This is a genomic window from Mesocricetibacter intestinalis, assembly GCF_004363295.1.
GTDB lineage: Bacteria > Pseudomonadota > Gammaproteobacteria > Enterobacterales > Pasteurellaceae > Mesocricetibacter > Mesocricetibacter intestinalis.
On sequence record NZ_SNYQ01000008.1, the window covers coordinates 1 to 55,483 of the forward strand.

Sequence of the window (55,483 nt, forward strand, 5' to 3'; positions counted from 1 at the left end):
GCCGCCAGCGTTCAATCTGAGCCATGATCAAACTCTTCAATTCAAAAAGTTTGTGCTCAAAAGTCCTGACTTCATCTGTAAGGCCTAAGCCTTACCCTTATAATGAATTTTCGTGCACTTTTAAGTCTTTTAAATGTTTTTCACTTAAACTTAACAAGTGCCCACACAGATTGTCTGATAAGTTGTTAAAGAGCATTTGCTTTCGCAAGGTCGTCTAGCTTACAGTAAACGGCTAAATTAAGTCAAGCATTATTTTTGTCATTTTCTTAATTTGCGTTCCCTTGCGGTGCGAGGGCGTATTATAGAGATCCCGTATTTCAGTGCAAGTTTTTTTTCAAAAAAAATCATTAACTGATTTTTTATTAAACAAACGAGGAAAATATGCGCTTTATTTGTTCAAGTTTGCAACAAGTTCGGCAAAATGCCGTACTTTATCCCAATCCGTATATTCGATTTCTTTGCGAATATCCGTTTCTCCGCCGGTAATCTTCATGATCAGGCGGATCATTGTGCGATCAAACCAATGGTAGCGCGGATATAATAAAGCGCCGGCAAAAACAGCAGATATTGTCGGCCGCCACGGAATCCGATGTAAAAATTTTCTGACATAAACATTGGTTTGCGGGCTATCTTTTCCCGCTTTGCGCGCAGTCAGATTAACACCGAAAAAAGCACTGGGTTTGCTATTTAAAAGTGCGGTATATTTTTCAATAAATTTATACAGACTTTTATCAAAATAGCCGTATCGGACCGAGGCACCGATAATAATAGATTCGAATTGGGATAACTCGGGGCAATCCCATATGGCGGCGACCTGAGATTCATTCCCGATATTCCGTGCAAGATATTCGGCTATTTTTTTTGTTTGTCCGTCATGGCTCAAATATAAAATTAAGGTTTTCATGTTATGTTTTCCAAAACGCTGGGCTAAACAGGACGATCAGGGAAAAAACCTCTAATCGTCCGCATACCATGGCAAAGGCCAGAATATATTTTGCGCTGTCGGGAACATGGGTAAAACTCATTCCAGTCGAACCTATACCGGGACCGACATTGGTCAATGTCGCCAGTACGGCGCCCATGGCATCAAAAGGTTCCAATCCGCATAAGATAACGCCGAACACGCATATCCAGTAAATAATCAGAAATGCCATTAGGAACGACCATATTCCTTCGATCACACGCGGTGCTAAAATTGAGTGGCCTAACTTTATCGGTATCACTAAATTCGGATGCACTAGATGTTTGAGCTCTCGTTTTACCTGTAGCCACATAACCAAAACACGTATGCTCTTCAATCCGCCGGACGTCGAACCCGCACATCCGCCCAGAATTGCCGAGAATACCAGTAGCATGGCAATAAAGGCCGGCACTTGTTCCATATCATAAAGTGTAAATCCGGCTGTCATTGACATTGAAGTCAACTGAAACATACCTTGCGCAAAGGCGTCAAACATCGATAAGTCATAGTAGAAATAAAAGCTGACCGCAACAATGCAGATAAACACAAGTTGAAGGGTTAAGAAAAAACGAAATTCCGGATCGCGAAAATAGGTTTTCCAAAGCGGTCGCCGCCCGATATTAACCAATGCGGTAATATGCAGCGCGAAGTTACAACCGGCAATCAGCATAAAAATACTGGCTAATAAATAGATTTTCGAGTTATTAAAATAACCCATACTCATATCATGTGTAGACATTCCGCCGTTTGATACGGTGGCGAAGCTATGGCTCAGGGCATCAAACAGATCCATTCCCGCCCAATAGTAAGCCAAAGCGCAAAGTACGGTCAGGCCGAGATATAATATCCACAGTAATTTCGCAATTTCGGCAATTCTCGGTAATGTTTTCTGATCCTTCAGGGGGCCGGAGGATTCCGCCCGGTAAAGATGCGTTCCGCCGATACCGAGCAAAGGGATAATTGCCACAGCGAGTACGATTAACCCCATGCCGCCGATCCATTGTAAAAACTGGCGATAAAATAAAATTGACTTAGGTAGTTGATCCAAACCGGAAATAACCGTAGCTCCGGTTGTAGTCAGTGCCGAGAAAGATTCGAATACCGCATCGGGAAAGGTGAGATGGGTTTCTTCAAACATCATAAAGGGAATCACTCCCAGTAAACTTAAGACCACCCAGAATGCTACGACGATTAAAAATCCCTCACGGGAATGGAGTTTTTGTTTATGCTTATGGCAGCTCCACCAGAGTCCGGCTCCGACAGTAAGACTGATAATAAAAGACTGCATAAAGGCTTTCCCGCCGCCATCCCCATAAATCAGGGCGACAAAGGCCGGTGTAAGCATAGTGATCGAAAAGCACATGATCAAAATGCCTATAATTCGAATAATGGATAAAATATGCATCTCTATATCCTGCTCAGACTTAATTTTCCGCCTGATCCCTGACGTAACTCCCGTTCAAAGGGAGCCAGTTTATCATCACTTATGCCCAACTCAAACCAGACTTTTTCCTGAAACTGTTGCCCATTAATAGCTATCTGATATTTCTCATATAACCTTTGGAGCCAGTTAATTTCATGATAATCGCAACACAGCCTATAAGCGGAACGCTCTATTTTCAGTTCGGTTTCCAATAATTTTAAAGCCTGTTGTACGCCATTCCCATAAGCTCGAACCAAGCCGCCGGTTCCCAACAAAATACCGCCGTAATAACGAACAACAACCGCACTAATCTCACCTATCCGACTGCCTTGCAAGGCTGCCAACATTGGTTTGCCCGCAGTCCCCGCCGGTTCCCCGTCATCGGAAAACCCCAGTTGTTGTGAATCCAGAGGATTACCGGCAACGCAGGCCCAGCAATGATGTCTGGCGTCGCTATGCCGGTTTTTTATCTCCTGCCAGAATTCTTTTGCCGTGCCTAGCCCTTCGGTATGCGCCAGATAAGTAATAAATCGGCTCTTTTTGATTTCTTCCTCAAAAACCGCCGTATTTTTCGGGATAAGATATTCCATGAATAATATTTATATTTGTCGTAAAAAATCTCTTTAATTTTGACCGCACTTTTTCTGAGTTGTATTATACCCGCTAATTCTAACAGACAAAGTGTAACATCAAGAATGAATGAGATTCGTATTAATTATCAGCTGGACACTATCGGCCTGCGTTGCCCCGAACCCGTAATGCTGATACGTAAAAAAATCCGCCATATGAACGAAGGAGAAGTGTTATTCATTTTAGCCGACGATCCGGCGACAACTCGGGATATCCCCAGCTTCTGTCGTTTTATGGAGCATAGCTTGCTAAAAAGCGAAACAAGCGATACGCCGTTTAAATATTGGGTAAAAAAGGGAAGATAAAACAATATCGGCGCAGCTGTAAACTGCGCCGATAGTCGATCAAAACTGATATTTCTTGCGGTAAGCAATTAAATCTTCAATCGTCAAAATGGCATAGCCCTTTGCTTTCACGAATTCTATCAACTCAGGCGCTCTTGCCATGGTACCGTCGTCATTAGTGATTTCACAAATCACGCCTGCCGCTTTATAGCCTGCCAAACGCGCCAGATCCACCGCGGCTTCGGTATGCCCGTTACGTTCCAATACGCCGTTAGCGGCGGCTCTCAGCGGAAAAACATGCCCCGGTCGGTGTAATTTATCCGGAGTTGCGCCATCGGCGATAGCCGCTTTAATCGTGGTAACCCGATCTGCGGCGGATACGCCGGTGGAGACCCCGTCCGCCGCTTCAATAGTAACGGTAAAAGCGGTTTTATTTACGCTGGTATTATGCTGCACCATAGGTTCTAAATCCAACTGCCGACAAAGTGCATCCGTAATACATAAGCATACGATGCCGCTGCCGTGCCGGATCAATGTTGCCATTTGTTGGGGAGTAATGGTTTCTGCCGGGAAAATCAAATCGCCTTCGTTTTCACGTTGTTCGTCGTCTAAAACAACTACGCCGTTTCCTTGTTTGAATGCTGCAATTGCAGCTTTGACACGCTCTTCCGGCGTACCGAAAGAAGCTAATAATGACTGATTCATAGTAAATGCCTTCGTTATAAATGATGAGTACCAGAATCAGGGCTGATGATAAAACGACAAAAGGCGGATTCTGAACGAACCCGCATTTCAATTCTCTTTCATCCGGACTTTAACCGTTGGCTTTGGAATTTCACCAAATCTGCTGACTTCATCGCAATGAACGCTCGTGGGCTTGTATTCAGAATACTTACCACCAGTAGGGAATTTCGCCCTGCCCTGAGAATGCAAGGCTAGTATAACGCAAAGTTTTCATTTATTACACAATGAAAACATTTTTATTTATCCCTCGGATTGCATACAATAACCGGGTAAATAATAAAATGTATTGATGCTCGCACAAACGCTCATCTGCTTTTCGGATAACAAAACTGCGCTCTTTTTTACATTTTTTAATAATCCAGAAGGAATGCCTTATGTCCGCTTTTTCATACCTCCAAAAAAAACGCAAACAATTAAATTTAAGAGTTAATGATGTCTGCCAACAGGCGGAGGTAACCCGCGCCTATTTTAATCAGTTAGTCAGCGGTAAAATTAAAAATCCCAGCGCAGCCAAATTAACGGCACTGCACCGAGTATTGCAAATAAACGAACAGGATAATAAAAAAGTCGGCGTAATTTTCGGCAAATTCTATCCCGTGCATACAGGTCATATTAATATGATCTATGAAGCCTTTAGTAAAGTAGATGAACTACACGTTATTGTTTGTACCGATACGGAACGAGATTTAAAACTGTTTTATGACAGCAAAATGAAACGTATGCCAACGGTGCAGGATCGCTTACGTTGGATGCAGCAGATTTTCAAATACCAAAATAATCAGATCTTTATTCACCATCTGGAAGAAGATGGTATCCCGGGTTATCCCAACGGCTGGGAATCTTGGTCAAATGCGGTAAAGGCCCTGTTTGAAGAAAAGCATGTTAATCCAAGTATTGTTTTCAGCAGCGAAACCCAAGACAAGGCGCCTTATGAAAAATACCTGAACTTGGAGGTCGTTCTGGTAGATCCGCAACGCCGTTTCTTCAACGTTTCCGCAACCAAAATCCGTAATAATCCCTTCCATTACTGGAAATTTATTCCGCAGGAAGTTCGTCCCTTCTTTGCTAAAACCATTGCCATATTAGGTGGTGAAAGCAGCGGTAAAAGCGTACTGGTAAATAAATTGGCGCGAGTTTTCAATACGACCTCGGCCTGGGAATACGGACGTGAATTCGTATTCGAACAACTGGGCGGTAATGAACAGGCGATGCAATATTCGGATTATCCGCAAATGGCATTAGGTCATCAAAAGTATGTTAATTATGCGGTACGCCATGCCCATAAAGTTGCATTTATCGATACCGATTTCATCACTACCCAGGCTTTTTGCATTCAATACGAAGGGAAAGCCCATCCCTTCTTAGATTCAATGATCAAGGAATATCCTTTTGATGTAACCATTTTACTTAATAACAATACGAAATGGGTAGATGACGGTATGCGTTCATTGGGAAATCCTAAACAACGTCAGAAATTCCAACAGTTATTAAAAAAATTATTAGATAAATATAATGTTCCTTACATCGAGATTGAATCACCAAGTTATCTGGAACGTTATAACCAGGTTAAAGCCATTGTAGAGAAAATCCTGAATGATGAGGAAGTTACGGATCTTACCCGAGAAACAATAGATACCGCACTTGAGGACCGAGAAGAAATATGATTCTATTTGCAGGCGATCCGCACGGGGATTTTAAACACCTCTACCCCTTTATTGAAAACAGGCGCGATATCGCACTGGTTATTCTGGGGGATCTACAGCTCTCTTGCGTACAGGAGCTGGAAAAGCTGGCCCGTTATTGCGACCTGTGGTTTATTCACGGCAATCATGATAGCAAGACCGTAGCGGCATTTGAATCCTTGTGGGGAACTCAATGGAAAGAGCGCAATCTGCATAATCGCGTTAAGGAAATTCAAGGTAAAAAAATCGCCGGATTAGGCGGTGTCTTCCGCGGGCAAATTTGGATGCCCCCCAACAAACCGCTGTTTTTCGATCCTATTCATTATTGTCAATATTGCCCGCAGGAAAAAATCTGGCAGGGAGGGGTACCGCTGCGCCACCGAACCTCAATTTTCCCCTCGGAAATTGAGAACTTGGCCGGCCTGCAAGCAGATATTTTAATCTGTCATGAAGCCCCCAAGCCCCATCCTTCCGGCTTTAAAGTAATCAATGAACTGGCAGAAAAAATGGGAATAAAGAAAATTTTTCATGGGCATCACCATGATAATTTCGACTACCGCCATCTCAATCAAAATCCTTATAAAATTTTCAATGTGGGGTTTCGCAGCCTATGCGACGAAGAGGGTAATTATTTGCTAATCGGCGTCGATGACCGATAAAAAATATTGCTCCTAAGAACGAAGCTGCAATCATGCACCTTAAGCGTTAGTTTAAAAATCCCTGTATGATAAACAAAAAAAGCCCGCCGATAGGCGGGCTTTTTATCTGCTAAAATATTATTCTGCTACTGCGGCTTCAGTTGCTGTCTCTGTCAGTTCAGGACGATCAACTAATTCGATATATGCCATTGGAGCATTATCGCCGGCACGGAAACCACATTTTAAAATACGGGTGTAACCACCTGCACGTTGAGCAAAACGTGGACCTAGCTCATTGAATAATTTTGCAACGGTTTCAATGTTGCGTGTACGTGCAAAAGCTAAACGACGATTTGCTACGCTGTCTACTTTTGCTAATGTAATTAACGGTTCAACTACACGACGTAATTCTTTTGCTTTTGGCAATGTAGTCTTGATGATTTCATGACTAACTAATGAACTTGCCATATTACGGAACATCGCTTGGCGATGGCTGCTATTACGGTTTAGTTGACGACCACTCTTACGATGGCGCATGATCTTATCCTTCTCAGAAAAATCTTAACCTATGACCAAACTAGTCTTCAGCAATACTTGCTGGTGGCCAATTTTCAAGGCGCATACCTAATGACAGGCCGCGCGAAGCAAGTACATCCTTAATTTCTGTAAGAGATTTCTTACCGAGATTAGGCGTTTTTAATAACTCGACTTCAGTACGCTGAACCAGATCACCGATATAATGAATTGTTTCTGCTTTCAAACAGTTAGCAGAACGAACTGTCAACTCTAAGTCATCTACAGGACGTAACAAAATCGGATCGAATTCCGGTTTTTCTTCCTTAACTTCAGGTTGACGAACATCACGCAAATCAACGAATGCATCAAGCTGCTCTGCTAAAATTGTTGCCGCACGACGAATAGCCTCTTCAGGATCAATGGTGCCGTTAGTTTCCAACTCAATAACTAATTTATCCAAGTCGGTCCGTTGTTCAACACGTGCTGCTTCAACATTGTAAGCAATACGATCAACAGGACTATAGCAAGCATCTACCAATAGACGACCAATAGGTCTATCTTCGTCCTGAGCATGGGCGCGTGCTGATGCAGGAACATAGCCTCTGCCGCGCTGTACGCGAATTCTCATATTAATTGATGCGTTTTCATCAGTTAAATGACAAATCACATGCTCAGGATTTATGATTTCAACATCCCCGTCATGGGTGATATCGGCAGCAACAACAGGGCCAATTCCAGATTTATTTAATGTCAGAAAAAGGTCATCTTTATTCTGAACTTTAACCGCCAGACCTTTTAGGTTAAGAAGCACTTCAAGAATATCTTCCTGAACACCTTCTTTACTGCTGTATTCATGCAATACTCCGTCGATTTCCACTTCAGTTACAGCACAACCCGGCATTGAAGACAGAAGAATACGACGTAATGCATTGCCTAAAGTGTGGCCGAAACCACGCTCTAACGGTTCTAAGATCACTTTAGCATGAGTTGAACTGATCTGTTCAATATCAACTAAGTGTGGCTTTAAAAATTCTGTAACAGAACCCTGCATTTTATCCTCTCTTTGCTACTAAGCTTTAACTATTATTTAGAATAAAGCTCAACGATCAGATGTTCATTAATGTCTGCTGATAAATCAGAACGTTCAGGAACACGTTTGAACACACCTTCCATTTTTGCAGAATCAACTTCTAACCATGTTGGTTTTTCTCTTTGTTCCGCTAATTCCAATGATGCTTTAATACGTGCCTGTTTTTTAGATTTTTCACGAACAGCAACAACATCATCGACTGAAACCTGGAAAGATGGAATATTCACAACACGACCATTGACAACAATCGCTTTATGGCTCACTAACTGGCGAGCCTCTGCGCGAGTTGCGGCAAAGCCCATGCGATAAACAACGTTATCCAATCTACCTTCTAACAATACCAGTAAGTTTTCACCGGTATTACCTTTTAAACGGTTTGCTTCTTTGTAGTAGTTACGGAATTGACGTTCTAAAATACCGTACATACGGCGAACTTTCTGTTTCTCGCGTAATTGACTACCATAGTCAGACAAACGCGGTTTACGAGCACCGTGTTGACCCGGCGCCGTATCAATTTTACATTTAGAATCAATAGCGCGCACGCCTGACTTAAGGAATAAGTCAGTGCCTTCACGACGGCTTAGCTTGAGTTTTGGACCCAAATATCTTGCCATTTTCTTTCTCCAATTATCCTAACGCCAACTTAAACACGACGTTTTTTCGGTGGACGACAACCGTTATGAGGAATCGGAGTCACATCTGTAATATTCGTGATACGGAATCCTGCTGCATTTAAAGCACGGATTGTTGATTCACGACCCGGACCCGGACCTTTAACCATAACTTCCAAGTTCTTTAAACCGAATTCTTTAACGACTTCGGCACAACGCTCGGCAGCGACCTGAGCCGCAAACGGAGTTGATTTACGAGAACCGCGGAAACCTGAACCGCCTGCAGTAGCCCATGCTAATGCGTTACCCTGACGGTCAGTAATAGTCACGATTGTATTATTGAAAGATGCGTGAATATGAGCTACGCCATCTACGACTTGTTTTTTTACACGTTTACGTGCGCGAACTGGTGTTTTAGCCATTAATATTTACCCCGACTTATTTTTTGATCGGCTTACGAGGACCCTTACGGGTACGCGCATTAGTCTTAGTACGTTGACCACGTACCGGTAAACCACGACGATGACGTAAACCACGATAACAACCCAAGTCTAATAGACGTTTGATGTTAAGTGTTACTTCACGGCGTAAGTCACCTTCAACGGTAAATTTACCAACTTCGTCACGCAGTTTATCAATCTGCTCTTCAGACAATTCGCTGATCTTAACATTCTCGGCAACACCGGCTGCAGCACAGATAAGCTGTGAGCGGGTTTTACCAATACCGTAAATTGCTGTTAAAGCGATTACAGCGTGTTTATGATCAGGAATGTTAATGCCTGCAATACGGGCCACTATGCACTCCTATATTTTAACTGATTTGATATGCTGATCTTGAAAAGCCCGTTTTCAGGATACTCAAACAGCATATCAAGGACATAAATGAGCTGAGCAGTATAACTGCCCAACTGGTTCTTTGCAAGAAAAATTATCAATTAACCTTGACGTTGTTTATGTTTAGGATCGGTACAAAGTACGCGAACAACTCCCTCACGTTTAACAATTTTACAGTTACGACAAATTTTCTTTACGGAAGCACGAACTTTCATTGCTTATCCCTTTTTATTGAACGGACGCTTACTGTCCGAAACCTTTTAGGTTTGCTTTTCTCAACGCAGATTCATATTTTGTCGACATAAGATGACTCTGAACCTGAACGATGAAATCCATAATTACCACAACAACGATGAGCAAGGAGGTACCGCCGAAATAAAACTGTACGTTCCATGCGGACATCATGATGTAAGGAACCAAACACACAAACGTAATATAGAGACCGCCGATTAAAGTCAAGCGAGTCATAATTTTATCAATATAACGCGAGGTTTGTTCGCCTGGTCTAATTCCGGGTATGAATGCTCCAGATTTTTTCAAATTATCGGCTGTATCACGAGGATTATATTGCATCGCAGTATAGAAAAAGCTGAAGAATATAATTGCAATCGCATAAACAATCAAATACAGCGGCTGACCCGGATGCAATAACATGGATAGGTTAGTTAACCATTCCATGCTGGAACCTTCGCCCAACCACTGAGTTAATGTAGCCGGGAACAAAATAATACTTGATGCGAAGATTGCCGGAATTACACCAGCCATATTTACTTTTAACGGTAAATGGGTCGAATGACCGCCTAAAATTTGACGACCTTGCTGACGTTTAGCATATTCAACTTTTATTCTTCTCTGTCCTCTTTCAACAAAGACGACAAAGTAGGTTACTGCAAAAACAATTACTGCTATCAATAAAAGAACTAACAGATGCATTTGACCTTGACGAGCCTGCTCGATCGTTTGACCTATTGCTGCCGGAAGTCCTGCAACAATACCGGCGAAAATGATCAAAGAAATACCGTTACCGATACCCCGCTCCGTAATTTGTTCACCCAACCACATAAGGAACATAGTCCCGGTAACAAGGCTGATTACGGCGGTAAAATAGAAACCGAAACCTAGATTAGGTACAATTCCCGGCATCATGTTCGGTAACCCGGTGGAAATACCTATCGCCTGTAAAGTCGCAAGTCCCAAGGTTGCATAACGCGTGTACTTACTGATTTTACGCCGACCGGCTTCTCCCTCTTTCTTTAACTCATTTAATGCAGGATATACAGTTGCAAGCAATTGGATAATAATGGAGGCCGAAATATACGGCATAATACCCAATGCAAAAATAGATGCACGGCTTAAAGCACCACCGGAAAACATGTTGAACATGTCAATAATGGTGCCTTTTTGCTGTTCGATTAGTTGAGCTAATACGGCTGCATCAATACCAGGAACCGGAATGAAAGAACCAATACGGAAAACAATTAAAGCGCCTAATACAAAGAGCAAACGACTTTTAAGTTCACCCGTACCGCTTTGCGTACTTCTACTTTGATAACCTGGTTGTTTAGCCATTTTAGTAATTATTCCTCAACAGAACCGCCGGCAGCTTCAATAGCTGCTTTAGCACCTTTAGTTACACGTAAACCACGTACTGTAACAGCACCTTTCACTTCGCCCGCTAAAATAACTTTAGCGAACAGAATGTCTTTGGTCAGTACATTCGCTGCTTTCAATGTATCTAAAGTAACAATATTACCTTCAACTTTAGTCAACTCATTCAAACGAACTTCCGCAGTTACGGCAGATTTCATTGAAGTGAAACCAAATTTTGGTAAACGACGGTATAAAGGCATCTGACCACCTTCGAAGCCGCGACGCACGCCGCCTCCGGTACGAGATTTCTGACCTTTATGACCACGGCCGCCGGTTTTACCTAAACCGGAACCGATACCACGACCTAAGCGCTTAGCACTGTGTTTCGCACCTTCAGCCGGGGATAGAGTATTTAAACGCATTCTCTTACTCCTCCACTTTAACCATATATGAAATCTGGTTAATCATACCACGCACAGCCGGCGTATCGATTAATTCAACAGTATGGTGCATATGGCGAAGACCAAGACCACGCAGCGTAGCTTTATGTTTCGGTAAACGAGCGATAGAGCTACGAATCTGTGTTACTTTAATAGTTTTTGCCATTATCAATTACCCCAAAATTTCATCAACGGTTTTACCACGTTTAGCGGCAACCATTTCAGGTGATTTCATATTTGTAAGTGCGTCAATTGTCGCACGCACAACGTTAATTGGGTTGGTTGAACCGTATGCTTTAGAAAGAACGTTACGCACGCCTGCAACTTCTAATACCGCACGCATTGCACCGCCGGCAATGATACCCGTACCTTCGCTGGCCGGTTGCATAAATACGCGAGAACCGGTATGTACACCTTTAACCGGGTGCTGTAATGTACCTTCGTTTAAAGCTACGTTAATCATATTGCGACGAGCTTTTTCCATCGCTTTTTGGATCGCTGCCGGAACTTCGCGCGCTTTACCGTAACCAAAACCTACTCGACCGTTACCGTCGCCCACTACTGTTAAAGCAGTGAAACTCATGATACGACCACCTTTTACAGTTTTTGATACACGGTTTACTGCGATTAGCTTCTCTTGCAGTTCACCAGCTTGTTTTTCGATGTTTGCCATCTAATTACCTCTATTAGAACTGTAGACCAGCTTCACGAGCAGCATCCGCTAAAGATTGGACACGGCCATGATACTTAAAACCGGAACGGTCGAAAGCAACATCTTTCACCCCTTTCGCCAATGCGCGTTCGGCAATTAATTTACCCACTACCGCAGCAGCGTCTTTGTTTCCGGTATATTTAACTTGCTCACTAATTACTTTTTCTACTGTTGAAGCAGCGGCAAGCACTTCTGAACCGTTCGGTGCAATAACCTGCGCATAGATATGACGCGGAGTACGGTGTACTACTAAGCGAGTTACACCCTGCTCTTTCATCATATGACGCGCACGAGCTGCACGACGGATACGAGCTGATTTCTTATCCATAGTGTTACCTTAATTATTTCTTCTTAGCTTCTTTCGTACGTACAACTTCGTCAGCATAACGGACACCTTTACCTTTATAAGGTTCAGGACGACGATAAGCACGAATATCCGCAGCAACCTGGCCGATTAACTGCTTGTCCGCACCTTTCAGCACGATTTCGGTCTGAGACGGACATTCAGCAGTAATACCTGCCGGTAAAGTATGCTCTACAGGATGAGAGAAACCTAAGCTTAAGTTAACGACATTGCCTTTAACCTGCGCTCTGTAACCAACACCCACTAATTGTAATTTCTTAGTGAAGCCTTCAGTAACACCGATAACCATCGCATTAACTAATGCACGAGCGGTACCCGCCTGCGCATCTGCATCAACCACGCCTGCGCGCGGAGAGAAAGTCAATTCATTATTATCTTGTTTAACTTCAACTGAGCTATTAATGGTGCGAGATAACTCACCATTTTTACCTTTTACTGTTAATAACTGGCCGTTAAGTTTTACCTCAACTCCGGCAGGAATATTAACAGGTGCCTTTGCAACACGAGACATTTTCCTACCTCTCTTAAGCTACATAACAGATAATCTCACCGCCCAAGCCCTCTTTACGAGCTGCACGGTCAGTCATCACACCTTTAGATGTAGAAACGATAGCCACACCTAATCCACCCATAACTTTTGGTAATTCGTCTTTACGTTTATAAATACGAAGACCAGGGCGGCTTACGCGCTGAATGCTTTCTACAACCGGTTTACCTTGGAAATATTTTAATGTAATTTCCAGTTCAGGTTTTACACCTTCTAATACTTTAACGCTTTCGATATAACCTTCCGCAGCTAATACGTTGGCAATAGCCACTTTTAGCTTGGATGAAGGCATATTGATCGCAACTTTATTCGCAGCCTGACCGTTACGAATGCGGGTCAACATATCTGCGATAGGATCTTGCATACTCATTGTGCTTTTACTCCGATTCCAAAATAAAGTGGTATATTACCAACTCGCTTTCTTAAGGCCCGGGATTTCGCCGCGCATTGCAGCTTCACGAACCTTAATACGGCTTAAACCAAACTTACGTAAAACGCCGTGAGGACGTCCGGTCTGGCGGCAGCGGTTACGTTGACGACTTGGGCTTGAATCACGCGGTAAAGTTTGTAACTTCAACACGGCATCCCAACGTTCTTCATCAGATGAATTGACATCAGAAATAATTTTCTTTAACTCTACACGTTTTGCATAGAATTTTTCAGCCAATTTAACGCGTTTTACATCGCGTGCTTTCATTGATTGTTTAGCCATTGTAACCTGCCTTATTTACGGAATGGGAAGTTAAAGGCAGCGAGTAATGCCTGACCTTCTTCATCATTCTTAGCTGTAGTTGTGATAGTAATATCCAAACCACGCACACGATCTACTTTATCGTAGTCGATTTCAGGGAAGATGATTTGCTCACGCACACCCATGCTGTAGTTACCGCGTCCGTCGAAAGACTTAGCGCTTAAACCGCGGAAGTCACGGATACGTGGTACAGCAATTGTAATTAAACGTTCAAAGAACTCCCACATACGCTCACCGCGTAGTGTTACTTTACAACCGATTGGATATCCCTGACGGATTTTAAAGCCTGCAACAGATTTGCGTGCTTTTGTAATTAAAGGTTTCTGACCGCTGATTGCCGCTAAATCCGCTACTGCGTTATCTAGCAACTTCTTGTCGGTCAATGCTTCACCCACACCCATATTCAGGGTAATCTTTTCGATTCGTGGGACTTGCATGACAGATGCGTAGTTGAATTTGTTTTTTAATTCATTAACTACCTGATCTCTGTAGTAATCATGCAGTTTCGCCATCGCATTACTCCAGTTTATTAAATAATTTCATTATTAGATTTGAAGAAACGGACTTTTTTGCCTTCTTCGAATCTAAAACCTACACGGTCGGCTTTGTTTGTTTTAGGATTGAAAATCGCTACGTTTGATACATCAATCGGAGCTTCTTTCTTCACTAAACCACCTTCTTTACCTAAAGCAGGTACCGGTTTTTCATGTTTAGTGATGATTTTTACACCTTCAACAATCACTTTGCCATTTGGTAACACTTTAGTTACCTTACCACGCTTACCTTTATCTTTACCGGTAAGAACGATTACTTCATCATTTTGACGAATTTTTGCAGCCATTTGTCACTTCTCCTTACAGTACTTCTGGCGCTAAAGAAATGATCTTCATAAACTTCTCAGAACGAAGTTCACGAGTCACCGGTCCAAAAATACGAGTACCGATCGGTTGCTCTGTGTTATTGTTTAAAATGACACAAGCATTACCATCGAAGCGAATGACTGATCCGTCTGGGCGACGAACACCCTTCTTGGTGCGCACAACAACTGCTTTCAATACATCACCTTTTTTCACTTTACCGCGTGGAATTGCTTCTTTCACAGTAATTTTGATAATGTCGCCGATAGCAGCATAACGACGGTGCGATCCACCTAGAACCTTGATACACATTACGCTACGAGCCCCTGAGTTATCAGCAACATCCAGCATAGTCTGTTCTTGGATCATATTAGTGCTCCGTTAAAATTTTAAAACACCCTTGCGGGACGAACCTATTTACCTAGTGTAAACAGGTCGCAGAGTTTATCAAATCAATGCCGGAAAAGCAACTTGATTTCACTTCCTCAACTGAAAAAACTTAGGAAAAAAACCACCGCTCTTTTAACCGGCAAAAATAGCTTGGCCCTAATAAAAAAGCCTGCCGTATTCGCGGCAGACTTTTCTATTTATTATACTGACGTAGCGGATTAAGCGATTACTGCTTTTTCAACTACACGAACTAAAGTCCATGATTTGGTTTTAGAGATTGGGCGACATTCGCGCACCTCTACCACATCACCTAATTTAGCTTCGTTATTTTCGTCATGTACATGCAGTTTTGTTGTGCGGCGGATAAACTTACCGTAAAGCGGATGTTTAACCTTGCGTTCGATAGCAACAACGAATGATTTATCCATTTTATCGCTAACGACTTTACCTTGCACGCTACGAATTTTATCAGTCATTACTCACCCGCCTTTTCGGTTAGAACAGTTTTTACCTGTGCGATACTACGACGCACTTGTTTTAACTGATGGGTTTGTTGAAGCTGACCGGTGGCTGCTTGCATACGCAACTTGAATTGCTCACCTAACAAGTTAACCAATTCAGCATTCAGCTCTTCAACACTTTTTGTACGTAGTTCTTGAGCTTTCATTACATCACCGTCTTAGTTACGAACGTTGTCTTAATTGGCAATTTAGCAGCCGCTAATGCGAATGCCTGTCTTGCGATTTCTTCAGACACACCGTCCATTTCATAAAGCACTTTACCCGGCTGGATTAAGGCTACCCAGTATTCAACGTTACCTTTACCTTTACCCATACGGACTTCCAATGGTTTTTCAGTAATCGGTTTATCCGGGAATACACGAATCCAGATTTTACCCTGACGTTTAACAGCACGCGTCATCGCACGACGAGCGGCTTCGATCTGACGAGCGGTTAAACGACCACGACCGATTGCTTTTAAACCGAAGGTACCGAAACTGACTTCTGTACCACCAGCAAGACCACGGTTACGACCTTTGTGGACTTTGCGGAATTTTGTACGTTTTGGTTGCAACATTTAGCAAATCTCCTTACTTACGACCTTTGCCGCGAGGTGCCTTTTTAGGCGCGGCAGGTTGTTGTTCCGGTTGTTGTGCAATTGCAGCCATTCCACCGAGAATCTCACCTTTGAAGACCCATACTTTAACGCCGATAACGCCGTATGTTGTTTGAGCTTCAGCAGTGTTGTAATCGATGTCCGCACGTAGTGTATGTAAGGGTACGCGACCTTCACGATACCATTCAGAACGTGCAATTTCTGCACCACCTAAACGACCGCTTACTTCAACTTTGATACCTTTAGCGCCTAAACGCATAGCGTTCTGCACCGCACGTTTCATAGCGCGACGGAACATAACGCGACGTTCCAGCTGAGAAGCGATACTATCCGCAACTAATTTTGCGTCTAATTCAGGTTTTTTAACTTCAGCGATATTGATCTGCGCAGGTACGCCGGCAATGGCTGCTACCGCATTACGCAGTTTTTCAACATCTTCGCCTTTCTTACCGATTACGATACCCGGGCGAGCAGTGTGAATTGTAACACGAATGCTTTTCGCAGGACGTTCGATAGTGATACGTGATACTGAAGCATTAGCCAATTCTTTGTTTAAGAATTTACGTACTTTGAAATCACCGTCTAAATTATCGGCGAAATCTTGTGTATTCGCGAACCAAGTAGAGCTCCAAGGCTTAACGATACCTAGGCGAATACCATGTGGATGTACTTTCTGACCCATTTGCTATTCCTCTACTATTAACGATCCGATACAACCACGGTAATGTGGCTTGTACGTTTTAAAATACGATCCGCACGACCTTTGGCACGTGGCATTACACGTTTCATGCTCGGACCTTCGTCAACAAAGATCTTTGCAACTTTAAGATCATCGATATCTGCACCGTCATTGTGCTCCGCATTAGCAATAGCGGATTCCAACACTTTTTTCACTAAAGCCGCAGCTTTTTTATTCGTGTAAGTCAGAATTTCTAATGCTTGCGCAACTTTTTTACCGCGAATGAGATCAGCAACTAAGCGAGCTTTTTGGGCAGAAGTACGAGCGTAACGATGTTTTGCAATAGTTTCCATCTTTTACCTCTTATTTCTTAGCTTTCTTATCTGCGGCGTGACCGCGGTAAGTACGAGTCGGTGCAAATTCACCTAATTTATGCCCGATCATTTCGTCGGAAACATAAACAGGAACATGCTGACGACCATTATGGACTGCGATGGTCAATCCGATCATTGATGGAATGATCATTGAACGACGGGACCAAGTTTTAATCGGTTTTTTATCCCCGCTTTCCACCGCCTTCTCTACCTTCTTCAACAAGTGTAGGTCAAGGAAAGGACCTTTCTTGAGAGAACGTGGCATGGCTTATCCTCTTATTTAATTAAAATTATTTACCACGACGACGTACGATAAATTTATCGGTACGTTTGTTATGGCGAGTTTTCTTACCTTTAGTTTGAACGCCCCAAGGTGTTACCGGGTGTTTACCAAAGTTACGACCTTCACCACCACCGTGCGGGTGATCTACCGGGTTCATTGCTGTACCGCGAACTGTAGGGCGAATGCCTCTCCAGCGGCTGGCACCGGCTTTACCTAACACACGTAACATGTGTTCTGAATTGCCGACTTCACCGATAGTCGCCGTACATTCGGCTAATACTTTACGCATTTCGCCGGAACGGAGACGTAAAGTTACATAGTTGCCTTCACGCGCGATGATTTGTACATACGCACCTGCGGAACGGGCGATCTGGCCGCCTTTACCCGGTTTTAATTCTACGTTATGTACAGTCGAACCAACCGGAATATTGCGCATCGGTAAAGAGTTACCGACTTTAATCGGCGCATTAACGCCCGCTTGGATTTGATCGCCGGCAGACAAGCCTTTAGGCGCTAAAATATAACGACGTTCACCGTCTTTATACAGCACTAAAGCGATATTTGCAGAACGATTCGGATCATATTCAAGACGCTCAACAACCGCTGGGATATCTAACTTGTTACGTTTGAAATCGATTAAACGGTAATGTTGTTTATGACCACCACCGATATGACGGGTAGTGATACGTCCTAAATTATTACGACCGCCGGTTTTAGACTTAGTATCTAATAAAGGCGCGTAAGGTTTTCCCTTATGTAATTCAGGGTTCACGATTTTTACAACGTGACGACGACCAGCGGAGGTCGGCTTACATTTAACGATAGCCATTTGATTTTATTCCTCCGTCATTACTCTGCAGCGCCTTCGGTGAAGTCCAATTCCTGGCCTTCCTGAAGGGTTACATAAGCTTTTTTCCAGTCACTGCGACGTCCGACTCTGGCGCCGTGGCGTTTAGTTTTACCTTTCACCACAACGGTACGTACAGAATCCACTTTCACTTCAAATAACTGAGATACCGCATTGGCGATCTCGACTTTATTCGCATCTAATGCAACTTTGAAAACGATAGTGTTTGACTTCTCAGCATTATTTGTTGCTTTCTCAGAGACATGCGGTGCTTTAAGCACTTTTAACAAACGTTCTTGTTGAATCACGCTAACATCTCCTCAATTTGTTTCACAGCATCAACGGTAACAACCACTTTATCAAAAGCGATTAAGCTGACCGGATCGATACCCTGCACATCGCGTACGTCTACTTTATACAAGTTACGTGCCGCTAAGAATAGGTTTTCATCTAAGCTCGCTGTGATGATTAACACATCTTCAAGTGCTAATTCTTTTAATTTCTGGACCAGAACTTTAGTTTTAGGCGCATCGATTTCGAATTTTTCGACAACCACTAAACGATCCTGACGAACAAGCTCGGAAAGGATGCTTTTAATTGCACCGCGATACATTTTCTTGTTCACTTTTTGGCTGTGATCCTGCGGTTTTGCCGCAAAAGTTACGCCACCTGAACGCCAAATTGGTGATTTGATATCACCGGAACGAGCACGGCCCGTACCTTTTTGACGCCAAGGTTTTTTACCTGAACCAGACACTTCAGCACGAGTTTTTTGCGCACGAGAACCTTGACGGGCACCGGATGCATAAGCAACCACAACCTGGTGAATCAAAGCTTCGTTAAACTCACGTCCGAAGGTAGTTTCAGAAACAGTTAATGCACTCTGTGCATCTTTAACTACTAATTCCATCTCTATCTCCCAGACCTTATGCTTTCACTGCCGGTTTAACGATAACGTCGCTATTAGTCGCACCCGGAACGGCACCTTTAACTAACAGTAACTTACGTTCAGCATCAACACGAACAACTTCAAGTGATTGCACGGTAACGCGCTCGGCACCTAAATGTCCTGCCATTTTTTTACCTTTAAACACACGACCCGGAGTTTGGTTTTGACCAATAGAACCAAGTACACGATGTGATAAAGAGTTACCGTGGCTAGCATCCTGAGTACGGAAGTTCCAGCGTTTAACACCGCCCTGGAAACCTTTACCTTTGGAAGTACCGGTAACATCGACTTTCTTAACATCTGCAAAGATGTCAACATTGATTTCCTGACCTAAAGTGAATTCTTCACCCTGAGTACGGAATTCCCATAAACCGCGACCAGCTTCAACGCCTGCTTTCACGAAATGACCCGCTTCCGGTTTTGTTACACGGCTCGCTTTTTTCGAACCTGTAGTAACCTGAATAGCAGTATAGCCATCGTTTTCAAGAGTCTTAACCTGAGTCACACGGTTGGCTTCGATTTCGATAACGGTAACCGGGATTGACACGCCGTCTTCATTGAAGATGCGGGTCATACCAACTTTACGACCGACTAAACCAATCATTGTAATAACCTCTTAAAATTAACCTAGGCTGATCTGCACATCAACGCCGGCAGCCAGATCTAAACGCATTAATGCATCAACAGTTTTTTCTGTTGGCTCAACGATATCAACTAAACGTTTGTGCGTACGGATTTCATACTGATCACGCGCATCTTTATTTACGTGTGGAGAAATCAATACCGTGAAACGCTCTTTACGAGTCGGTAAAGGAATCGGACCGCGAACCTGCGCGCCGGTACGTTTAGCTGTTTCTACGATCTCCGCAGTGGATTGATCAATCAAACGATGATCAAACGCTTTTAAGCGGATACGGATTCTTTGGTTCTGCATTAGACCAGAGCTCCAATAATTTTTAGCTAATAAAAAAACTGACACCATCACCTTTTCTAACATCTAAATATAAAAAGGGAAGTGCAGCAGACCTATTTAGTTTCCCAATCGGAAACATTGTTATGTGGCGCATATTGCGACACACGTTTAATAAATGATTACATTAAACGGCTTACCAAAGCGGAAAGCCTGCGAATTATAGTGAAAACCCAACTACAATGCAAGTATTTTTTCAGGATTAAGTGCTGGCCGAAAACAGAAACTCAGCGGTATGGGGAACCCCGGGTAGAATATAGATGCCGAAGCGACGGAAAAAATATCCGAAAAAACGACCGCTCTTTTCCTCCCCCCTGATTTCCTTTTAATAACCTGCGCTTGAAGGCTGAACGGAATGGCGTCAAAAGTTAAGGACAGCCTCGCTTATTTATCCTTTCGCCTATCTTGCAAACTAAAAATAAAAGCATAAAATACAGCCCGCTTTAATCATATACAGGAGATAAGCCCATGCATTTAACCTCAAGAGAGCAGGAAAAATTAATGCTGTTTCTGGCCGGCGAACTGGCGGCAAAGCGTAAGGCGCGCGGCGTTAAATTAAATTATCCCGAATCCGTCGCTTATATTGCCAGCCATCTACAGGAAGCCGCTCGCGACGGTATGAGCGTCGCCGAACTGATGCAATACGGTGCTACCCTGCTGAAAGTCGAAGATGTCATGGAGGGCGTTGCCGAAATGATTCCGGAAGTGCAAATAGAAGCGACCTTTGCGGACGGCACCAAGCTGGTTACCGTCCATCACCCGATTCGTTAAGGAAAGAGCAAATGATTCCCGGAGAATATCTTTTGGCCAGCGGTGATATTAAGGCCAATCAAAACCGCAAAACCCTTATTTTGGACGTAACCAATAGCGGCGACAGACCGATTCAGGTCGGCTCCCACTATCATTTCTACGAAGTTAATAACGCCCTGATATTTGATCGCAATTCCGCCTACGGTATGCGTTTGAACCTGCCTTCCGGTAATGCCGTGCGCTTTGAACCGGGCGAAAGCAAACGGGTGGAACTGGTCGAATTCGGCGGTAATAAAATCATTTATGGGTTCCATAATGCCGTAAATGGTCAATTAGGAGAACACAAATAATGGCGTTGACAATTCCTCGCAATCAATATGTCGCAACTTACGGCCCCACTACCGGTGATAAAATCCGTTTGGGCGACACCAATCTCTGGGCGACGGTAGAACGCGATCTGCTCACTCACGGCGACGAATGTAAATTCGGCGGCGGTAAAAGCGTACGCGACGGCATGGCACAATCCTCTACCGCCACCCGCCAGAATCCGAACGTCCTGGATTTAGCCATTACCAATGTGATTATTATCGATGCCAAACTGGGGATTCTGAAAGCCGATATAGGAATCCGCGACGGCCGTATCGTCGCTATCGGACAGGCCGGTAATCCCGACACCATGGATAACGTAACCCCGAATATGATTATAGGTGCAGGTACCGAAGTACATAACGGCGCACATTTAATTGCAACCGCCGGCGGTATCGATACCCATATTCACTTTATCTGTCCTCAACAGGCGCAGCATGCCATTGAAAGCGGTATCACCACGATGATCGGCGGCGGTACCGGGCCGGCGGACGGCACCCATGCCACCACGGTAACGCCCGGCGCCTGGAATTTAAAACGTATGTTTCAGGCGGCGGAAGCACTGCCGGTAAACATCGGCTTTTTCGGCAAAGGCAACTGCGCCACCTTGGCGCCGCTGCGCGAACAGATTCAGGCCGGTGCGCTGGGACTGAAAATTCACGAAGATTGGGGAGCGACGCCGGCGGCCATTGATGCCGCATTAAGCGTGGCGGACGAAATGGATGTTCAGGTTGCCATTCATACCGATACCTTGAATGAAAGCGGTTTTCTGGAAGACAGTATGCGCGCCATTAACGGACGCGTGATCCATACCTTCCATACGGAAGGTGCCGGCGGCGGACATGCGCCGGATATTATTAAAGCGGCCATGTATCCGAATGTTCTACCGGCTTCCACCAATCCCACACGGCCCTTTACCGTTAATACCATTGACGAACATCTGGATATGCTGATGGTTTGCCATCATCTGGATAAATCCGTGCCGGAAGACGTCGCCTTTGCCGACAGCCGCATTCGACCGGAAACCATTGCGGCGGAAGATATTCTGCACGACATGGGCGTCTTTTCCATTATGAGTTCCGATTCTCAGGCCATGGGGCGCGTAGCCGAAGTGATTATGCGCACCTGGCAGACCGCCGATAAAATGAAAGCGCAGCGCGGCCCCCTGAGCGAAGATCCGGATTCGGACAACCTGCGGATCAAACGTTATATCGCCAAATACACCATTAACCCGGCAATCGCCCATGGTATCAGCCGCCATATCGGCTCCTTGGAAGTGGGTAAACTGGCAGATATCGTATTATGGAAACCGGCATTTTTCGGCGTTAAACCGGAATGCGTGATTAAAAAAGGCATGATAAGTTATGCAAAAATGGGCGATCCGAACGCTTCGATCCCCACCCCGCAACCGGTACTTTACCGCCCGATGTTCGCCGCCCAGGGAAAAGCCGCGGCGGAAAGTGCGGTCTTCTTTATTTCCAAAGCCGGCGCGGAGGCAGATATTCGCCGGGCCTATGGCTTAAATAAAGAAACCATTGCAGTGGAAGGCTGCCGCAATATAGGTAAAAAAGATTTGCTGCATAATGATGCGATGCCTGAAATCACAGTAGATCCCGAGCGCTATGAAGTACGAGTGGATGGTAAACATATTAGCTGCGAACCGGTGCAAAAAGTTGCACTGGCACAACGCTATTTCCTGTTCTAACCCCCGTTCTAAATAGAGGTGGCAGGCCAACAAAAGTGCGGTCAAAAATTCGTGATTTTTTCAAAAATGCAGCGGGCGTCCGGGACGCCCCTGCATTCAAGCGGAATAGATTGAGAGCGCAGGCATATAAGTAGGGCTTCGCCTCGCTGCTAAGGAATATCAATATGAAACAACATCAGTATAAAATCACCCTGCAACATACCGCCGATCCGGAGGGAAATCCCATAAGGGATAAACAAATCGAGTTCTCCGCGCCGAATCATGAGGATATTTTCACGATTATCGAGAAAACCGGCAAGCGCGAAAACTTTACGCCGGAAATGGCACAACGCTTTGCCGTCGGTTTAAAGCTCTTCAGCGAAGTGATGCTGGAAAATCGGAAAGATCCTTTATTCGAACGTCTACTACCGCATTTTCGCGCAATGATGAAAATCATTAAAGAAAAAAACCAACAGGAGTAACCCTTGGAAATACGTAGCCCAATTCTGCCGGTGATGCAGGACATTCTCGGTAATTTGGAAGCGCTGCGCCGGCAAGGAAAAATCGGCGGCCAGCATATTGATTACGTCCCCTTGCACTGGTATGAAAGCGAACGCAATATTTTACGCAAAACCAGTAGCGACGGACGAGAAATCGCCTTTCGTCTGCTCAAGGAAGGACAGCGTCTGCAACATCAGGATGTGGTATTTATCAGCCCGGAACTGGTTATCGCCATCGACATTCTGCCGGCGGAAACCATCGTACTGGCGCCGCAGAGCATGGCGGAAATGGCACGTGCTTGTTATGAAATCGGTAATAAACACGCACCGCTTTTTTTAGAGGGAAATCAGGTATTGCTACCTTACGACAAACCCATGTTCGACTGGCTACAGGCCGCCGGTTTTACGCCGAACCGCGCACAGCGCCGTTTAAGCTTTGCTTTGCGGGCAAACTCCGCCCAGGGACATAAGCATACCCAGGGCTATCATCAACATGGAGACGGCAATTGGCACCGGCATTAATACATCTGGGCGCCTTACTGCATCTGGTGGATCCCACCCTGCCCATCGGCGCTTTTAATCATTCCAACGGGTTGGAAACCTTTGTGCAACAAGGGCGAATCACAAGTAAAGAAAGCTTGCAGGAATACCTTTACACCCAGCTGATGCAGAACTGGATTTATAATGACGGCGCTTATCTATCCCTCGCTTTCGATGCGATGCAGGCTCAGGATTTCGAGCGCCTGCTTGAATTGGATCAGCAACTGGCGGCGACCAAAACCGCGCGTGAAAGCCGTGAAGGCAGTTATAAACTGGGCTTGCGCCTATTAAAAATTTTTATTCGCCATGAAAAGCATCCCCTGCTGTTGCAAATGCAGCAGGCGGTTGAACAGCGCCGCTGTAAAGGCTTCTATCCCGTTATTTTTGCCATGATTGCCGCCGCGCTGGCACTGGATAAAGCCCAGACGCTGTACGCCTTTTATTACAATGCCGCCGTCGGCGCAATTACCAACGGGGTAAAATTAATTCCCCTAAGCCAAATGGACGGCCAGGATATCCTGTTTGACTTACGTCAACCACTGGCTGAAGCCGTGCAAAAAAGCCTTAAGCCCGATCCGCAATGGCTGGGCGCTGCAGGAATCACCAATGATATCCGCGCTATGCAGCACGAAAACCTTTACAGTCGGCTTTATATGTCCTAATCGCTCATAAATCGCCCCATGAATAAAAATCAACCGGGCCGATAATACCGGCTCTTTAGGCTAAACATAAGGAACCTACTATGCGTAACTATATAAAAATCGGTGTGGCCGGTCCGGTCGGCGCCGGAAAAACCGCCCTTATCGAGCGTTTGACCCGTGAAATGGCAAATCGCTACAGTATTGCGGTGATCACTAATGATATCTACACACAGGAAGACGCTGAATTTTTAACCAAAAACAGTCTGCTACCGGCGGAACGTATTATGGGGGTGGAAACCGGCGGTTGTCCGCATACGGCGATTCGCGAAGACGCTTCTATGAATTTGGAAGCTGTAGACGAAATGGTCGCTCGTTTTCCGGAAGTTGAAATTATTTTTATCGAATCCGGCGGCGATAACCTTTCCGCCACTTTCAGTCCCGATCTGGCGGATGTAACCATCTTTGTTATCGATGTCGCGCAAGGGGAGAAAATCCCGCGTAAAGGCGGCCCGGGCATCACCCGTTCCGATTTGCTGGTCATCAATAAAACCGATCTGGCTCCTTTTGTCGGTGCGGATTTAAAGGTGATGGAACAAGATGCGCGCCGTATGCGCGGCGGGCAACCCTTTATTTTCACCAATCTGATGCAAAAACAAAATCTGACGGCGATTATCGGCTGGATTGAAAGATACGCCCTGTTAAAAAATATTGACGAACCGGCAGGACTGGTTCGCTAATCCGGACAAGGAAAAAAGTGCGGTGGATTTTTCCCGACTTTTTTCCTCTTGTTTTATTTGATGGAAAAAAATCTTATGCAGAGCCGACTTCGACTGTCAACCAAATGCAATGCTGCCGGAAAAACGCAGTTAGAGGATTATTTCGCCTCGCCCCCCTTCAAGGTACTGACCCTACCGAACTACCAAGCCTATTGGCCGCAGGGATTAAATGCGATTCAGATGTCTTCCTCGCCGGGGTTACTCGGCGGTGATGAATTGGATATAGAAATCCGTCTGGCACAACATACCGCACTATCCCTCACTACCCAAGCATTTACCCGAGTGCAGTCTATGCATCCGGACCAATACGCCGTACAGCATACCCGTATTACCATGGCGCCGCACAGCCGGTTGTTTTATCTGCCCCATCCCTTGGTACTGCATAAGGATAGTGCGCTACAACAAACCACCGAGATTCGTATGGGTGCAGGCTGCCGTCTGATTTACGGCGAAATCAGCATTATCGGTCGGGTACTGATGAACGGCGAACGCTTTGCCTTCCGCGACTTCAATTCGCTGCTGAAGCTATACCGGGAAGACAAGCTATTATTATCCGATCGGATCCGCTGGCAGCCGGCAAGTATGGATTTAACCGCCTTAATTCAGATGGAGAACTATTCCCACCAGGGCTCTCTGATTTATTTTGCAATCGACAAATCCGCAGCGGAAATCAGAGCTTTACAATCCGCTCTGCAACAGCAACTTTCCACCAGCGGCGATATTCTGTTCGGTTTATCGCAATTAAACGAAGAGGGGCTAATGCTGCGCGCCGTCGCACACCGGGCAGACGAATTGCAAGAATTGTTTGCACAGGCCTCTGCCTATCTGAAATCCCTGCCCGATTAAACCACCGCCCCTAACAGCATAAAGTGCGGTGGTTTTCGGGGCGTTTTTTCGATTTTTTTGAGGCGCCCCGAGTTAAGGCAGCCTACCCGCAACGCCTTAATCGGCACCGATACCGGCATCTACCGCCGCCTGCACCACCGGAATTCCGCGCTTATAACGTCGGATAAATTGGCGGTAACCTTCCGCCATGCTCTGATCCGGTGTCGATAAGGTCATTTTCACATTATTAAAAATACATTGATCCAGATAATCTTCCAGACTATAACCCTCATTCCGTTTATGCAGGAAACTGGCCAACAAAGCGATTCCCCACGCCCCGCCGTTTGATGCGGTATTCATAGTGGCAAGGGGAATATTCAGGGCGGAGGAAAGTACCTTCTGGGCAACATTTTCCGTCTTAAAGATGCCGCCGTGGCCGAGAATACGGGTAATTTCCACTTTTTCCCGTTCGATAAGAATATCCATACCCAGCTTCATTGCGCCAAATGCGGTATACAGATGCACCCGTATAAAGTTGGCCAGATTAAAATCCGCATTAGTCGGATGCAGGAATAACGGGCAACCTTGAGCCAAGCCCACATTATGTTCGCCGGAATGGAAACCGTAAGCGAGCAAACCGCCGCCGTCCGCATCCCCCTGCAACGCATGCAGAAACAGGGTTTCGTACAATTCTTCGGTACAGACTTTCACCCCGAAGGTTTGCAAGGTTTCGCCGAGCAAACCGACCCAAGCGTTAATATCCGTGGTGCAGTTCTGAGAATGAGCCATTGCCACGGGCTTTCCGGTGGGCGTGGTAACCATATCCAGTTCGGAATAAACCTGAGATAAGGCTTTTTCCAGTACGATCATGGCAAAGGCGGAAGTACCGGCGGAAATATTTCCGGTTTTTTCCCGCACGCAGTTGGTCGCAACCATACCGGTTCCCGCATCGCCCTCCGGCGGACATAAAGGAATACCCGCACATAGATTACCGCTCGGATCCAAAAGCCGCGCCCCTTCCGCCGTTAATTTTCCGCCGCTTTCGCCGGCGACCCGCACCTTAGGTAAAATATCCTGTAAGCGCCAGCCCATATTCAGATGCTGAATCCGACGCTCAAATAAGGCCAGCATATTGCGATCAAAATCTCCGCTGGCGGTATCGATAGGGAACATTCCGGAGGCATCGCCGATACCCAGTGTTTTCTCCCCGGTCAGACGCCAATGTACATAACCCGATAAGGTGGTTAAATAATCAATTTGATCGATATGAGGTTCATCTTTTAAGATAGCCTGATACAAATGAGCGATACTCCAACGCTGCGGAATCGGATAGCGGAATAAATCGGTTAATTCCTGCGCTGCCTGTAGAGTGATATTATTACGCCAGGTACGAAACGGCACCAGTTGATTCCCCTGTTTATCAAAGGGAAGGTAGCCGTGCATCATGGCGCTAACCCCAATCGCCTGTGCCTGTCTAATCAAAGTGCGGTACTTTTCTTTAACGGTTTTTTGTAAATCCTGATAGGCCGCCTGTAACTTAGCCCAGATTTCTTCCTGAGAATAGGTCCAGATTCCGTTCACTAGGCGGTTTTCCCAGTCGGCGCCGCCGGCAGCCAGAATAGTGCCTCTGTCATCAATCAGCACCGCTTTTATTCTGGTCGAACCCAATTCAATCCCGATTACGATTTTTCCGGCTTCAATTAATTGTTTTTCTGTCTGCATCATGGGTCCTTACCTATCTGAATAGGGTTCTTTTCTGTAGGAAAATAAACAGGATAAGTAGAGAACCCCATAATATCAGGGTTACATAACTGCTTATACCAATCATATTCAGGCCGCTTTCCACAATTTGCAGCAGCACCAGTGCCAGCATAATCCCCACCAGTTTTCCTTTGCCGCCGTCCGGATTAATTCCGCCCAACACCACAGCCAGAATAGAAATCAGCAAATAAGAATCCCCGTAGGAAGCCTTGGCCGAATTTAACTTGGACATCATCAGTAAGGCGGCGAACATACAGAGCACGGAAGACAACACATATACGATAATCTGCACCTTCTTATTATCAATTCCGGAATAAAGCGTCGCTTTCTCATTATTACCGATAAAATAAATCGCTTTTCCCTCGGTGGTTTTTTCCAAAATAAACCAGACGCATACGAATAAGCACAGAAAGATCAGTACGGGTACGGGAATAAACCAAAGGTGGGAGGCGTTAATACTCAGCACCGCAGAAGGGAAATTAGCAATGGTGGAACCGTCCGTTACCAGAATATTGATACCATTGACCAGGGTCATGGTTCCCAATGTCGCGAGAATCGGCGACACCCGAATAAAGGCGATCAGCACCCCGTTAAATAAACCGATCAAGACGGCACAGCCCAAACTCACCAATAACCCGAGCAGAAAATATTCCATACCGGAGTAACGGGTTACATAATAAGCGATAATCAGCGCACAGGCATTCATTCCGGCGATAATGGAAAGGTTAATTCCCCCGGTTAACATGGGTATCGCCATAGCCAGCGTTAAGATCCCCAGCACGGAAATCTGCGAAGCCATAGATTGAAAATTCGCCAGCGACCAGAAAACCTCCGGAATAAGAATACTGAATGAAAGAATGGCAACGGCAAATAAAATAAACAGATATTTTATCGAATTATCCTTCAATAATTTCATAATCATATTCCTCTTGAATTTCTCTGTCCCAGAGCCGTGGCACTGATACTTAAAATAATAATGCCCCCGGTAATTACCGTTTGCCAGTAGGAAGATACGTTCAGCAAATTAAGCCCGTTTTGGATAATCGCCAGCAAGGCCACCCCCATTACCGTACCTGCCAAGGTGCCGCGTCCGCCCGACAAACTCGCACCGCCCAGCACCACCGCCGCCAACACGGTCAGTTCGTAGCCGAGTAACGAATCCGGCGCCACCGACTGTACCGTATAAGCCTGTACGATGCCGGCCAAACCGGACATCAGTCCCATATAGCCATAAGCCAAAAGATGCAGTTTAAAAATATTAAAACCGATACGAGAAGCGGAATCCTTACTACCGCCCAAGGCATAAATCTGACGTCCGAGGCTAAGTTTATTCGTCAGCAACCAGGTAATCAGTACCGCCGCACAAGCCAAAATCGCCTGGAAAGAGAATCCGTATTCCACGCCTTCGGCGCTGACCTGCTTAAACAGTATCATTTCCTCTTGAAACCACTGCGGAAAATCGTACAGCCAAATCCCTTTGGTGATATACAGCAAAGCGCCATAGAAAATATTTAAAGTAGAAATAGTGATAATAATGGAGGGAACATTAAGTCGGTTGACAATAACCGCATTGACAAAACCCAATAACACGCCGCTACCAAGGGAGATCAGTAAGGCCGCGAATAATCCCACATCAAACTGTGAGATAAAGGAAATCATAATATATTGGGTGATAATCGTAATCGCCGGAAAAGAAATATCAATTCCGCCGGACAATAATACGATAAACAGGCCGCAGGCCAGAATCATCAGCATGGAATAGTTATTAATCACGTCGTATAAATTTTCCACACTGAAGAAATCGTCGGTAAACAGGCTTAGCAGAACGAATAAGATAAAAAGGGTCGCAAATAATATTTTATTATTTAGTGTTTTCATAAATCATCTCCTCAATATATTCCTCGCTAACTTCCTGCGGAAGAATATCGCCGATAATACGACCTTTTTTCATCACTAAAACCCGGTGGCTGTAATAATAAGCCTCCTCTACCTCATCGGTAACAAAAATCACCGCAATCCCCTGTTCGGATAAAGACTGCACGATACGGAAAATCCCTTCTTTATTGGCGATATCCACCCCTATGGTAGGCGAATCCAGAATAATCAGTTTAGGATTAATCGCCAGCCATTTCGCAATAGAAACCCGCTGTGCATTACCCCCGGAAAGGGTATTTACCGGTAAATCGGGATCCGATACCTTGATTTTGAGCGAACGGATCAAATCGTCGCTGTATTTATAGGCTTTTTTATTGTCGATAATTTTGTATTTATCGGAAATTTTATTAAAAATGGCGGAAATAATATTATTGTGAATGGACTCCGGCATAATCAGGCCGGTACTCATTCTGTCTTCGGAAACATAGGCAATACCTTTAGCAATGGCATCGCGGTTGGTATTCAGGCGAAGTTTTTCGCCATTCAGAAAGATTTCTCCCTGTTCGGGCTGAGTAATACCGAACAAGCTTAAACAAAGCTCCGTTCTGCCGGAACCTAATAATCCGGTGAGCGCCAAAATTTCCCCTTCCCGTACGGAAAAGGAAATATCCTTATACTGGTTTGCCCGTGAAAGATTTTTCACTTCCAAGAGGTTTTTCTTAGCGCTAAAATCCGGTAGCGGCAAGCGCTGATAATCAATTTCCAGTCCGGTCATCAAAAAGCCCAGACGTTTCTCATCGATTTCTTTAATCGGGTATTTACCGATCATATTACCGTCTTTCAGTACCAGCACGTTATCGGAAACCTTCATCACTTCTTTCAGTTTATGGCTGACAAAAATAATGCTGATGCCTTTACTCTTCAATTTCAGCACCAGTGCCAGCAAATCCTTGACTTCCTTTGCCGTCAGCGAAGCGGTAGGTTCGTCCATAATCAGTAGTTTCGCATTCTGAGCCAGAGCACGGCAAATCGCCACCAATTGCTGTTCGGCCACGGGCAGATTTTCTACATTTTCATTTAAATCCAAACTGGCATTAATACTTTCCAGTACGTTTTGCGCAATTTCATATTGTTGGCGTTTATTCACCAAACCGAATTCTCGGTAAGCATTGATGGCAATATTTTCCGCCACGCTCAGATTCGGGAATAACGCAAGATCTTGATAAATCACCTGAATCCCTTTGGCAATAGATTCTTCGGGTTTCAGTTTGGAATAAGTGCTGGCGCCAATCTGAATTTGCGCCCCTTCATCGGGTTGATAAACACCGGAGAGAATTTTAATCAGCGTTGATTTGCCGCAGCCGTTCTGTCCCGCCAGGCATAGCGCCTCACCGTAGTTTAACGATAATTCCACCTGATTAAGCGCTTTTACCCCGTTGAATGTTTTGCTGATATTCTGCATTGTAATGAATGTCATAATGCCTCCGGCAATTCAACTATGGGTTCTTACGAACCCATAGTTGCTCTCAATAATTAATATAATTTATCTATGTTTTCCTGCGTAACTCTCAATACGTTATGGAATTGAAGCAGTTTTTTCTCTTTATCGACCTTAGCTTTACCTACGCCCGGAATTTCCAGACCTTCTTCAATTTTTTCGCCTTTCAGCACTTTTGCCGCTACGGCGGCTAAAGCATATCCCGCGCTGGCCGGATCATAGGTAATTCCCATGGTAATATTGCCGCTCTTGATCAAAGAAGCTGCCTGAGAAGGAATCATCATACCGAAAACATGTAATTTTCCTTTCAGACGTTTTTCTTTCACCGCCAGTCCGGCACCTATAGGTCCCTGGGAACCGAATGAAATCACCGCCTTAAGATCCGGATGGGCTTTCACCAAATCAATGGTGGTGCGGCGGGCATCATTAATATTTTCCGCTACCGGCATTCTGCTGGTAACTTCAAACATATCCGGATAATGTTCTTTCTGATATTTCACAAACAGATCTGCCCACAGATTGTGCTGAGGTACGGTTAAACCGCCTACATAAAGCACATAACCGCCTTTACCCCCTAAAGATTTCGCTACTTCTTCCACATAGTCGGCGGCGAACTGAGCGTTATCAATAACTTCGATATCCCAGTCGGCACTCGGCTGCCCTACGGATTCGTTGGTCAGCACCACAATACCGTTTTGCTTGGCTTTTTTCAGTACCGGTTCCAACGCGCTGGCGTCATTCGGTACGATCGAAATGGCGCTGACTTTCTTCGCGATCAAATCCTCAATCAATTTAACTTGCTGAGGCGCATCTGTATTGGAAGGCCCGACCTGATAAGCATTAACATTGTTATCCTTACCCGCCTGAACGACCCCTTCCGCCATGCGGTTAAACCAAGGCATACCATCGATTTTGGAAATATTGACGATATCTGCAGCCATCGCCTGCCCATAGCAAGCCAAAGCAAAAATTCCGGTCAGGAACATACGTCCGAATGTTGGTTTTTTCATAAAAAATTCCTCGTAGAATGAACGGTTTTCTATCTTTAAAACACCAGCCTTCTCTCCCTTAACAAGGGGTAAAAAGCCCTGTTTACACCATTAAAGATGGGCAGATCTTATACCCTGAAGGTAAAAAGACCATGTAACTTTTCGTTACTCGTATGGAATATTCCGCTATACTTCCGGAACTGAGAAGCAGATCACATTAGCCGTTTTCTCTTTGTTGCGTATTTCTGAAACGCGCGGGAGAAACGCCCTGATATTTTTTAAATACCTTGGAAAAATACAGCGCATCTTCATACCCGAGGGATTTTGCAATCTTATTGACGGACATATCGGAGAAGTACAACAGCTTCTTCGCCTCGGCGATACGCTGCATATCACGCCATTGCACCAAGCCGACGCCCAAAGCTTGTTTAAATAGATGGGACAAACGGGATTCGGATAAATAAACTTTATCGGCAAAATATTGAACATTGTGTTTTGCCGCCGGATTCGCCAGAATCAAATCACATACCTTTACTATTCTGCTATCTAGAGGAGGGGCGATTTCAATTTGTTCGACCGAAACGCATTTCATCAGCAAATATTCCAATAGGCTGGCCGCCATCGTTTGCTTAAGGGGATGCGAAGATTTCAGTTCTGTTTCCAGCTTGGTAAACAACTGGCTGATTTCCTGAAAATATTGATTGTCGCCAAGCTGAATCCGACCTATTCCCCGTACGGTATTTGACCAGTTCAGCCATTTCAGCCAGCGGGAAGGGGGAGAAAAATACACCCATTTATAATGCCAGAACTGATATTCCGGCTGCCGGTAATAATGATGAGCCGCCTTAGGCGAAAACAGTAAAAGTTGACCTCGTTGCAACGGCAGCCTATCACTACCGTCGAACATAAAGCCTTTGCCGAAAGTCGTCAGCTGCAGCATATAACCTTCCATTCCTTCCGCCCGATCAACCGTAAAATCCAGATCATTCCCTTTTTCACATTGGGTGATGCCAGCAACCACTTCCGCACGAAACGCATGGATCGGGGATAAATTCAGATTGTTCGGTAACATATACTGCCGCTTCTTTAATTTTGAGGAGAAACATTCGGATGCCGCCGCAAACATGGCAACGACAGAGTAAATTTAAAATAATATCCTCCGCTTTAGCAACAAATTTCTGCTATAATTCCTGCGCAAAAACTCGGATGAAAATGACCGCACTTTTATGATTAAGGAAGGAAATCTATGCTGCAAGCCATCATCTTCGATATGGACGGAGTAATTGTAGATACGGAGTTTTTCGAATTTCAATTGCAAACCCGCTTTATTGAAACCTTGCAACAACATCACCGGCCGCTTCCGCCGGAACGGCGTGCGGCACTGATCGGCTGTTCGTTGCCACAGATTCCGGCCATCATTAAAGAACTAAGCGGTTCTCCTTTAGCCTTGGAAGAAATCGAGCATCGCTACCGACAATTTTTCCACGAAATTTTCAGCCATGTCGATTATCCATCCATCTTCCGTCGCGATATCCTGCACATCATCGAATATGCCGAAGCCAATAAAATTAAACTGGCGGTAGCCTCCTCCTCCGCCTTAAAACATATTGAAACCATTTTAACCGCTTGCGGTATTTATCAGCGTTTCGATCTGATCCTGAGCGGAGAAATGTTTCAGGAGAGCAAACCCAATCCGGAAATCTATCTGCGAACCTTGGAACATTTAGGCGTTCCCGCCGCTCATGCCGTAGCCGTCGAAGATTCCAGCTACGGTATTATGGCGGCGCAGGCGGCCGGTATTCAGGTTATCGCTTATGAAGAAACCCGGATGCCGGTAGATCAGTCTGCGGCACAAGGCAAGGGGAAAAATATGCGCGAAATTTTATCCCTTATCCGCCGTTTACATGAGGATAAAAAACAGGGTTAAAAAAGAACGGCTGGTAAGCTAAAATACCCTCTGTTTTTGATGAAAGGAGTTATCCGATGAAAAAATATCTGTTTGCCGCCATGCTGTTATCGCTGACCGCCTGTACTAACGACTGGTCGCATAGCGGCGTACCCGATGTTTATGAAGGGCAATCCAAGCAAAGCGTATTGCAGGCATTGGAGAAAAATCACTGGGTAATAGTGCAGCAAAAGGAATTGATAAATAAAGCGCTGGTCATTGAAGCTTATGGCCCGCCCACCAAACAATTTGCCAAACTTTTCGCAGCGGACTGCCGCAAGGCCATATTGACGGTTTTTGAATATGTAGGCCTCCAGCGGTTAGAAACCACTGCCTGTGATAAATAATTTATCCTTACAACGAGAAAACTAAATGAACAATATTCACAATCATAAAATCCTTATTCTGGACTTTGGTTCCCAATATACTCAGCTTATCGCCCGCCGGGTACGCGAAATCGGCGTTTACTGCGAACTCTGGGCATGGGACGTATCGGAGCAGGATATCCGCAACTTTAATCCGAGCGGTATCATTCTTTCCGGCGGCCCGGAAAGCACTACCGAAGCAAACAGCCCGCGCGCCCCTGAATATGTGTTTAATGCCGGCGTACCCGTACTCGGCATCTGCTACGGCATGCAAACCATGGCAATGCAGCTGGGCGGTCTGACGGAAGGTTCCGATCAACGTGAATTCGGTTATGCCGCCGTGGAGGTGAAGGCTCAAGACGCCCTGCTCGGTAATCTGATCGAACATAACAATTCGTTGGACGTATGGATGAGCCACGGCGATAAGGTTACCCAACTACCGCCGCAGTTTAATCTTACCGGCGTAACCCCAACCTGCCCAATCGCCGCCATGTCCGATGAACAACGGCGTTTTTACGGCGTACAATTCCATCCGGAAGTTACCCACACCAAACAAGGGCTGAAACTGTTAACAAATTTTGTGGTTAATATCTGTGCTTGCGAAACCAAATGGACCGCAGAAAACATTATCGAAGACGCAGTGGCGCGGATTAAAGAGCAAGTGGGCGATGATGAAGTCATTTTAGGTTTATCCGGCGGCGTGGATTCCTCGGTAACCGCACTGTTACTACACCGCGCCATCGGCAAAAACCTGCACTGCGTCTTTGTGGATAACGGTTTATTGCGCCTGAACGAAGGTGATCAGGTAATGGAAATGTTCGGCAATAAATTCGGCCTGAATATTATTCGTGTCAATGCCGAGGATCGTTTCCTCAGCGAATTGGCAGGCATTGATGAGCCGGAGGCGAAACGTAAGATTATCGGTAAAGTTTTTGTGGATGTATTTGATGAAGAATCCCATAAACTGAGTAATGTAAAATGGCTGGCACAGGGTACCATTTATCCCGATGTTATCGAATCCGCCGCCAGCAAAACCGGTAAAGCGCATGTAATCAAGTCCCATCATAATGTGGGCGGTTTACCGGATTATATGAAACTGGGGTTGGTAGAACCCTTACGCGAACTGTTTAAAGACGAAGTGCGTAAAATCGGTTTAGCCTTGGGTTTACCGGCGGAAATGCTAAATCGCCACCCGTTCCCGGGCCCGGGCCTCGGCGTACGCGTACTGGGCGAAGTGAAAAAAGAATACTGCGATTTACTGCGCCGTGCCGATGCGATCTTTATTGAAGAGCTTTACAAAGCGGATTGGTATTATAAAGTCAGCCAGGCCTTTACCGTCTTTCTGCCGGTTAAATCCGTCGGGGTTATGGGCGACGGACGCAAATACGACTGGGTCGTATCCCTGCGTGCGGTAGAAACCATCGACTTTATGACCGCCCACTGGGCTCATCTGCCTTATGAGCTGCTAGGAAAAATCTCCAACCGTATTATTAACGAAGTGGACGGCATTTCCCGCGTGGTGTACGACGTTTCAGGCAAACCGCCGGCAACGATCGAATGGGAATAAAATTAAAATAAAACAATAAAAAATAACGCCTTGGACAACCAAGGCGTTATTTTTTGTCGATGCCGGCCTTAAAAAAACACGCGCCCGAGGACGCGTGTTAATTACCTAAATTAAGGATTATTTCAGTGCCACTCTGGCATTTCTAAACAATCTCATCCAGGCGCCGTCTTCGCTCCAGTCTTCCGGATGCCATGAGTTGCTGACGGTGCGGAACACGCGCTCAGGGTGCGGCATCATAATCGCAACCCGGCCGTTGCTGTTGGAAAGTGCAGTAATTCCCTGTACGGAACCGTTCGGATTAGCCGGGTAATTTTCCGTAACCTGAATATTATTATCCACATATTGAGCAATAATCAGATTCTGCTCATGCAGCCCCTGTAACTGGCCCTCATGTTTAAATTCAACCCGTCCTTCCCCGTGGGAAACCGCAATCGGCATATGCGAGCCAGCCATGCCGGAGAACCAGAGGGAATTACTGTCGTTAATTCGGACTAAGGCGGCACGAGCTTCAAAGCGCTCCGACTTATTGCGAACAAAACGCGGCCAGTTTTCCGTGCCCGGAATAATTTCCGCCAGATTGGATAACATCTGACAACCGTTACACACACCGAGAGATAAGGTATCTTCACGGGCGAAGAAAGCGGCAAACTGTTCACGCAATGCGGTATTGAACAAAATGGATTTCGCCCAACCGCCGCCGGCACCGAGCACGTCGCCGTAAGAGAAGCCGCCGCAAGCAACCAGGGCATTAAAATCCTGAAGATTATAGCGAGCCTGATGTAAATCGCTCATATGTACGTCTACTGCTTCAAATCCCGCCCGATCAAAGGCCGCCGCCATTTCCACATGGCTGTTGACTCCTTGCTCGCGCAAAATCGCAATACGCGGTTTAATCCCCTTGGCAATATAAGGGGCGGCGATATCCTGATTAATATCGTAGCTTAAATATGCACTGAAGCCGCGATTATCCGCCGCTTTCTTAGCAGCAAATTCCTGATCCGCACATTCCGGGTTATCCCGCAAACGTTGCATCTGGTGGGTTAATTCCGCCCAGATACCGCGTAATTCGGAGCGTTTTTCACTTAGCAGCACCTTGGTACCCCTTGTGATTTCAAAAGCATCGCCTTCGCTTGCCGCCCCCAGTTCTTTGGTTAAATGAATCAGACCGTGCTGTGTCAAGACTTCGCGTACCGCATTCAGATCGGTTTCGCGCACCTGAATTACGGCACCGAGTTCTTCGTTAAATAAAACGCCCAGATCACTGTCGCCGAATGCACTGATATCTACCGATACGGCACAGTTGCCGGCAAAGGCCATTTCCGCCAAAGTAACTATTAACCCGCCGTCGGAACGGTCGTGATAAGCCAGCAGTTTTTGCTGTTGCACCAGCGTCTGCATGGCATTGAAGAAGTTTTTCAGTAATTGCGCATTCACCACATCCGCCGGCTTATCACCCAGTTGTTTATACACCTGAGCCAGTGCGGTCGCCCCCAGACGATCCTTACCTTCGCCCAGATCGATTAATAACAGCAGATTATGCCCTTTATCGGTGCGCAGCTGCGGAGTTACGGTTTTACGTACGTCCTGCACGCGGGCAAAGGCGCTGATAACCAAGGAAAGCGGAGCGGTAACGCTTTTCTGTTCGCCGTTTTCCTGCCAGGTGGTTTTCATCGACATGGAATCCTTACCCACTGGAATGGTCAAACCGAGCTGCGGACAAAGTTCTTCGCCCACCGCTTTTACCGCTGCGTATAAACCGGCATCTTCACCTTTATGTCCGGCGGCCGACATCCAGTTGGCGGAGAGTTTAATCCGTTTAATATCGCCGATATCCGTTGCAGCGATATTGGTAATGCTTTCCGCCACCGCCAAACGCGCCGAAGCGGCAAAATCCAGCAATGCCACAGGCGCACGTTCGCCCATAGACATGGCTTCGCCATGGTAACTGTCTAAACTGGCGGTGGTTACCGCCACATCGGATACCGGAATCTGCCAAGGGCCGACCATCTGATCGCGCGCCACCATACCGGTAACCGAACGGTCGCCGATGGTAATCAGGAAGGTTTTTTCCGCCACCACCGGCAAGCGTAATACGCGATGCAAAGCCTCTTTCAGTTCAATAGCGCTCTGATCCAAAGCGGGATTATTCACCTCACAAGAGCTTACTTCGCGGGTCATTTTCGGAGTTTTGCCCAATAAGACGCTCATCGGTAAATCAATAGGTTTATTGTCAAAATGGCTATCCTGCAGGGTTAAATGTTCTTCTGCGGTAGCCTCGCCGATAACCGCATAAGGTGCACGCTCGCGACGACAAATCTGTTCAAACAGTTCGAGATTTTCCGGCGCCACCGCCAATACATAGCGTTCCTGCGACTCGTTACACCAAATTTCCAACGGCGACATACCGCGCTCGTCGCACAGAATATTACGTAATTCGAATTTACCGCCGCGACCGCCGTCATGTACCAATTCCGGCATCGCATTGGACAAACCGCCCGCTCCTACGTCATGAATAAAGGCGATCGGGTTTCTCTCTCCCAACTGCCAGCAGCGATCGATCACTTCCTGGCAGCGGCGTTCCATTTCCGGATTATCGCGCTGTACGGAAGCGAAATCCAAGTCTTCTTTAGATTTCCCCGAAGCCATGGAAGAAGCGGCACCGCCGCCAAGACCGATATTCATCGCCGGGCCGCCGAGTACGATCAGTTTCGCCCCTACCGGAATCTCACCTTTTTTCACATGCTCGGCACGAATATTACCGATACCGCCCGCCAGCATAATAGGCTTGTGATAGCCGCGCACCTCTTCGCCATTAAAGCTGTTGACCTTTTCTTCATAGGTACGGAAATAACCGAGCAAGGCCGGGCGACCGAATTCATTATTAAAGGCGGCGCCGCCCAACGGCCCTTCAATCATAATATCCAGCGCGGAAGCGATACGTCCCGGTTTGGACAGCGGATTTTCCCAAGGCTGTTCAAAGCCGGGAATCACTAAGTTGGATACGGAAAAACCGGTTAACCCCGCTTTCGGCTTGGCGCCCCGACCGGTTGCCCCTTCATCGCGGATTTCGCCGCCGGAACCGGTAGCCGCCCCTGGGAAGGGTGAAATGGCGGTCGGGTGGTTATGGGTTTCCACCTTCATCAGAATATGGGCATCTTCGTTATGATAGCGGTATTGTCCGTCCTGATCCGGGAAGAAACGTCCCACTTTGGAGCCTTCCATAACCGCCGCATTATCCTTATAAGCAGAAAGTACGTATTCCGGGGTCTTTTCAAAGGTATTTTTAATCATTTTAAACAGGGATTTTTCCTGTTTTTCGCCATCGATAACCCAGTCCGCATTAAAGATTTTATGCCGACAATGTTCCGAGTTGGCCTGAGCGAACATATAGAGTTCGATATCCGCCGGGTTACGTCCGAGGGCGGTAAAATTCTCCACCAGATAATCTATTTCGTCTTCGGCCAAAGCCAATCCTAATTCAATATTGGCGGTTTCCAAGGCTTTACGCCCGCCGTGCAGAATATCCACCGTAGTAAAAGGTTTAGGTTCCTGCTGACGAAACAGCATGTCCGCCTGCTGCGGAGAACGAATCACGGTTTCCATCATGCGATCGTGAATATGGGCGCACAGTCTGTTTTCCTGTTCGGCACTCAAACTATGCTCGAATTCAAAGTAAAAAGCCAGGCCGCGCTCCAAACGCAGTACTTTATTCAGGCCGCAATTATGGGCGATATCCGTCGCCTTGGAAGACCAAGAGGAAATAGTACCCACTCGCGGGATCACGATAAAACATTCGCCTTCCGGTTTATGCTGCGCCAAGGTCGGACCATAGTGCAACAACTGCTCTAGCTCCCGGCTTTCTTCCTCGTTCAAAGCTTCGGAAAGCTCGGCAAAATGTAAATATTCCGCATAGCAGGATTTTACCGCTAAATCCGCTTGCTGAAAGCGTAGCGCCAATTGAGCTAAACGAAATTCGGAAAGGGCCGGAGAGCCGCGAAAAATCTGGAACATAGGTTTCCCCTGATTGATTAGAAAACAAAGAAATTGGCCGTATTATAAATGAAATTATGTCATAACGAAAACGTTTGCCTTAAAAAGAAGGAAATTTTGCGGGTTTGTATATTATTTGCGTTGCGGTTAAAATGCCCAACATTATCGGCTTAGATCAAATGAGGCGCCTTGAAAGGTTTATTTTTACGAGTTATCACCGCATTCGGACTGCTGCTGTGGGCCATTGATATGGTTTTCCCTTGGCAGCAGATGATGCGTTCCGAACAAAATCGCTATAGCGCTATTCAGCAGCGCGGTAAGCTTATTGTCGGCAGCGTGAATAATCCCGTTTCCTATTTTATCGGCAAGGACGGCCAGGCCGGACTGGAATACGATCTGAGCAAAGCCTTTGCCGATTACCTCGGGGTTAGCCTTGAAATAAAAACCATGAATAACAGTCAGGAGCTGTTTAACGCCCTGAAAGAAAACGATATTGATATCGCCGCCGCAAATCTGCTGTATCAGAGTAAACAGGCGGAAATTTTTCAGGTCGGCCCCGCTTATGCCTCCGCTTCCTGGCAGCTGGTTTACCGTAAAGGAGAAACTCGCCCGCAATCTCTGAATCAGCTCCAAGGTAAACTCGGTATTGCCGGCGGTTCCGAACTAGAGGCGATCCTCAGTGAAAAACGCCGCCAGTATCCGACCCTGGAATGGCGGACGGAAGATAACAGCACGCCGGAAGAACTGCTGCTGAAAGTGGCGGAAGGTAAAATCGATTACACCATTGCCAATTCCATCGATGTATCCGCCGCTCAGCAAATCAAACCGCAGATTGCAGTGGCCTTTGACGTTACCGATGAATCGGGCGTCCACTGGTATTTACCCAATAATTCCTATAACGAGCTGCAATCGGCGTTGCTGGATTTTTTTAACCGAGCCATTGAAGGCGGACTGATTGCCCGTATTGAGGAAAAATATTTTAACCATATGTCGAAATTCGACTATGTGGATATGCGTTCCTACACAAATGCAATTGAAAACGTCCTGCCGAAATACGCACCTTTATTCAATAAATATAAAGGCGAGCTGGACTGGCGTTTACTGGCGGCGGTCGCCTATCAGGAATCCCATTGGAACGAGGATGCCACATCACCGACCGGAGTACGGGGTATTATGATGCTGACCAAAGCCACCGCCGATCGAATGAAAATCAGCGATCGTACCGATGCGGAGCAAAGCATTAAAGCCGGCTCCGAATATTTGCACTGGTTGATTTCCCAGGTACCGGACAGTATCCCCCAGGAAGATCGGATCTGGTATGCCCTTACCGGCTATAATATGGGACTCGGACATATGCTCGACGCGCGTCGTTTAACCAAAACCCTGGGCGGCGATCCCGATAACTGGCTGGATGTGAAAAAGAACCTGCCCCTGCTGGCGGAAAAGCGTTACCACAGCAATCTGAAATACGGCTATGCGCGCGGTTATGAAGCTTACCAGTATGTAGAAAATATCCGCCGTTATATGAATAGCATTGTCAATTATTATCGGGTACAGCAAACCCAAGAAGCCGCCGCCTTAAACCTGAAAGAAACCGGCGGCGTAAGCGCTCAAGCGCCGAAAAATACGGAAAAGGCTGCAAAAACCTTAGCCGATTAAAGCGGTCGGAATAAGGCTCAGGCAAACATAGCAAACAATAGCAAACATAAATAAGAAGGAATAATCATGAGTATCAGACGCCGTAAACTACACTTAAAGAAAACCAATAGCGCTCTGCATTTAACCCAATCCCGTCGTACCAGACGGCTGAAGCACGCCAAACGGCATAAAGCCAACATTGCTTCCAGACATGCGCAGAATTTTTTAATCCAGCAGGATGAATTATATTAACGACGAGTAGCTTAGGGAAATCTCAACAGGATTAATTCTCACCAAAAGTAATAAAAAAATAACCGCACTTTGAGGTTATCGCCCAAAGTGCGGTTTTTTTAACTAAGTTTTTTTATTTTTTCAATTTAGCTTTATAAGTCGGGTTCATCAGATTTTCGACGGAAAGAATATCGTCTAATTCCGCTTCGCTCAACAAGCCTTTCTCCAACACCACTTCACGTACGCTGCGGCCGGTAGTGGCACAGATTTTACCGATAACATCACCATTGTGGTGGCCGATAAACGGATTCAGATAAGTAATGATACCGATAGAGTTAAATACGTAGTTCTGGCAGATTTCTTTGTTCACGGTAATACCGTCGATACATTTATCGCGCAGATTTACGCAGGCGTTAGTCAGAATATCGATACTTTCAAACATTGCCTGACCGATAACAGGTTCCATTACGTTTAACTGTAACTGACCCGCTTCCGCTGCGAAAGTAACGGTAGTGTCGTTACCGATAACTTTGAAACAAACCTGATTTACCACTTCAGGCACAACCGGGTTCACTTTCGCCGGCATAATGGAAGAACCGGCCTGTAATTCAGGCAGATTGATTTCATTCAGACCCGCACGCGGACCGGAAGAAAGTAAACGTAAGTCATTACATACTTTAGATAATTTCACCGCTGTACGTTTTAACGCACCATGTACCATTACATAGGCGCCGCAGTCGGAAGTAGCTTCAATCAGGTTAGGCGCACCTACGCAAGGTAAACCGGTAACTTCCGCCAGATATTTCACTGCCAGCTGAGCATAGCCTTGCGGTGTGTTCAAACCGGTACCGATAGCGGTGGCGCCTAGGTTAACTTCCAGCAACAGCTGAGCGGTCTGGGTTAAGTTGCGCACTTCTTCGTCCAACAATACGGAGAAGGCTTTGAATTCCTGACCGACGGTCATAGGTACCGCATCCTGTAACTGAGTACGACCCATTTTCAACACATCGGAAAATTCTTTCGCTTTATTTTCGAAGCCCTGTTGCAAGTAACGGATTTTCGCTACCAGTTTCATAATGCTGTTATAAACCGCAATACGGAATCCGGTCGGATAAGCATCGTTGGTTGACTGGCTGGCATTCACATGATCCATAGGATCAAGGTACTGATATTCGCCTTTTTTGTGGCCTAAAATTTCTAATGCCAGGTTAGCCACCACTTCGTTGGTGTTCATATTTACGGAAGTACCCGCACCGCCCTGATAAACATCTGACGGGAACTGATCCAGGCATTTGCCGCTGGTTAGGATCTCATCACAGGCCGCTACGATGGCTTTGGAAATAGACTCGGAAATCGCACCTAATTCGCCGTTAGCCAGTGCGGTCGCTTTTTTCACCATCACCATGCCTTTGACGAATTCCGGTACATCGGAAATGGTTACATTGGAAATATTAAAATTTTCAACCGCTCTTAATGTATGAATCCCCCAGTAAACATCCGCCGGTACTTCGCGTTCCCCTAATAAATCCACTTCTTTTCTTGTTAATGTTGTCATTTCACTTTCTCCTGGTTTGTAGTGAATAAGTAACCTTTTTGAGTTAGGCCTATTATAGGCATTTGCCGCCGAGAAAAACATGATCCATGTCATATTTTGTCCCTCCCTCACCGACATATAATTTATAGGTCGGATTACTTTTTGTATGGCGGGAAAAGAGGGAAAGATTGATAATACCGATTAAACCGATTATTGCGCGCCCTTTGCTTTCGGCCGTTTTTTTCGGCACAATAACCCACGGAATTTCATCACAATATAGGAACAACATAATGGCTAAACACTATGATTATCTTGCTATCGGCGGCGGTAGCGGCGGCATTGCTTCCGTTAACCGGGCGGCCAGTTACGGCAAAAAATGTGCGATTATCGAAGCGAAGCATTTGGGCGGTACCTGCGTAAATGTCGGCTGCGTTCCGAAAAAAGTCATGTGGCACGGCGCCCAGCTTGCCGAGGCGATCAAAAATTATGCGCCGGATTACGGATTTGATTTAAGTTTAAATAAATTTGATTTCGCTAAATTGGTGGAAAGCCGCCAAGCTTATATTTCCCGTATCCATAACTCCTACAATAATGTTCTGGCCAAAAATCAGGTGGATGTGATTAACGGCTTCGCCCGCTTTACCGGCCCGAACAGCGTGGAAGTTCAGTTTGCCGACGGCAGCAAAGAAAGCTTCAGCGCCGATCATATTCTGATTGCCACCGGCGGACGACCGAGCCGTCCCGATATTCAAGGGGCGGAATACGGTATTGATTCCGACGGTGTATTTGCTCTGACGGAATTACCGAAACGTGTGGCTATCGTCGGCGCCGGCTATATCGCGGTCGAACTGGCCGGTGTAATGAACGGATTCGGGGTAGAAACCCATTTATTCGTGCGCAAACACGCACCGCTGCGCAACTTCGATCCGATGATTACCGATACCCTGCTGGAAGTATTCGAACAAGACGGTATTCGGCTGCATACCCAGGCGATTCCGCAGCAAGTAATTAAAAATGCCGACGGTTCCTTAACCCTACAATTGGAAGACGGTCGTAGCCAAGAGGTGGATAGCCTAATCTGGGCTATCGGACGCCAGCCGGCGACGGATGTGATTAACCTTGCAGCCGCCGGTGTGGAAACCGACGGACGCGGTTTCATCAAAACCGATGCCTATCAGAATACCAATGTAAAGGGCATTTACGCCGTGGGCGATATTATGCAGGGCGGCATAGAGCTAACCCCGGTTGCCGTTGCTGCGGGACGCCGTTTATCCGAACGTCTGTTCAACAATAAACCGGAAGAACATCTGGATTACCGTCTGGTACCCACCGTGGTATTCAGCCATCCGCCGATCGGTACTATCGGTCTGACGGAACCGCAGGCAAAAGAACAGTACGGTGCGGAAAACATTAAAGTCTATACTTCCTCCTTTACCCCGATGTACAGCGCCGTTACTCAACATCGGCAGCCGTGCCGAATGAAACTGGTATGTGCCGGTAAAGAAGAAAAAATCGTCGGTTTACATGGTATCGGCTTCGGTGTGGACGAAATGATTCAAGGTTTTGCTGTCGCCATCAAAATGGGCGCGACCAAAGCGGACTTCGACAATACCGTCGCCATTCACCCCACAGGTTCGGAAGAATTCGTTACCATGCGCTAAACAAGGTGCATAAGTAAATTAAGAGCGGTCAAAAATCCGTTATTTTTGACCGCTCTTTTTTTCTTAATCCAAGCACGAATAGCTCTAGAGCAAATGCGAACCTATGCTTGTTCCTGTGGCTGCGCCAACCCCAAGCTACCGATTTTGACGCCCAGATTTCCTAAAGATACGGGATCCAGATAGTCGGCCAAGAATTTAAACAATTCGTCCAAATCGGTAAAAGTGCGGTTGATTTTCACTTCATTTTCTACTTTACGGGTAAATTCATAATTTACCGGCGTCCGTTCCGTATGTGCTTCCAGGGTAATGTAAATCTTCTCGAAAAAATGGCTGCTTGCCCCTTCTTCGCCGGGATCGCTGATACGGACATTCCAGTTATTATTAAACAGAACATGTGTTGTCATATTTACCTCTTAATTATGTTGTAACCTTAGCTGTGCGGATTTAATAAAAAACCCGATTATAAAATCTCTTAAACTAAAAATTTTATAATCGGGCTTTTCAAAATATTTCCCGGCGTGTTTGGCTTTACGCTGATAACTGCCTTTTCCTTTGCGTTTTCGTTCGATACGCTGACGGAATAATCGATCATGCAATAATGCTTGAATCGCATTATCTTTAATCTGACCGCGCTGATGGCGGTAAAGTGTCATCTGCTCCGCGGCAACGGGCAGGGCTACCGGCACTGCTGCTTTCTTTGCCATATTGATTTCCTCATTAACTTAAGATTAATTTAGCGCTTCCAAAGCGGTAAGCCGAGCTATTATAAGGGGAAATGGCAAAATCACAAAGTCGGCGTAGAATTTTCATCGATGCGGCTAAGAATATAAAAAAGTCCCGCCGTAGCGGGACCAGAGAAGGAAAGCCTATAAGCTATCTATCTACCGACAATCAGGGCGATGCCCTGACCGCCGCCGATACAAAGCGTCGCCAAGCCCGTGGCGACATCTCGCCGTTTCATCTCGTACAATAAACTCACCAAAATTCTCGCACCGGAGGCGCCGATAGGGTGGCCTAAAGCAATGGCACCGCCGTTCACATTAGTTTTTTCCGGATCCAAGCCCAGTGTTCGAACGACGCTCAGCGCCTGAGCGGCAAAGGCCTCATTCGCCTCGATCAAATCAAGCTCCGACACGCTGATCCCGGCCTTGTGCAAAGCTTTCCGAGTGGCGGGCACCGGGCCGAACCCCATGATTTCAGGGGCTACCCCGGCACTTGCCCACGAGCGGATTGTCGCCAACGGCGTTAAATTTAACGCCCGGGCTTTTGCTTTGCTCATTAATACCAATGCGGCCGCTCCGTCATTCAAACCCGAAGCGTTACCCGCCGTTACTACGCCGTCCGCTTTAAATGCCGGCGACAATTTTGCCAGAGATTCTATTGTCGAGCCATGACGGGGATGTTCATCTTGTGTAACCAATACGGAAGCTTTCCTGTTTTTGACTTCTACCGCAATAATCTCTTCATCAAATTTTCCGGCTTGTTGCGCCCGCTCGGTTTTCAACTGACTGTTTAGAGCGAATTCGTCCAGTTCCCGGCGGGAAAGCTGATATTTTTCCGCCAGATTCTCTGCGGTTATCCCCATGTGAATATGGGAAAAAGCATCGGTCAGACCGTCTGTAATCATACTGTCCAGCAAAGTGCCGTCGCCCATTCTGGCGCCCCAGCGGACAGCCGGCGCAACATAAGCGGCATTACTCATACTTTCCGTGCCGCCCACCACCACGACTTCCGCATCACCGCAAAGAATGGATTGCGCACCGGATATTACCGCCTGCAAACCGGAACCGCACACTTTACCGACGGTAAATGCCGGCGCTTCCAGTGGTATTCCCGCTTTAACCGCTACCTGTCTGGCAACATTCTGCCCCAGTCCCGCCGACAATACATTGCCGAGAATCACTTCATCTACTATAGCGGCATCAATACCGGCACGTTTAATCGCTTCAGATACGGCTATTCTACCCAGTTCTACCGCACCTATATCCTTAAAACAGCCGCCGAAACTGCCGATAGGCGTTCTGGCCGCACTGACAATAACCACTTCTTGCATAGCCAGCTCCTATAATGTAATGCCGTTGTCGACGACCAATACCTGGCCGGTAACGCCGCTTGATTCATCAGAAGCAAAAAACAGAATGGCCTGGGCTTGTTCTTCCGCCCGAGTTTCCGGCAAGCTCATATTCATGTGTTTGGCGCATTGTTTAGCAAAATCGTCAAAGGTCGCCAATTTATCCGGCGTATTTAATTCCGTCGGGGTCGGGCCGGGACAAACCGCATTACAGCGAATACCTTTACCCGCATACTGAATGGCGACGTTTTTCGTCATACCCAATAAGGCGCTCTTCGCCGCCGAATAGGAGATTCCGGCCGAACCGAACACGCCGCCGATGGAAGATACGTTGACAATAGAACCCTTGTTCATTTTTTCCAGGGCCGCTTTGGTGAGATAGAACACGGAAGTTTGATCCGTGAGGATAACCTCATCCCACCAGGCGGTAGAACATTTGGTAATAGGAAGATGTTTATCGGCGATCCCCGCATTATTTACCAAAATATCGATATTCCCGAAGGCTTCGATACTTTCCCGGATAACTCTACGGCATTCGCTTTCGGAAGTGATATCAGCGGCAATCACCTTAACCTCTCCCCCTTGGCGACGAATTTTTTCCGCCAATCGTTCCAAACGTTCCCGACGTCTTGCAACAATAACCAGTGTTGCACCCTCTGCGGCAAATAATTCCGCCGTTTTTTCACCGATACCGGAACTCGCCCCGGTAATAATTGCCACTTTATTTTGTAATCTCATAATATAAACTCCTGTTTTATTATTCGGACTGATTATTGCTATTAACCGGGGTCAAATCGGTGGCCCAGATTAAAATAAAGGAAATCACGCCGACCCCTACCAGTAAGAGATAAGCGCCGTCGTAGCCGCCCAGATAACTTAATCCGAAAGCCAAAATCGAAAAGGCGCAGCAGCGTACCACCGATTGAATCGGGTGAATGATCCCCAGAGCTCTGACATAAGCCTGGCGCGGAAACTTGGTTGCAACAAAAGCGGTGCTGTAATTAGTCGCTCCCGGCAATGCCAGTCCAATCATGCCCATGGACACCAGCAACACCGTTGAAGAAGAAGAAAGGTTTAAAAGAATGGCGAGCATCCACCACAGGTTATAAATCAACAACGCCGGTTTGATCCCGATTTTATGGTTGAGCCACCCCCAAGCATAAGCGCCTAGCGTGCCGAATAAAGCGGAAGCGCTCATATAGAAAATCGCCGTATTCAGATCCAGCCCCACATGAACCAAACGAGGAACAATCTGACTAACTACGCCTACCAGCATAATATAGATAGCGCCGGTGGAAAGCCCCATAAACCAGACATCTTTCATGGCCAGTAATTTTTTACGGGTCAGTCCGATATATTCGGGCTGCGGAGCGGATGCCGTTCCTGTGGTCGGCGGCAAGGGTTCGTTATCCGGCAACAGACCGACGTCTTCCGGTTTATTGGCGATAAATTTCCAGACAAATAAGGCGATCAGTAACATCAGCAGGGACATTCCCCAGAAGCCGTGATGAACGCCCCAGAGAGAGAAGGTAACACTCAGAACCGGAACGAAGAAGGCACTGGAAGTGGTTTGACCGAAGGTAATAAATCCCAGCGCCATACTTTGTTTACGCACAAACCAGTCGGCAACCAAAGCAGTACCGGCGATATAGGCAAAGCCCGTGCCGAAAAAGGAAACACCGGCAAACAAAAGGGTAAAAATCAAGACGGAATCCGCATACCCGATCAGGCCAAAACAAAGTGCGCATAAAATCAGGCATAAATTAATAACGAATTTATTGCCTTTTTTCTCACACAACCAGGCGCAGAAAGGTGCCGCCGGTATGGCCGCCCAGGAAGCCGGGGTTACAAAGAACAACAGCTCGTTATAATCCAGCTGATAAAACTCCGAAATCGCAGGCAAAATCACATTGAGACCATGGGTACAAACGCCGGCGGCAACCCAGAACATCACGGCCTGATTAATAATGACAAACCATCCCTGTTTGCCGAAATTCAATCCTTTTTCAGTTTTTTCTACATTGCCCATAATCAGCCTCTGCAAGTAAGTTGTACAATAAAGCTCTGCTGTTACGGCAGAGCTTTATAGGGTTTAAGCAAGTTTTATTTGATTTCGTCTTCTTCCTGGCCTCCATTGATGCGAGGACGAATAACCTTACCTTTCTTCTCGGCGGCACGTACTAATGCGGCCTCTTCTTTCGCGCGCTCCCAGTAATCGGCTTCGTGCGGCGAATGTTCGGTTGCGGTAACGAACATTTCGGTAGCAAAGGCGGTACGCAGTTCCTTGGCAATATCTTCTTTCCAAGGCTGACGTAAAATCTGAGTGGTAATACGGCGGGTAACTCGAGTACCGGTACGCATAATCAGTTCGGCGATTTCCCAAGCACGCTTATAAGCGGCTTCGGTATCTTCACAGATTTCGTTTACCATACCTAACTGCAATGCTTTACGTGCGGTAATAATTTCACCGGTTAATTCCGCATAAGCAAAACGTTTACGTCCCATTAATTCGCGCCATGCGATTTGAACACCATCGCCCGGCACCATATTGGTTCTGAAGTGCATTTCGGTTGTCCAAGCGTCTTCGGTAGCTAACGTAATATCGCTGAACAAGACTAAATCGGAATGGAAGGTTGCGCCGGCCCACACACCGATGGTAGGAACTTCAAGATCAAAAATCTGACCTTCAATATCATTGGTACCATCATAATACTGGTAGTTATACATACGCCAAGCAACGTCCGGGTCCGAAGCAAATTCGGTGGCCGGCTGCCATTCGCCTTCTTTATTAACGCGACCGATACCTTTAAAAGTATCAGGTCCTATACCACCCAAAATAATGACTTCGTTATCCGGATCACGTCCCGCCCAATCGAAGAATAAATGTAACCCTTGGTGCAATTGAGCTCCCCATTGAATCGGACCGCCGTTGGTATGCATACGGGCTTCAAGAATGCCGTTTTTACGTTTCATAATGAAACAGTCTTTTAGTTTTTCGGAATATTCCTCAAAAGGCATATGAGGAATTGTGCCAAGTTCTTCATGAGACATTTCTTTACGTTTATCGTGATCGGATTCGTAATTTGCTTTAATAGTCATAGGAAACTCCTTAATTAACAATGAGATACTTACACCAAAAGCGCGATTCTGTCTGCTCCGGTTGCCATTCATACTACAAGGCGCATCATGGCCGGTGAAATTCTTTTTATACTTTTCGTTATGTGAAATATGTATAACCGCCCGCTTAAAAATATAAAGAGAGAAACGGAAATTTACGGCATAAAAAGAAAGATAAAGGTTGGATTTATCAACTCGCTTTTTCAGTGAAAAATGTTTAGACTGGTTGAACCTAACAGCTGTGATAAGGATTGGGAGTTTATGAGAATACGCCTGTTACGCGAGTTTATTACACTGGCAGAAATGCTGAATTTTACTAAAGCGGCAAATAAGCTTTATATGACTCAACCGATCCTAAGCCGTCATATCAAAGAACTGGAAGATAAATTCGGTACGGAATTATTTGATCGCAGTACCCACCACGTAACCCTGACCTCTGCGGGAGAACTGCTTCTGCAGGAGGCGAAAAAAATCGTGCAACAATATGATGATTCCGTATTTCGGATCAACACCTTTACCGGACAGAATAAAAATAAACTCTCCATTGTCTATCTGGGTGATGCCTTTTCCCATTTATTGGCCGATGTTTTAGGCGCCTTTAAACAAGTCTATCCGCATGTTAGTGTTTCCCATCGCGATACGGATCTGCTGGAAGCTTTTAACCTGTTAAAATCCAAGGAATATGATCTCGGCTTTGTCCTGCGTCCCGCTTTTATCGACAATTTGTCCGAAGAAATGCTCAAGGAAAAATCCAATTTTTGCACCCTTCCCTTCGCCAACGATCCCCTATGCGTGGCCTTTAATAAATCCCATCCGCTGGCGGGCTGCGAACATATTAGGCTACAGGATATCAGCCAATATCCGATAATCGTCGAAGATTTAAAGGAAACCCCTTGGGCTAAAATGTATAGTACGGATTTTCTGCAAATGCAAAATCTCCCCTTTAGCATATATAAGGTATATCCGAATATTAAAACCTGCGCTTTCGAACTGGAACTGAATAATAATGTGGTGTTATTGCTGCCGAAACATAGACGTTTTATATTGGGCGCAAACAGTCGGTTAATGGTGCTGGAAGATGAACAAAAATACTCTTATGTGATGGAACTTATTTGGCACCCGCAAAACGGCAACCCTTATCTCCCCCGTTTTATTAAAAAATTTACCGAAATCATCAAAAACGGTGAATTGCCTTATTTACCCGATGAATTCTAATAGGTATCCTCCGCCGAGGAGGATACCTATAACAGTATGCTAATTTAAATACGTTCCAGCAGGGCGGAGAAACCTTGTCCGCCGCCGGCACAGAAGGTAATCAAACCGCTGGAGAGATCGCGGCGCTCAAGCTCATACACCAGTTTTGCCGCCAGAATACCGCCAGTCCCTGCCAATGGATGGCCCAAGGCTAGGGCGCCGCCGTTCACATTCAGTTTTTGCGTATCCATATTCAGCTCGCGAATACAGGCCAATGACTGTGCGGCAAAGGCTTCGTTCATTTCAATCAAATCAATATCCGACAGATTCATACCGAGTTTTTTCAGCAGTTTCCGAGTCGCATATACCGGCCCGATTCCCATAATTGAGGGATCAACCCCGACAGAAGCGAAACCGCTGAATTTCGCCCAGATTTTTAATCCCAGCGCTTGCGCTTTCTTGCGTTCCATCACCACCACCGCGCCGGAACCGTCGCTCATCGGCGAACTATTACCGGCGGTAACTATACCGTCCCGTTCGAATGCCGGCGGCAGTTTTGCCAAAGACTGTAAATTACAGTCCGGACGTAAAGGCTCATCAAGGGTAATCAGGGTTTCGTTCCCTTTACGATCCTTAACGCTGACCGGAACAATCTGCTGATCAAAATACCCATTTTGCCAGGCCTTCGCCGCTTTTTGATGGCTTTCTAAGGCAAACTGATCGCATTCTTCACGGGTTAAATGATACTTACGCGCTAAATTTTCCGCCGTAATTCCCATCGGCATATCCATTTCTTTCGGTGCAGAAATAGGTACCACCCAGGAAGGCGGACGCGGCTGGTAGGCCGCCGTCGGTTTTTCCATAATATAGCAGCGGTTAGAATCGCTCTCTACCCCGCCGGCAACGATAACATCACCGTATCCGGCCTGAATTAGGGCGGCGGCATAGGCAATGGCGTTAATCCCCGAGGCGCATTGCCGATTTATGGTAATACCGGGGACAGAAATGGGTAAACCGGCAGCCAGCCCGATGACCCGGGCGATGTTCACGCAATCCGTATTTAATAGATTACCGAAAATAATTTCATCAATTTCATTTGGATCAATTCCCGCCCGTTTTACCGCCTCTTTCACCGTTAAGGTACCGAGCTGCCAGGCCGGTACCGAAGCCAAACAGCCCCTCGCCTTACCGACCGGTGTTCTTACCGCGGAAACAATTACCGCTTCACGCATAATAAATACTCCTCTATTGATTTATCCTTCGCCGCTGCGAAGGATTTTTAGCGTCTTTCGCCTAAAAAAACTTGCGTTTTTTTGACCGCACTTTGATCAACTTTCAAAAATCAGCGGTGCATCGGTACGCGCAATAACCTCTTCTTGAGTAACGCCCGGAAACATTTCTTTCACCACAATGCCTGCAGGCGTAATCTCAAATACGCCGAGTTCCGTAACTATGGTATCCACCACTTTATAACCGGTAAGCGGCCAAGTGCAGGTTTTCAAAATTTTCGCCGCTCCGTTTTTAGCATTATGCTCCATAGCAACAATCACCCGTTTAGCGCCGGATACCAAGTCCATGGCGCCGCCCATTCCCATAATGCGTCCGCCCGGAATACTCCAATTGGCGATACTGCCTTCGGAATCCACTTGTAAAGCACCCAGTACCACGGCTGTTAACTTACCGCTACGTACCAGTGCAAATGCGCCGGCGCTGTCGGAAACCGATGCGCCCGGCAATAAAGTAACAATCTGGCCGCCCGCATTCACATAATCGGGTTCCTCCTCGCCGGGCTGCGGTGAACCGCCATACCCCAAAAGACCGTTTTCCGCATGCAGTTGTACGCCGTCAACAATATAATTACGGACAAGACCGGGAATACCGATACCTAAATTAACTACATCGCCGGCCTGAAAAAAACTGGCAATTTTTTCTGCGATAAGCGCTTTTGCATCGGACATAATCATTGCTCCTCATTACTTAAAATCATATCGACGAAAACACCCGGTGTAATCACCGCTTCAGGATCCAGCTCACCCACTTCAACGATTTCATCTGCTTGGACAATAACTAAATCCGCCGCCATCGCCATAGCCGGGTTAAAATTACGTGCGGCGCCCTTATACACAAGATTTCCCGCTTTATCCGCCTTGGCGGCACGAATCAGTGCGATTTCGGCACGAAACGGCGGCTCGAAAATATAGGCTTGCCCCTCCACTTCGATAATCCGACGTCCCTCCTGAGCCACGGTGCCTAGGCCGGTTTTAGTCAGCACGCCGCCCAAACCCGCACCGCCGGCGCGAATTTTTTCCACCAGCGTGCCTTGAGGATAGAGATTGACAGTCAGAATGCCGCGGTTAATAAGCTCGGTAACATAAGGATTCATGCCGATATGGGAATGATGGGCTTTAGTCACTAAATGCGCATCATAGAGTTTACCGAGCGCTACGCCGGGATCCCCGGCGTCGTTGGCGATAACCTCTAAATTTTTGCACCCTTTTTCAACAATAATGTCCACCAATCTGTCGGCACAACCCCGGCAGGCAAAAATCCCTGCCATCAGCTTCATGCCATCATGAAATTTTTCTGCAATTTCCGCTTTTGAATAAATTTTATTTTTCACCATAGGGCTGTTTCCTCCGTTATATACTGAGCTAATTTCCATTATCCGGTTAGAGCGGGATGGCAACACCTAAGTGCAAGAAACGCATTTTCGGATCGTTTTCCGAATGTACGGAAGCCAGGAAACGGGCGCTCAGAGAAAAAGAACCGAAATCATAACCGACCATCGGCCCGAACATCACATGCTCGATACGATTGCCCCTCGAATGCAGCCCTTCAACCCTAACGCCGGCTTTTTTATCGTCGCTAAACTGTTTGGTCCAGTTACCGATAAGGCCGAGCGTCCATTTATCGATTTTTTTAGTGGCGGTCAGATCCAGATAATAGGTATTGCCCGAACGATAGTCGGTTTTCTTGTTTTTGCCGTTGAAATCAAAGGTATTATTAATCGTAAAAGCCCAGTCGTTGCGGAAATAGGTCAGGGCAAGGTTCGGCTGCAAGGTGTAATAGCGATTAGCCAGATTTTCCGGCGTATTGCTACACCCTTCGTCATTACAGAGGGTGGCGTGCTTACCGTTTTTAAACACAAAAGCGGTTCCCGCCCCCAAATGGAAGCCTTCGCCTAAATTCCAAGACAATAACAGCGGGATAATACTGGTACTCATCAACCCATGGTTGGAATATTTCGCCGTACCGCCCGGGGTGGAAATTTCGGTATGAGCTATTTTATAGGGCTGAGCTATTCCTACGGCATAATTAGCACCTAGGACTTTATAGGGGGTCGACCATAATAAAGTGGCAACCATACTGACGTTGCTCGGTTTAATTCTGACATACGGGGAATTTAGGGTTCCCCATTCATAATTTACATCATAGCCGAAATAAACCCCTTCCGGCGGCAATGCACCGGCATGATTACCCGTCGGCGCTCCGGGTTGCAAAGGCGACACCCCTTCCGCCGCCTGAGCGGATTGAATGCCGGAAAAAAGTATTGCGGTTAAAGGTAAGGTACGACTGAGTTTTTTTAACATATGAAGGTTCCTCATATTGATATTCTCTGAGCCGAACGGCAAAAGAAGAAAATTTCTTCCTATCAGCGCATCTTTAATCCCAGAATTTGTCTG

The 55,483-nt window shown here is 46.2% G+C and carries 69 protein-coding genes and 1 riboswitch (1 of these 70 cut by a window edge); of the genes, 18 read left to right on the plus strand and 51 right to left on the minus strand.

Annotation, left to right across the window (positions count from 1 at the left end; genetic code table 11):
* Positions 1–388: 388 nt before the first annotated feature.
* Genes hemG through EDC45_RS08560 form a run of 3 tightly spaced genes read right to left on the minus strand, consistent with a single transcriptional unit; the run spans position 389 to position 2,974 of the window.
* Positions 389–904: a menaquinone-dependent protoporphyrinogen IX dehydrogenase gene (gene hemG / locus EDC45_RS08550; protein WP_133545429.1), complete on the minus strand. Its 516-nt coding sequence runs from the start codon at positions 902–904 to the stop codon at positions 389–391.
* A 1-nt stretch (position 905) separates the two neighbouring features.
* Positions 906–2,366 carry a TrkH family potassium uptake protein gene (locus tag EDC45_RS08555; protein WP_133545431.1) on the minus strand — a complete coding sequence of 487 codons (1,461 nt, stop codon included), beginning with the start codon at positions 2,364–2,366 and terminating at the stop codon, positions 906–908.
* 2 nt (positions 2,367–2,368) lie between these two features.
* Positions 2,369–2,974 (minus strand): YigZ family protein, encoded by a 606-nt coding sequence (locus EDC45_RS08560; protein ID WP_133545435.1) that lies wholly within the window; start codon positions 2,972–2,974, stop codon positions 2,369–2,371.
* A gap of 105 nt (positions 2,975–3,079) precedes the next feature.
* On the opposite strand from EDC45_RS08560, the gene tusA reads away from it, so the two are divergent.
* Entirely contained in the window at positions 3,080–3,319 is a 240-nt protein-coding gene (tusA, locus tag EDC45_RS08565) for a sulfurtransferase TusA (protein WP_133545437.1), read from the plus strand.
* 39 nt (positions 3,320–3,358) lie between these two features.
* On the opposite strand, the gene ribB is transcribed toward tusA, so the two are convergent.
* Positions 3,359–4,003: a 3,4-dihydroxy-2-butanone-4-phosphate synthase gene (gene ribB / locus EDC45_RS08570; protein WP_133545439.1), complete on the minus strand. Its 645-nt coding sequence runs from the start codon at positions 4,001–4,003 to the stop codon at positions 3,359–3,361.
* Positions 4,004–4,089: 86 nt separating this feature from the next.
* A riboswitch (FMN riboswitch) is annotated at positions 4,090–4,231 on the minus strand.
* Positions 4,232–4,416: 185 nt separating this feature from the next.
* Here ribB and nadR point away from each other — a divergent pair.
* Positions 4,417–5,706 carry a multifunctional transcriptional regulator/nicotinamide-nucleotide adenylyltransferase/ribosylnicotinamide kinase NadR gene (gene nadR / locus EDC45_RS08575; protein ID WP_133545441.1) on the plus strand — a complete coding sequence of 430 codons (1,290 nt, stop codon included), beginning with the start codon at positions 4,417–4,419 and terminating at the stop codon, positions 5,704–5,706.
* Entirely contained in the window at positions 5,703–6,383 is a 681-nt protein-coding gene (locus EDC45_RS08580) for a metallophosphoesterase family protein (RefSeq protein WP_133545443.1), read from the plus strand. Before nadR ends, EDC45_RS08580 begins: the two co-directional genes overlap by 4 nt.
* A gap of 117 nt (positions 6,384–6,500) precedes the next feature.
* Here EDC45_RS08580 and rplQ read toward each other — a convergent pair whose 3' ends face one another.
* The 28 genes from rplQ to rpsJ all read right to left on the minus strand — a co-directional run bounded on the left by rplQ (position 6,501) and on the right by rpsJ (position 20,246).
* Complete coding sequence (gene rplQ, locus EDC45_RS08585) at positions 6,501–6,899, minus strand: 50S ribosomal protein L17 (protein WP_133545444.1); 399 nt, start codon at positions 6,897–6,899, stop codon at positions 6,501–6,503.
* 40 nt (positions 6,900–6,939) lie between these two features.
* Positions 6,940–7,929 carry a DNA-directed RNA polymerase subunit alpha gene (locus EDC45_RS08590; protein WP_133545446.1) on the minus strand — a complete coding sequence of 330 codons (990 nt, stop codon included), beginning with the start codon at positions 7,927–7,929 and terminating at the stop codon, positions 6,940–6,942.
* Positions 7,930–7,961: 32 nt separating this feature from the next.
* The gene (gene rpsD / locus EDC45_RS08595) at positions 7,962–8,582 is read right to left on the minus strand and encodes a 30S ribosomal protein S4 (protein WP_133545448.1); all 621 of its coding nucleotides are present in this window, start codon (positions 8,580–8,582) and stop codon (positions 7,962–7,964) included.
* A 29-nt stretch (positions 8,583–8,611) separates the two neighbouring features.
* Positions 8,612–9,001 carry a 30S ribosomal protein S11 gene (gene rpsK / locus EDC45_RS08600; RefSeq protein ID WP_005701868.1) on the minus strand — a complete coding sequence of 130 codons (390 nt, stop codon included), beginning with the start codon at positions 8,999–9,001 and terminating at the stop codon, positions 8,612–8,614.
* A gap of 16 nt (positions 9,002–9,017) precedes the next feature.
* A complete protein-coding gene (gene rpsM / locus EDC45_RS08605; protein WP_133545450.1) occupies positions 9,018–9,374 on the minus strand; it encodes a 30S ribosomal protein S13 in 357 nt (118 codons plus the stop codon).
* Positions 9,375–9,514: 140 nt separating this feature from the next.
* On the minus strand, positions 9,515–9,628 hold the full coding sequence (gene rpmJ, locus EDC45_RS08610; protein WP_133545452.1) for a 50S ribosomal protein L36: 114 nt from the start codon (positions 9,626–9,628) through the stop codon (positions 9,515–9,517).
* A 28-nt stretch (positions 9,629–9,656) separates the two neighbouring features.
* A complete protein-coding gene (gene secY, locus EDC45_RS08615) occupies positions 9,657–10,982 on the minus strand; it encodes a preprotein translocase subunit SecY (RefSeq protein WP_133545454.1) in 1,326 nt (441 codons plus the stop codon).
* A gap of 8 nt (positions 10,983–10,990) precedes the next feature.
* On the minus strand, positions 10,991–11,425 hold the full coding sequence (rplO, locus tag EDC45_RS08620; protein ID WP_133545456.1) for a 50S ribosomal protein L15: 435 nt from the start codon (positions 11,423–11,425) through the stop codon (positions 10,991–10,993).
* A 4-nt stretch (positions 11,426–11,429) separates the two neighbouring features.
* Positions 11,430–11,609: a 50S ribosomal protein L30 gene (gene rpmD / locus EDC45_RS08625; RefSeq protein ID WP_133545458.1), complete on the minus strand. Its 180-nt coding sequence runs from the start codon at positions 11,607–11,609 to the stop codon at positions 11,430–11,432.
* 6 nt (positions 11,610–11,615) lie between these two features.
* On the minus strand, positions 11,616–12,116 hold the full coding sequence (gene rpsE, locus EDC45_RS08630; protein WP_133545460.1) for a 30S ribosomal protein S5: 501 nt from the start codon (positions 12,114–12,116) through the stop codon (positions 11,616–11,618).
* Between the two features lie 13 nt (positions 12,117–12,129).
* A complete protein-coding gene (rplR, locus tag EDC45_RS08635) occupies positions 12,130–12,483 on the minus strand; it encodes a 50S ribosomal protein L18 (RefSeq protein ID WP_133545462.1) in 354 nt (117 codons plus the stop codon).
* Positions 12,484–12,496: 13 nt separating this feature from the next.
* Positions 12,497–13,030, minus strand: a complete 534-nt coding sequence (gene rplF, locus EDC45_RS08640) for a 50S ribosomal protein L6 (RefSeq protein ID WP_133545464.1) — start codon at positions 13,028–13,030, stop codon at positions 12,497–12,499.
* Positions 13,031–13,043: 13 nt separating this feature from the next.
* The gene (gene rpsH / locus EDC45_RS08645) at positions 13,044–13,436 is read right to left on the minus strand and encodes a 30S ribosomal protein S8 (protein ID WP_133545466.1); all 393 of its coding nucleotides are present in this window, start codon (positions 13,434–13,436) and stop codon (positions 13,044–13,046) included.
* A 36-nt stretch (positions 13,437–13,472) separates the two neighbouring features.
* Positions 13,473–13,778, minus strand: coding sequence for a 30S ribosomal protein S14 (rpsN, locus tag EDC45_RS08650; RefSeq protein WP_133545468.1), 306 nt, complete (start codon positions 13,776–13,778; stop codon positions 13,473–13,475).
* Positions 13,779–13,789: 11 nt separating this feature from the next.
* Complete coding sequence (gene rplE / locus EDC45_RS08655; RefSeq protein ID WP_133545470.1) at positions 13,790–14,329, minus strand: 50S ribosomal protein L5; 540 nt, start codon at positions 14,327–14,329, stop codon at positions 13,790–13,792.
* 17 nt (positions 14,330–14,346) lie between these two features.
* Positions 14,347–14,658 carry a 50S ribosomal protein L24 gene (gene rplX / locus EDC45_RS08660; RefSeq protein WP_133545472.1) on the minus strand — a complete coding sequence of 104 codons (312 nt, stop codon included), beginning with the start codon at positions 14,656–14,658 and terminating at the stop codon, positions 14,347–14,349.
* 13 nt (positions 14,659–14,671) lie between these two features.
* The gene (rplN, locus tag EDC45_RS08665; protein WP_005548786.1) at positions 14,672–15,043 is read right to left on the minus strand and encodes a 50S ribosomal protein L14; all 372 of its coding nucleotides are present in this window, start codon (positions 15,041–15,043) and stop codon (positions 14,672–14,674) included.
* A gap of 239 nt (positions 15,044–15,282) precedes the next feature.
* Positions 15,283–15,540, minus strand: a complete 258-nt coding sequence (gene rpsQ / locus EDC45_RS08670) for a 30S ribosomal protein S17 (protein ID WP_133545474.1) — start codon at positions 15,538–15,540, stop codon at positions 15,283–15,285.
* Positions 15,540–15,731, minus strand: a complete 192-nt coding sequence (rpmC, locus tag EDC45_RS08675) for a 50S ribosomal protein L29 (protein ID WP_005717924.1) — start codon at positions 15,729–15,731, stop codon at positions 15,540–15,542. Before rpmC ends, rpsQ begins: the two co-directional genes overlap by 1 nt.
* Positions 15,731–16,141 carry a 50S ribosomal protein L16 gene (gene rplP, locus EDC45_RS08680; RefSeq protein ID WP_133545476.1) on the minus strand — a complete coding sequence of 137 codons (411 nt, stop codon included), beginning with the start codon at positions 16,139–16,141 and terminating at the stop codon, positions 15,731–15,733. The genes rpmC and rplP overlap by 1 nt, the downstream gene beginning before the upstream one ends.
* 13 nt (positions 16,142–16,154) lie before the next feature.
* Positions 16,155–16,862, minus strand: coding sequence for a 30S ribosomal protein S3 (gene rpsC, locus EDC45_RS08685; protein ID WP_133545478.1), 708 nt, complete (start codon positions 16,860–16,862; stop codon positions 16,155–16,157).
* Between the two features lie 17 nt (positions 16,863–16,879).
* Positions 16,880–17,212 carry a 50S ribosomal protein L22 gene (gene rplV / locus EDC45_RS08690; protein WP_050692961.1) on the minus strand — a complete coding sequence of 111 codons (333 nt, stop codon included), beginning with the start codon at positions 17,210–17,212 and terminating at the stop codon, positions 16,880–16,882.
* A gap of 10 nt (positions 17,213–17,222) precedes the next feature.
* Positions 17,223–17,498: a 30S ribosomal protein S19 gene (gene rpsS, locus EDC45_RS08695; RefSeq protein ID WP_005539416.1), complete on the minus strand. Its 276-nt coding sequence runs from the start codon at positions 17,496–17,498 to the stop codon at positions 17,223–17,225.
* Between the two features lie 25 nt (positions 17,499–17,523).
* Complete coding sequence (gene rplB, locus EDC45_RS08700) at positions 17,524–18,345, minus strand: 50S ribosomal protein L2 (protein WP_133545484.1); 822 nt, start codon at positions 18,343–18,345, stop codon at positions 17,524–17,526.
* A gap of 20 nt (positions 18,346–18,365) precedes the next feature.
* Complete coding sequence (rplW, locus tag EDC45_RS08705) at positions 18,366–18,668, minus strand: 50S ribosomal protein L23 (RefSeq protein ID WP_208107269.1); 303 nt, start codon at positions 18,666–18,668, stop codon at positions 18,366–18,368.
* Positions 18,668–19,273, minus strand: coding sequence for a 50S ribosomal protein L4 (gene rplD / locus EDC45_RS08710; RefSeq protein ID WP_133545488.1), 606 nt, complete (start codon positions 19,271–19,273; stop codon positions 18,668–18,670). The genes rplW and rplD overlap by 1 nt, the downstream gene beginning before the upstream one ends.
* A gap of 16 nt (positions 19,274–19,289) precedes the next feature.
* Positions 19,290–19,916, minus strand: coding sequence for a 50S ribosomal protein L3 (rplC, locus tag EDC45_RS08715; protein ID WP_133545490.1), 627 nt, complete (start codon positions 19,914–19,916; stop codon positions 19,290–19,292).
* A gap of 18 nt (positions 19,917–19,934) precedes the next feature.
* Positions 19,935–20,246: a 30S ribosomal protein S10 gene (gene rpsJ, locus EDC45_RS08720; protein ID WP_001181005.1), complete on the minus strand. Its 312-nt coding sequence runs from the start codon at positions 20,244–20,246 to the stop codon at positions 19,935–19,937.
* 504 nt (positions 20,247–20,750) lie between these two features.
* Between rpsJ and ureA the strand changes: the two genes are divergently transcribed.
* From ureA to EDC45_RS08760, 8 genes are all read left to right on the plus strand, one after another.
* Positions 20,751–21,053, plus strand: a complete 303-nt coding sequence (gene ureA, locus EDC45_RS08725) for an urease subunit gamma (RefSeq protein ID WP_133545492.1) — start codon at positions 20,751–20,753, stop codon at positions 21,051–21,053.
* A gap of 11 nt (positions 21,054–21,064) precedes the next feature.
* Positions 21,065–21,382: an urease subunit beta gene (gene ureB, locus EDC45_RS08730; RefSeq protein ID WP_133545494.1), complete on the plus strand. Its 318-nt coding sequence runs from the start codon at positions 21,065–21,067 to the stop codon at positions 21,380–21,382.
* Positions 21,382–23,103, plus strand: a complete 1,722-nt coding sequence (ureC, locus tag EDC45_RS08735) for an urease subunit alpha (protein WP_133545496.1) — start codon at positions 21,382–21,384, stop codon at positions 23,101–23,103. Before ureB ends, ureC begins: the two co-directional genes overlap by 1 nt.
* 164 nt (positions 23,104–23,267) lie before the next feature.
* Positions 23,268–23,564: a DUF3861 domain-containing protein gene (locus EDC45_RS08740; RefSeq protein WP_133545498.1), complete on the plus strand. Its 297-nt coding sequence runs from the start codon at positions 23,268–23,270 to the stop codon at positions 23,562–23,564.
* A gap of 3 nt (positions 23,565–23,567) precedes the next feature.
* Positions 23,568–24,104 (plus strand): urease accessory protein UreE, encoded by a 537-nt coding sequence (ureE, locus tag EDC45_RS08745; protein ID WP_133545499.1) that lies wholly within the window; start codon positions 23,568–23,570, stop codon positions 24,102–24,104.
* Positions 24,089–24,784 carry an urease accessory protein UreF gene (locus EDC45_RS08750; RefSeq protein ID WP_133545500.1) on the plus strand — a complete coding sequence of 232 codons (696 nt, stop codon included), beginning with the start codon at positions 24,089–24,091 and terminating at the stop codon, positions 24,782–24,784. The genes ureE and EDC45_RS08750 overlap by 16 nt, the downstream gene beginning before the upstream one ends.
* Before the next feature lie 80 nt (positions 24,785–24,864).
* A complete protein-coding gene (gene ureG, locus EDC45_RS08755) occupies positions 24,865–25,500 on the plus strand; it encodes an urease accessory protein UreG (RefSeq protein ID WP_133545502.1) in 636 nt (211 codons plus the stop codon).
* A gap of 75 nt (positions 25,501–25,575) precedes the next feature.
* Positions 25,576–26,385: an urease accessory protein UreD gene (locus tag EDC45_RS08760; RefSeq protein WP_133545504.1), complete on the plus strand. Its 810-nt coding sequence runs from the start codon at positions 25,576–25,578 to the stop codon at positions 26,383–26,385.
* Positions 26,386–26,481: 96 nt separating this feature from the next.
* Here the strand turns inward: EDC45_RS08760 and EDC45_RS08765 are convergent, their stop codons facing one another.
* From EDC45_RS08765 to araC, 6 genes are all read right to left on the minus strand, one after another.
* Positions 26,482–28,086, minus strand: coding sequence for a xylulokinase (locus EDC45_RS08765; RefSeq protein WP_133545618.1), 1,605 nt, complete (start codon positions 28,084–28,086; stop codon positions 26,482–26,484).
* Positions 28,087–28,099: 13 nt separating this feature from the next.
* Entirely contained in the window at positions 28,100–29,041 is a 942-nt protein-coding gene (locus tag EDC45_RS08770) for an ABC transporter permease (protein ID WP_133545506.1), read from the minus strand.
* A gap of 2 nt (positions 29,042–29,043) precedes the next feature.
* Positions 29,044–30,003, minus strand: coding sequence for an ABC transporter permease (locus EDC45_RS08775; RefSeq protein ID WP_133545508.1), 960 nt, complete (start codon positions 30,001–30,003; stop codon positions 29,044–29,046).
* The gene (locus EDC45_RS08780) at positions 29,987–31,477 is read right to left on the minus strand and encodes a sugar ABC transporter ATP-binding protein (RefSeq protein WP_133545510.1); all 1,491 of its coding nucleotides are present in this window, start codon (positions 31,475–31,477) and stop codon (positions 29,987–29,989) included. Before EDC45_RS08780 ends, EDC45_RS08775 begins: the two co-directional genes overlap by 17 nt.
* 56 nt (positions 31,478–31,533) lie before the next feature.
* Positions 31,534–32,508, minus strand: coding sequence for a substrate-binding domain-containing protein (locus tag EDC45_RS08785; RefSeq protein ID WP_133545512.1), 975 nt, complete (start codon positions 32,506–32,508; stop codon positions 31,534–31,536).
* 196 nt (positions 32,509–32,704) lie between these two features.
* Positions 32,705–33,559 carry an arabinose operon transcriptional regulator AraC gene (gene araC / locus EDC45_RS08790; protein ID WP_133545514.1) on the minus strand — a complete coding sequence of 285 codons (855 nt, stop codon included), beginning with the start codon at positions 33,557–33,559 and terminating at the stop codon, positions 32,705–32,707.
* Positions 33,560–33,733: 174 nt separating this feature from the next.
* Between araC and EDC45_RS08795 the strand changes: the two genes are divergently transcribed.
* From EDC45_RS08795 to guaA, 3 genes are read left to right on the plus strand one after another with little or no spacing between them, the layout of a single operon-like run.
* A complete protein-coding gene (locus tag EDC45_RS08795; protein WP_133545516.1) occupies positions 33,734–34,414 on the plus strand; it encodes an HAD family hydrolase in 681 nt (226 codons plus the stop codon).
* 56 nt (positions 34,415–34,470) lie between these two features.
* Positions 34,471–34,779 carry a hypothetical protein gene (locus EDC45_RS08800; RefSeq protein WP_133545518.1) on the plus strand — a complete coding sequence of 103 codons (309 nt, stop codon included), beginning with the start codon at positions 34,471–34,473 and terminating at the stop codon, positions 34,777–34,779.
* Positions 34,780–34,804: 25 nt separating this feature from the next.
* Complete coding sequence (gene guaA, locus EDC45_RS08805) at positions 34,805–36,364, plus strand: glutamine-hydrolyzing GMP synthase (RefSeq protein WP_133545520.1); 1,560 nt, start codon at positions 34,805–34,807, stop codon at positions 36,362–36,364.
* A gap of 117 nt (positions 36,365–36,481) precedes the next feature.
* Here the strand turns inward: guaA and purL are convergent, their stop codons facing one another.
* A complete protein-coding gene (gene purL, locus EDC45_RS08810) occupies positions 36,482–40,375 on the minus strand; it encodes a phosphoribosylformylglycinamidine synthase (RefSeq protein ID WP_133545522.1) in 3,894 nt (1,297 codons plus the stop codon).
* A gap of 168 nt (positions 40,376–40,543) precedes the next feature.
* On the opposite strand from purL, the gene mltF reads away from it, so the two are divergent.
* Together mltF and EDC45_RS10355 are read left to right on the plus strand one after the other, a co-directional pair.
* Positions 40,544–42,013 (plus strand): membrane-bound lytic murein transglycosylase MltF, encoded by a 1,470-nt coding sequence (gene mltF, locus EDC45_RS08815; RefSeq protein WP_133545524.1) that lies wholly within the window; start codon positions 40,544–40,546, stop codon positions 42,011–42,013.
* 66 nt (positions 42,014–42,079) lie between these two features.
* Complete coding sequence (locus tag EDC45_RS10355) at positions 42,080–42,244, plus strand: hypothetical protein (protein WP_166635126.1); 165 nt, start codon at positions 42,080–42,082, stop codon at positions 42,242–42,244.
* A gap of 112 nt (positions 42,245–42,356) precedes the next feature.
* Here EDC45_RS10355 and aspA read toward each other — a convergent pair whose 3' ends face one another.
* Positions 42,357–43,778: an aspartate ammonia-lyase gene (gene aspA, locus EDC45_RS08820; RefSeq protein WP_133545526.1), complete on the minus strand. Its 1,422-nt coding sequence runs from the start codon at positions 43,776–43,778 to the stop codon at positions 42,357–42,359.
* Positions 43,779–44,047: 269 nt separating this feature from the next.
* Here aspA and gorA point away from each other — a divergent pair, with 269 nt between their 5' ends.
* Complete coding sequence (gorA, locus tag EDC45_RS08825; RefSeq protein ID WP_133545528.1) at positions 44,048–45,418, plus strand: glutathione-disulfide reductase; 1,371 nt, start codon at positions 44,048–44,050, stop codon at positions 45,416–45,418.
* 101 nt (positions 45,419–45,519) lie between these two features.
* Here gorA and EDC45_RS08830 read toward each other — a convergent pair whose 3' ends face one another.
* From EDC45_RS08830 to EDC45_RS08855, 6 genes are all read right to left on the minus strand, one after another.
* On the minus strand, positions 45,520–45,822 hold the full coding sequence (locus EDC45_RS08830; RefSeq protein WP_133545530.1) for a DUF5377 family protein: 303 nt from the start codon (positions 45,820–45,822) through the stop codon (positions 45,520–45,522).
* Between the two features lie 9 nt (positions 45,823–45,831).
* Positions 45,832–46,122, minus strand: a complete 291-nt coding sequence (locus tag EDC45_RS08835; protein ID WP_279526599.1) for an alternative ribosome-rescue factor A — start codon at positions 46,120–46,122, stop codon at positions 45,832–45,834.
* Between the two features lie 173 nt (positions 46,123–46,295).
* Complete coding sequence (locus EDC45_RS08840) at positions 46,296–47,471, minus strand: acetyl-CoA C-acetyltransferase (protein ID WP_133545532.1); 1,176 nt, start codon at positions 47,469–47,471, stop codon at positions 46,296–46,298.
* A 9-nt stretch (positions 47,472–47,480) separates the two neighbouring features.
* Positions 47,481–48,227, minus strand: a complete 747-nt coding sequence (locus EDC45_RS08845; protein WP_208107265.1) for an SDR family NAD(P)-dependent oxidoreductase — start codon at positions 48,225–48,227, stop codon at positions 47,481–47,483.
* Between the two features lie 19 nt (positions 48,228–48,246).
* On the minus strand, positions 48,247–49,518 hold the full coding sequence (locus tag EDC45_RS08850; RefSeq protein ID WP_133545536.1) for an MFS transporter: 1,272 nt from the start codon (positions 49,516–49,518) through the stop codon (positions 48,247–48,249).
* Between the two features lie 74 nt (positions 49,519–49,592).
* Positions 49,593–50,588: an enoyl-CoA hydratase/isomerase family protein gene (locus EDC45_RS08855; RefSeq protein ID WP_133545538.1), complete on the minus strand. Its 996-nt coding sequence runs from the start codon at positions 50,586–50,588 to the stop codon at positions 49,593–49,595.
* Positions 50,589–50,867: 279 nt separating this feature from the next.
* Between EDC45_RS08855 and EDC45_RS08860 the strand changes: the two genes are divergently transcribed.
* Positions 50,868–51,821 carry a LysR family transcriptional regulator gene (locus tag EDC45_RS08860; RefSeq protein ID WP_133545540.1) on the plus strand — a complete coding sequence of 318 codons (954 nt, stop codon included), beginning with the start codon at positions 50,868–50,870 and terminating at the stop codon, positions 51,819–51,821.
* A 44-nt stretch (positions 51,822–51,865) separates the two neighbouring features.
* On the opposite strand, the gene EDC45_RS08865 is transcribed toward EDC45_RS08860, so the two are convergent.
* The 5 genes from EDC45_RS08865 to EDC45_RS08885 form a co-directional block, all read right to left on the minus strand.
* Positions 51,866–53,032, minus strand: a complete 1,167-nt coding sequence (locus EDC45_RS08865) for a thiolase family protein (protein ID WP_208107266.1) — start codon at positions 53,030–53,032, stop codon at positions 51,866–51,868.
* 96 nt (positions 53,033–53,128) lie between these two features.
* Positions 53,129–53,758 (minus strand): 3-oxoacid CoA-transferase subunit B, encoded by a 630-nt coding sequence (locus EDC45_RS08870; protein ID WP_133545544.1) that lies wholly within the window; start codon positions 53,756–53,758, stop codon positions 53,129–53,131.
* A 2-nt stretch (positions 53,759–53,760) separates the two neighbouring features.
* Positions 53,761–54,423 (minus strand): CoA transferase subunit A, encoded by a 663-nt coding sequence (locus tag EDC45_RS08875; RefSeq protein ID WP_133545546.1) that lies wholly within the window; start codon positions 54,421–54,423, stop codon positions 53,761–53,763.
* Between the two features lie 46 nt (positions 54,424–54,469).
* Complete coding sequence (locus EDC45_RS08880) at positions 54,470–55,390, minus strand: SphA family protein (protein WP_166635127.1); 921 nt, start codon at positions 55,388–55,390, stop codon at positions 54,470–54,472.
* A 62-nt stretch (positions 55,391–55,452) separates the two neighbouring features.
* On the minus strand, positions 55,453–55,483 hold the 3' end of the coding sequence (locus EDC45_RS08885) for a beta-keto acid cleavage family enzyme (RefSeq protein ID WP_133545550.1). 794 nt of this gene lie beyond the right edge of the window; only the last 31 of its 825 coding nucleotides appear in the window; its start codon lies beyond the right edge, outside the window; it ends in the stop codon at positions 55,453–55,455.

Excerpts from the sequence above, each read along its gene's own strand:
- araC (WP_133545514.1), bottom strand. The coding sequence starts at position 33,559 with ATGTTACCGAACAATCTGAATTTATCCCCGATCCATGCGTTTCGTGCG.
- rplE (WP_133545470.1), bottom strand. The coding sequence starts at position 14,329 with ATGGCGAAACTGCATGATTACTACAGAGATCAGGTAGTTAATGAATTA.
- EDC45_RS08845 (WP_208107265.1), bottom strand. The coding sequence starts at position 48,227 with ATGAGATTACAAAATAAAGTGGCAATTATTACCGGGGCGAGTTCCGGT.
- rplC (WP_133545490.1), bottom strand. The coding sequence starts at position 19,916 with ATGATTGGTTTAGTCGGTCGTAAAGTTGGTATGACCCGCATCTTCAAT.
- EDC45_RS08785 (WP_133545512.1), bottom strand. The coding sequence starts at position 32,508 with ATGAAAAAACCAACATTCGGACGTATGTTCCTGACCGGAATTTTTGCT.
- rpmD (WP_133545458.1), bottom strand. The coding sequence starts at position 11,609 with ATGGCAAAAACTATTAAAGTAACACAGATTCGTAGCTCTATCGCTCGT.
- rpsQ (WP_133545474.1), bottom strand. The coding sequence starts at position 15,540 with ATGACTGATAAAATTCGTAGCGTGCAAGGTAAAGTCGTTAGCGATAAA.
- EDC45_RS08850 (WP_133545536.1), bottom strand. The coding sequence starts at position 49,518 with ATGGGCAATGTAGAAAAAACTGAAAAAGGATTGAATTTCGGCAAACAG.
- EDC45_RS08555 (WP_133545431.1), bottom strand. The coding sequence starts at position 2,366 with ATGCATATTTTATCCATTATTCGAATTATAGGCATTTTGATCATGTGC.
- nadR (WP_133545441.1), top strand. The coding sequence starts at position 4,417 with ATGTCCGCTTTTTCATACCTCCAAAAAAAACGCAAACAATTAAATTTA.
- rplB (WP_133545484.1), bottom strand. The coding sequence starts at position 18,345 with ATGGCTATCGTTAAATGTAAGCCGACCTCCGCTGGTCGTCGTCACGTT.
- ureC (WP_133545496.1), top strand. The coding sequence starts at position 21,382 with ATGGCGTTGACAATTCCTCGCAATCAATATGTCGCAACTTACGGCCCC.
- ribB (WP_133545439.1), bottom strand. The coding sequence starts at position 4,003 with ATGAATCAGTCATTATTAGCTTCTTTCGGTACGCCGGAAGAGCGTGTC.
- EDC45_RS08835 (WP_279526599.1), bottom strand. The coding sequence starts at position 46,122 with ATGGCAAAGAAAGCAGCAGTGCCGGTAGCCCTGCCCGTTGCCGCGGAG.
- EDC45_RS08795 (WP_133545516.1), top strand. The coding sequence starts at position 33,734 with ATGCTGCAAGCCATCATCTTCGATATGGACGGAGTAATTGTAGATACG.
- rpsE (WP_133545460.1), bottom strand. The coding sequence starts at position 12,116 with ATGGCAAACATCGAAAAACAAGCTGGTGAACTGCAAGAGAAGCTAATC.
- EDC45_RS08580 (WP_133545443.1), top strand. The coding sequence starts at position 5,703 with ATGATTCTATTTGCAGGCGATCCGCACGGGGATTTTAAACACCTCTAC.
- ureG (WP_133545502.1), top strand. The coding sequence starts at position 24,865 with ATGCGTAACTATATAAAAATCGGTGTGGCCGGTCCGGTCGGCGCCGGA.
- tusA (WP_133545437.1), top strand. The coding sequence starts at position 3,080 with ATGAATGAGATTCGTATTAATTATCAGCTGGACACTATCGGCCTGCGT.
- rplN (WP_005548786.1), bottom strand. The coding sequence starts at position 15,043 with ATGATCCAAGAACAGACTATGCTGGATGTTGCTGATAACTCAGGGGCT.
- rpsS (WP_005539416.1), bottom strand. The coding sequence starts at position 17,498 with ATGCCACGTTCTCTCAAGAAAGGTCCTTTCCTTGACCTACACTTGTTG.
- rpmJ (WP_133545452.1), bottom strand. The coding sequence starts at position 9,628 with ATGAAAGTTCGTGCTTCCGTAAAGAAAATTTGTCGTAACTGTAAAATT.
- rpmC (WP_005717924.1), bottom strand. The coding sequence starts at position 15,731 with ATGAAAGCTCAAGAACTACGTACAAAAAGTGTTGAAGAGCTGAATGCT.
- aspA (WP_133545526.1), bottom strand. The coding sequence starts at position 43,778 with ATGACAACATTAACAAGAAAAGAAGTGGATTTATTAGGGGAACGCGAA.
- ureA (WP_133545492.1), top strand. The coding sequence starts at position 20,751 with ATGCATTTAACCTCAAGAGAGCAGGAAAAATTAATGCTGTTTCTGGCC.
- rpsH (WP_133545466.1), bottom strand. The coding sequence starts at position 13,436 with ATGAGTATGCAAGATCCTATCGCAGATATGTTGACCCGCATTCGTAAC.
- rplR (WP_133545462.1), bottom strand. The coding sequence starts at position 12,483 with ATGGATAAGAAATCAGCTCGTATCCGTCGTGCAGCTCGTGCGCGTCAT.
- EDC45_RS08770 (WP_133545506.1), bottom strand. The coding sequence starts at position 29,041 with ATGAAATTATTGAAGGATAATTCGATAAAATATCTGTTTATTTTATTT.
- hemG (WP_133545429.1), bottom strand. The coding sequence starts at position 904 with ATGAAAACCTTAATTTTATATTTGAGCCATGACGGACAAACAAAAAAA.
- rplO (WP_133545456.1), bottom strand. The coding sequence starts at position 11,425 with ATGCGTTTAAATACTCTATCCCCGGCTGAAGGTGCGAAACACAGTGCT.
- rpsN (WP_133545468.1), bottom strand. The coding sequence starts at position 13,778 with ATGGCTAAACAATCAATGAAAGCACGCGATGTAAAACGCGTTAAATTG.
- purL (WP_133545522.1), bottom strand. The coding sequence starts at position 40,375 with ATGTTCCAGATTTTTCGCGGCTCTCCGGCCCTTTCCGAATTTCGTTTA.
- EDC45_RS08765 (WP_133545618.1), bottom strand. The coding sequence starts at position 28,086 with ATGCAGACAGAAAAACAATTAATTGAAGCCGGAAAAATCGTAATCGGG.
- secY (WP_133545454.1), bottom strand. The coding sequence starts at position 10,982 with ATGGCTAAACAACCAGGTTATCAAAGTAGAAGTACGCAAAGCGGTACG.
- rplQ (WP_133545444.1), bottom strand. The coding sequence starts at position 6,899 with ATGCGCCATCGTAAGAGTGGTCGTCAACTAAACCGTAATAGCAGCCAT.
- EDC45_RS08855 (WP_133545538.1), bottom strand. The coding sequence starts at position 50,588 with ATGACTATTAAAGCAAATTACGAATCCGATCACGATAAACGTAAAGAA.
- EDC45_RS08875 (WP_133545546.1), bottom strand. The coding sequence starts at position 54,423 with ATGGTGAAAAATAAAATTTATTCAAAAGCGGAAATTGCAGAAAAATTT.
- rplF (WP_133545464.1), bottom strand. The coding sequence starts at position 13,030 with ATGTCTCGTGTTGCAAAGGCACCTGTTAATATTCCTGCCGGAGTTGAG.
- rplV (WP_050692961.1), bottom strand. The coding sequence starts at position 17,212 with ATGGAAACTATTGCAAAACATCGTTACGCTCGTACTTCTGCCCAAAAA.
- EDC45_RS08760 (WP_133545504.1), top strand. The coding sequence starts at position 25,576 with ATGCAGAGCCGACTTCGACTGTCAACCAAATGCAATGCTGCCGGAAAA.
- EDC45_RS08870 (WP_133545544.1), bottom strand. The coding sequence starts at position 53,758 with ATGTCCGATGCAAAAGCGCTTATCGCAGAAAAAATTGCCAGTTTTTTT.
- EDC45_RS08860 (WP_133545540.1), top strand. The coding sequence starts at position 50,868 with ATGAGAATACGCCTGTTACGCGAGTTTATTACACTGGCAGAAATGCTG.
- EDC45_RS08780 (WP_133545510.1), bottom strand. The coding sequence starts at position 31,477 with ATGACATTCATTACAATGCAGAATATCAGCAAAACATTCAACGGGGTA.
- EDC45_RS08840 (WP_133545532.1), bottom strand. The coding sequence starts at position 47,471 with ATGCAAGAAGTGGTTATTGTCAGTGCGGCCAGAACGCCTATCGGCAGT.
- EDC45_RS08775 (WP_133545508.1), bottom strand. The coding sequence starts at position 30,003 with ATGAAAACACTAAATAATAAAATATTATTTGCGACCCTTTTTATCTTA.
- rpsK (WP_005701868.1), bottom strand. The coding sequence starts at position 9,001 with ATGGCTAAAACACCAGTTCGCGCACGTAAACGTGTAAAAAAACAAGTC.
- rplP (WP_133545476.1), bottom strand. The coding sequence starts at position 16,141 with ATGTTGCAACCAAAACGTACAAAATTCCGCAAAGTCCACAAAGGTCGT.
- EDC45_RS08590 (WP_133545446.1), bottom strand. The coding sequence starts at position 7,929 with ATGCAGGGTTCTGTTACAGAATTTTTAAAGCCACACTTAGTTGATATT.
- guaA (WP_133545520.1), top strand. The coding sequence starts at position 34,805 with ATGAACAATATTCACAATCATAAAATCCTTATTCTGGACTTTGGTTCC.
- EDC45_RS08830 (WP_133545530.1), bottom strand. The coding sequence starts at position 45,822 with ATGACAACACATGTTCTGTTTAATAATAACTGGAATGTCCGTATCAGC.
- EDC45_RS08560 (WP_133545435.1), bottom strand. The coding sequence starts at position 2,974 with ATGGAATATCTTATCCCGAAAAATACGGCGGTTTTTGAGGAAGAAATC.
- rpsC (WP_133545478.1), bottom strand. The coding sequence starts at position 16,862 with ATGGGTCAGAAAGTACATCCACATGGTATTCGCCTAGGTATCGTTAAG.
- EDC45_RS08800 (WP_133545518.1), top strand. The coding sequence starts at position 34,471 with ATGAAAAAATATCTGTTTGCCGCCATGCTGTTATCGCTGACCGCCTGT.
- gorA (WP_133545528.1), top strand. The coding sequence starts at position 44,048 with ATGGCTAAACACTATGATTATCTTGCTATCGGCGGCGGTAGCGGCGGC.
- rpsD (WP_133545448.1), bottom strand. The coding sequence starts at position 8,582 with ATGGCAAGATATTTGGGTCCAAAACTCAAGCTAAGCCGTCGTGAAGGC.
- rpsJ (WP_001181005.1), bottom strand. The coding sequence starts at position 20,246 with ATGCAGAACCAAAGAATCCGTATCCGCTTAAAAGCGTTTGATCATCGT.
- EDC45_RS08880 (WP_166635127.1), bottom strand. The coding sequence starts at position 55,390 with ATGTTAAAAAAACTCAGTCGTACCTTACCTTTAACCGCAATACTTTTT.
- EDC45_RS10355 (WP_166635126.1), top strand. The coding sequence starts at position 42,080 with ATGAGTATCAGACGCCGTAAACTACACTTAAAGAAAACCAATAGCGCT.
- EDC45_RS08740 (WP_133545498.1), top strand. The coding sequence starts at position 23,268 with ATGAAACAACATCAGTATAAAATCACCCTGCAACATACCGCCGATCCG.
- rplX (WP_133545472.1), bottom strand. The coding sequence starts at position 14,658 with ATGGCTGCAAAAATTCGTCAAAATGATGAAGTAATCGTTCTTACCGGT.
- ureB (WP_133545494.1), top strand. The coding sequence starts at position 21,065 with ATGATTCCCGGAGAATATCTTTTGGCCAGCGGTGATATTAAGGCCAAT.
- rplD (WP_133545488.1), bottom strand. The coding sequence starts at position 19,273 with ATGGAATTAGTAGTTAAAGATGCACAGAGTGCATTAACTGTTTCTGAA.
- EDC45_RS08865 (WP_208107266.1), bottom strand. The coding sequence starts at position 53,032 with ATGCGTGAAGCGGTAATTGTTTCCGCGGTAAGAACACCGGTCGGTAAG.